Raw genomic sequence first — 56,366 nt, forward strand, 5'->3', positions numbered from 1 at the left:
TGATCGTGCTCGATCCGCCGAAGTTCGCGCCGACCCGCGACAGCGTCGATCGCGCGGCGCGCGCATACAAGGACATCAACCTGAGCGGCTTCAAGCTGCTGCGCCCGGGCGGCCTGCTGTTCACGTACTCGTGCTCGGGCGCGATCGACATGGACCTGTTCCAGAAGATCGTCGCGGGCGCGGCAGCCGACGCGAAGGTCGATGCGCGCATCCTGAAGCGGCTCGGCGCGGGCGTCGATCACCCGCTGCTCGCCGCGTTCCCGGAAGGCGAATATCTGAAGGGCCTGCTGTTGCAAATCGTCTGATCGCCCCGATCTTGGCGGACACCCTGGTCCGCCGGCCCCGCCTGGCGGGCCAGCGCTTTCGCCTGTCGTCCGGACGACGGGCGGGGGCTTGACAGGTATGTTTCAATGGATGGTTGTGCGCCCCGGCTCGCAGCGCGAGGGCGCGACGCACATCCTGGTTTTGACCCCGATTCACGAACCACAGGCGACCGACATGGCCACTCCCGTCACCATCCTTACCGGCTTTCTCGGCAGCGGCAAGACGACGCTGCTCAAGCGCATCCTGAACGAACAGCACGGCATGAAGATCGCCGTGATCGAGAACGAGTTCGGCGAAGAGAACATCGACAACGAAATCCTCGTGCAGGATTCGAACGAGCAGATCATCCAGATGAGCAACGGCTGCATCTGCTGCACGATCCGCGGCGACCTCGCACGCGCGCTCGGCGATCTGGCCGCGAAGAAGCGCGAAGGCAAGCTCGACTTCGACCGCATCGTGATCGAGACGACCGGCCTCGCGAACCCGGGCCCCGTCGCGCAAACCTTCTTCATCGACAGCGAAATCGCCGACGATTTCCTGCTCGACGCGGTCATCACGCTCGTCGACGCGAAACACGCGGACGCGCAGCTCGACGAACACGAAGTCGTGCAGCGCCAGGTCGGTTTCGCCGACCGCCTGTTCATCACGAAGTCGGACCTCGTCGACGACCAGACCGTCGCCGATCTCAAGCACCGCCTGATGCACATGAACCCGAGGGCCGCGATCAAGGTCGTGAATTTCGGCGAAGCCGACATCAAGGAAATCTTCGACCTGCGCGGCTTCAACCTGAACGCGAAGCTCGAGATCGACCCCGACTTCCTCGCCGAGGACGATCACGCGCACCACCACCACGATCACGACCATGATCACGATCACGCCGATTGCGACCACGATCACGGTCAATGCGCGCACGATCACGACCACGGCCACCACCATCACCACCACGCGCACCATGACGACAAGATCAAGTCGTTCGTGTACCGCAACGACCGCCCGTTCGACCCGAACAAGCTGGAAGACTTCCTCGGCGGCATCCTGCAGATCTACGGCGAGCGGATGCTGCGCTACAAGGGCGTGCTGTTCATGAAGGGCGTCGACCGCAAGGTCGTGTTCCAGGGCGTGCACCAGATGATGGGCAGCGACCTCGCCGCCAAGTGGCTGCCGGCCGAAAAGAAGACCAACAAGATGGTGTTCATCGGCGTCGACCTGCCGCAGGACCTGATCACCGACGGCCTCGACGCCTGCCTCGCCTGACGCGCGCGGGCGCCGCGTTTGCGGCCCTTTTTGCCCCTTTGCGCCCCGCCCGCGCCGCCGCTTTCGCGGCGGCCCCGGCGGCGCTGGGCGGGCAGGGTTTCGCCGTCATCGCTTTTTCGCGATTTGCGCGTTATATTTTCTAGATATTGGCGCAGCCGACGGGGATCGACCCGATACGGCGCCCGCTTGCGATTCAGTTACAATACGTGCCCGCTGGAGTACGGCAACAAACAGGCCCGGTTCTTGCTGAACCAGTTTTCCGGGCATCGCAACCGCGCCGGATCGCCAATCCGCCACCCGGCCGCGGCCGATGCGATCTGCCGCGCAGCACACCGGTTCGCCGCGCGCGCAAATCCGCGCCAGGCCTATCCTGGTATTTGAGAACCGGTTTTTCCAGAGGCTTTCGGCCCCGCGGCGGCAAATCGCAAATGAATGCAAACGCGGTTGCGGGTAATCCCAAAGTGCAGGCAATATCTGTCGATTTGCCGCACATTGAAGAAGCAAGCAGATGACGAAGAAACTCTTGACCGAAGCCGAAATCCTGAAGATGAGCGACAAGGATTACATGAATGAGGATCAGCTCGCCTTCTTCAAAAATCGGCTCGAACAGTTGCAGGCGGACATCCTCAAGAATGCAGGCCAGACGACCGAGAACCTGCGCGAGACGGTGATCGTCCCCGATCCCGCCGATCGCGCGACGATCGAGGAAGAGCACGCGCTCGAGCTGCGCACGCGCGATCGCGAACGCAAGCTCCTCAAGAAGGTTCAGCAGTCGCTCGCCCGCATCGATTCCGGCGATTACGGCTGGTGCGAGGAAACCGGCGAGCCGATCGGCATTCCGCGCCTGCTCGCGCGTCCGACGGCCACGCTGTCGCTCGAGGCGCAGGAGCGCCGCGAGTTGCGCCAGAAGCTGTTCGGCGACTGATCGAGCGGCGTTCCGCTCCGACACGCTGCTTCCCGAAAGCGCGCGGCCTGCCGCGCGCTTTTTGTTTTTCCGGCACCGGTTCCCCACCGGCCGATTTGCCTCCCGCCTCTTGATATCGCCGCGCCCGCCCTAAAATGAAACGGACGCGCGCCGGGCCGCTCCCCGGCGCACTGCGATTCACGCGGCGGCGCCTCGCGCCGCCCGACTCTTCCCCGTTTTTCTCAAGGAACGCAGATGGAGCAATTTCACGGCACGACCATCGTTTCGGTCCGGCGCGGCGACAAGGTCGCGCTCGGCGGCGACGGCCAGGTAACCCTCGGCAACATCGTCATGAAGGGTGGCGCGCGGAAAGTGCGGCGGATCTACAACAACCAGGTTCTGGTCGGATTCGCGGGCGGCACCGCCGATGCGTTCTCGCTGCTCGACCGCTTCGAGGCGAAGCTCGAGAAGCACCAGGGCAACCTGACCCGTGCGGCCGTCGAGCTCGCGAAGGACTGGCGCACCGACCGGATGCTGCGCCGCCTCGAGGCGATGCTGATCACGGCCGATGCGACCACCACGCTCGTGATCACCGGCAACGGCGACGTGCTCGACCCCGAAGGCGGCATCTGCGCGATCGGCTCGGGCGGCGCGTACGCGCAGGCCGCGGCCCGCGCGCTCGCCGAGAACACCGAGCTGTCGCCGCGCGAGATCGTCGAGAAGTCGCTCGGGATCGCCGGCGACATGTGCATCTACACGAACCACAACCGCATCATCGAAACGATCGAGTAAGGACCGCCCCATGAGCACCATGACCCCTGCCGAGATCGTCTCGGAACTCGACAAGCACATCATCGGCCAGAACAAGGCGAAGAAGGCCGTCGCGGTCGCGCTGCGCAACCGCTGGCGCCGCCAGCAGGTCGCCGATCCGCTGCGCACGGAAATCACGCCGAAGAACATCCTGATGATCGGGCCGACGGGCGTCGGCAAGACCGAAATCGCGCGCCGCCTCGCGAAGCTCGCCGATGCGCCGTTCATCAAGATCGAAGCGACCAAGTTCACCGAAGTCGGCTACGTCGGCCGCGACGTCGACAGCATCGTGCGCGACCTGATCGAGATCTCGGTCAAGCAGACGCGCGAATCCGAGATGCGCAAGGTGCGCAGCAAGGCGACCGACCAGGCGGAAGACCGCATCCTCGACATCCTGCTGCCGCAACCGCGCGCGGTGGGCTTCGGCGGCAATGCCGAGCACGCGAACGACGACAACAACGCGACGCGCCAGACGTTCCGCAAGCGCCTGCGCGAAGGCCAGCTCGACGACAAGGAAGTCGAGCTCGACCTCGAGCAGCCGTCGGTCGGCATGGACATCATGGCGCCGCCCGGGATGGAAGAGATGACCGAGCAGATCCGCTCGATGTTCTCGAACCTCGGCAGCGGCAAGAAGCAGCGCCGCAAGGTGAAGATCAAGGAAGCGCTGAAGCTGCTGACCGACGAGGAAGCGGCGAAGATGCTCAACGACGAGGAAGTGAAGACGAAGGCCGTGCAGAACGTCGAGCAGAACGGCATCGTGTTCCTCGACGAGATCGACAAGATCACGTCGCGCAACAATGAAGGCAGCGGCGGCGAAGTGTCGCGCCAGGGCGTGCAGCGCGACCTGCTGCCGCTCGTCGAAGGCACGACGATCAACACGAAGTACGGGATGGTGAAGACCGATCACATCCTGTTCATCGCGAGCGGCGCGTTCCACCTCGCGAAGCCGAGCGACCTGATTCCGGAACTGCAGGGCCGCTTCCCGATCCGCGTCGAGCTCGAATCGCTGTCGGTGGAAGACTTCGAGGCGATCCTCGATGCAACCGACGCGAGCCTCGTCAAGCAGTACCAGGCGCTGCTCGCGACCGAAGACGTGCAGCTCGAATTCGCCCAGGACGGCATCCGCCGTCTCGCGGAGATCGCGTATGCGGTCAACGAGAAGACCGAGAACATCGGCGCGCGCCGGCTGTACACGGTGATCGAGAAACTGCTCGAGGAAGTGTCGTTCTCGGCCGGCAATCACGCCGGCGAGCGCGTGACGATCGACGCGACGTATGTCGACCGCGCGCTCGGCGAAGTGGCGCAGGACGAGGATCTGTCGCGCTACGTGCTGTAACGCGCGCGGCGGCGAATGCGAAACGGGCGACCCGGCGGGCCGCCCGTTTTCGTTGGCGCGTCCGGCGGACAGCCGCGCCCAGCCTGCCCGCATGCGCGATCGCCCATCGCAACCCGCGCCGCCCGTCGTACGGAATCGACACCCGCCGCGACGACTGCGGCGCGCGTCACGCCGGACTTACTGCCGCACCGGCTTCTTCGCGAGCTTGCGCTGCAGCGTGCGGCGGTGCATGTTCAGCGCGCGCGCGGTCGCCGAGATGTTGTTGCTGTTCTCCGCGAGCACGCGCTGGATGTGCTCCCATTCGAGCCGGTCGACCGACAGCACGACCGGATTCTCGAGCGCCTCGTCGGCCTGCACTTCGGTCGCGTTGGTCTGCAGCGCGGCCAGGATCGACTCGACGTTCGCAGGCTTCGCGAGATAGTTGTCGGCGCCTTCCTTCACGGCCTGCACGGCAGTCGCGATGCTCGCGTAGCCGGTCAGCACCAGAATCCGCGCATCGGGCTGCAGGTCGCACAGCGGCGCGATCAGGCTCAGGCCCGAATCCTCGCCGAGATGCAGGTCGACGGTGATGAACTGGAACTTGCCGCCCGCGGCGAGCCTGAGCGCCGTCTCCTTGTCGTGCGCCTGCTGGACCGCGTAACCGCGCCGCTCGAGGCCGCGCGCGAGCGTGCCCGCGAACACCTCGTTGTCGTCGATCACCAGGAAATTGTTCTCGCTCATGTGGTTTCTCCGTCTACGTGTTGGTTGAGGCGGCCGGCGCCGCGACGCGCACGACCGGCAGGCGCAGCACGGCCCGCGTACCGCGCCCGGCGGTTGCGCCGGCCGCGCGGCTGTCCGGCGTGCCTGCCGTTCGTTCGGCCATGCGTTCGCCCGCGCGTTGGCCCGATGCAGCCGCAGCCTGGCCGTTCGCCGCACCGCCGGCCCGCCCGTTGCCGCCCGCCGCGCGCGGCGTGACATCGGACAGTTCGATCGCGCCGCCGAGCCGCACGGCCGCACTGAACGCGAGATACAGGCCGACCCCGTGCCCGCCCTGCGTGCTGTCGACCGGCATCGCGCCGAGCGATTCGCGCAGCGCGGCCGGAATGCCGGGCCCGTCGTCGCATACCTCGAATTCGATCTCGTCGGCCGCGCGGTCGTGCGCGACCTTCGCGGCCAGCGTCACGCGCTGCGGGCTCGCGCGCGCGGCGTTGTCGAGCAGGATCGTCAGGATCTGGCCGGCCGCGACCGTATCGTCGAGCGCGACGCCCGCCGGACGCGCGCCGAGCAGCTCGAACTGCACGTGCGGATGCCGCAGGCGCCAGTGTTCGACGAACGTGTCGAGCCAGTCGTCCACCGGCTGGCGGCTCGCGGGCGCGCTCGCGCGGCTGCGCAGGCGCGCGAGCGCCGACGTGCAGAGCGTCATCTGTTCCTCGAGCACCTTCAGGTCGGCCTCGTAGCGGGCCAGCCCCGGATCGGCGCGCGCCGCGTCGCGCAATTCCTCGGCGAGCATCGCGATCGTCGACAGCGGCGTGCCCATCTCGTGCGCGACGGTGGCGGCCTGCACGCCGAGCGCGACAGCACGCTCGTCGCGCAGCAGGTGCTGCTGCGCTTCGCCGAGCGCCGCATCGCGCTGGCGCAGCGCATTCGACATGCGCGCGACGAACCACGCGATCAGCCCGACGCTGACCATGAAGTTCGCCCACATCCCGGTGCGGTAGTAGTCGAACAGGTTCGCGGGATTGTCCATGTTGAGCGGCACCGAATCGAAGCCGAGCGCCGCATAGCACGCGACCGCGAACGCCGCGAGCCAGATCATCAGGTGCCACGGCAGCACGGCCGCCGCGATCGCGAGCGACGGCAGGTACAGCGACACGAACGGGTTGGTCGTGCCGCCCGACAGGAACAGCAGCGCGGACAGCGCGCCGAGGTCGACCCACAGCTGGCCGAGTAGCTCGAAATTGGTCTCGGGCCGTGCTCGCAGCACGCGCACCCAGGTCAGCGCGTTGAAAACGATTTCGAGCGCGATGACCATCAGCATCGCAGGCAGCGGCAGATGCACACCGAAATAGGTCTGCACGACGCCGATCGTCACGAGCTGGCCGACGATCGCGAGATTGCGGAGCCAGAACAGATGACTGAGGTTGACGCGTCCGGTGGTGGTGATTCGTTGCATCCGGGCAGTTTACCCGTTTAGCGGGCGGTGCCTCCAGCGGGGCCGGATCGAAGCGCGGGCACGGAGCGCACCGCGTGCCCGGCCGGCGCCGTCAGCCGGTCGCGCCGGCCATGCGCCGCGCGATCTCGTCGGCCAGGCACTCGGGGCACCGGCAGCGCACGCCGGCCGCGGGCTGCGTGCCGCCGGGCAGCGCCGGCATCGATGCGCACCAGCAGTCGAACGGCTGCGTGAGCGCGCCGCAATCGAAGCCGCGCCCGCAGTGCGGGCAGCGCGCGCGGCGCGGGGCGGAACGGGCGTCGGCGGCGGAATCGGTCATGGCGCAATCGCGGAAACGGGCGTGAAGTCGCCCCACGCGACAAGCATAGCGCGGCGCACGGATTTTGCGCACCGGCCGCCCGGCCGAGGTTCGTCGCGAGCGCACGCGAACCTGCCCGCCGCCGCCGCCCGCGCACCGTCGCCCGCATCCCACAGCGCCATAGCCGGCGGGCCGCTGCGTGCGGTGTCCGAGCCGCGCCGCCAGCGCTCCGGCCACCCAAAAACACGATGCTGCGCTGCGCCACTCCTGTACAATTCGCCGTGTTTCAATCGTTCCCAGCCTGAGCCGCCGCCATGTCCGAGCCCATCGACCTCTCGCAGATCGCCCCCACGCTGAAAGCAGAAATCCTCGCCGAGGCGCTGCCGTACATCCGCCGCTACCACGGCAAGACCGTGGTCATCAAATACGGCGGCAACGCGATGACGGAAGAGCGGCTCAAGCAAGGCTTCGCGCGCGACGTGATCCTGCTGAAACTGGTCGGCATCAATCCGGTGATCGTCCACGGCGGCGGTCCGCAGATCGATCAGGCGCTGAAAAAGATCGGCAAGGCCGGCACCTTCATCCAGGGCATGCGCGTCACCGACGAAGAGACGATGGAAGTCGTCGAATGGGTGCTGGGCGGCGAAGTGCAGCAGGACATCGTGACGCTGATCAACCATTTCGGCGGCCACGCGGTGGGCCTGACGGGCAAGGACGGCGGCCTGATCCACGCGCGCAAGCTGCTGATGCCGGACCGCGACAACCCGGGCCAGTACATCGACATCGGCCAGGTCGGCGAAGTCGAGGCGATCAACCCGGCAGTCGTGAAGGCGCTGCAGGACGACGCGTTCATCCCGGTGATCTCGCCGATCGGCTTCGGCGAAGACGGCCTGTCGTACAACATCAACGCAGACCTCGTCGCGGGCAAGCTCGCCACGGTGCTGAACGCCGAGAAGCTGCTGATGATGACCAACATCCCGGGCGTGATGGACAAGGACGGCAACCTGCTGACCGATTTGTCCGCGCGCGAGATCGACGCGCTGTTCGAGGACGGCACGATCTCCGGCGGCATGCTGCCGAAGATCTCGTCGGCGCTCGACGCCGCGAAGAGCGGCGTGAAGTCGGTGCACATCGTCGACGGCCGGATCGAGCACTCGGTGCTGCTGGAAATCCTGACCGAGCAGCCGTTCGGCACGATGATCCGCTCGCATTGAGCACGCGCCGCAAGACCGCCAGCCCCGACCTGCCGGCCCCGCTGCGGCGCCGGCGCATCTCGCGCAGCCGGCCGCGCGCCGGCGCGCCCGTCTGGCTGTTCGATCTCGACAACACGCTGCACCACGCATCGCACGCGATCTTTCCCGAGATCAACCGTGCGATGACGCAATACATCATCGATGCGCTCAAGGTCGAGCGCGCCGAAGCCGACCGCTTGCGCACCGGCTATACGCAGCGCTACGGCGCCGCGCTCCTCGGCCTCACGCGCCATCACCCGATCGATCCGCACGACTTCCTGCGCGCGGTTCACACGTTTTCCGATCTCCCCGCGATGGTGCGCGCCGAGCGCGGCCTCGCACACATCATCGCCGCGCTGCCGGGCCGCAAGTTCGTGCTGACCAACGCGCCGGAGAACTACGCGCGCGCGGTGCTGCGCGAACTGCGCATCGAACGGCTGTTCGAGCGCGTGATCGCGATCGAGCACATGCGCGACCGCCGCACGTGGCGCGCGAAGCCCGACCACACGATGCTGCGCCGGACGCTGCGCGCCTCGCGTGCGCGCTTTTCGGATGCGATCCTCGTCGAGGATACGCGCGACCACCTGAAGCGCTACAAGCGCCTCGGCATCGGCACGGTCTGGATTACCGGCCATCTTCCCGGCCACCTGCCGGGTACCGGCCGCCCGCATTACGTCGACCAGCGGATTCGTTCGTTAAAATCGCTGCGACTGGGCACACGATCGGGGCGACAGAAATGCAGCCGACTTACCCGCAGGACCAAGCCGTAACGGAAGGCCAGGCCACACCCTCCCGCCCGCGCCCGAAGCCGGGCGAGCGCCGCGTGATGATCCTGCAGACGCTCGCGGCGATGCTCGAGGCGCCGAAGCGCGAGAAGATCACGACGGCCGCGCTCGCGGCCCGGCTCGACGTGTCGGAAGCCGCGCTGTACCGCCATTTCCCGAGCAAGGCGAAGATGTACGAAGGGCTGATCGAGTTCATCGAGCAGTCGCTGTTCGGCCTCGTCAACCAGATCGTCGCGAAGGAGCCGAACGGCGTGCTGCAGGCGCGCACGATCGCGCTGACGATGCTCAATTTCGCCGCGAAGAACCCGGGGATGACGCGCGTGCTGACGGGCGAGGCGCTGGTCGGCGAGGACGAGCGGCTCACCGAGCGCGTGAACCAGTTGCTCGACCGCATCGAAGCGACCGTCAAGCAATGCCTGCGGGTTGCGCGCACGGAGGCGAATGCGCCGCAGGACGGTGCAACGCCGTTCGTGCTGCCGGCCGATTACGATCCGGCTGCGCGAGCGAGCCTGCTCGTCAGCTACGTGATCGGCAGGTGGCACCGCTTCGCGAAAGGCGGGTTCCAGAAATCGCCCGGCGAGCAGGCCGACGCGCATTTGCGGCTGATCCTGCAGTAGCGCCGCGCCGGCCCCTGTCCGGCAACGCACACCGGTTTCGCGCATTCGACGACGGACGGTGCGGCCGCTCCGCCGCGTCGGCTCGCACCTTCCCGCCTGCTTCTGCCGGCGGCGAATGCCCCCGCGAATTCGAACTCGTCCAATTTCACCCCATCACCTTTCGGGTTACGTTTATCTAATTGCAGATAAATTCAGGTGAAATGGTGAATCGCAGATTCCGACATTCCCGGATGAGGGCAGCCCGACGCCTCGCCCATTCGGCATTGCTTGCGGGGGCGGCAGTGCCATGGCCGTCGGCCGCGCAGGTGACCAACGGCGGTCCGCAACAGGCGGACGGTGTCGTGCTTGAAATCGCGCCGGGAGATTATTCGACGACGCAACCGGGCAAGGCCGTGCTTTCCGCCGTCAATGGCGGCACGCTGGTGACGACCGGCAAGACGCGCGTGTTCTCCACCGCCTATTTCGCGGCGGGCGCGGCCGCGCAAGGCGCCGGCTCGAGCGCCAGGCTGAGCGATACGGAAATCCGCACCCGCGGCGGCTCCAGTGCCGGAATCGACATCCGATACGGCGGCAGCGCGAGCGCGGAACGCATCTCGATCGATACCGACGGCGATTATTCGCACGGCGCGTCCGTCTACAGCGCCGGCAGCCGGCTCCGCATCGCCGACAGCGTCATCGTCACGCGGGGCAAGGAGGCGTATGGCATCCTGGCGAACTACGTGCCGGGCGGCGTCATCGACGTCGCCAACACGCTGATTCGCACCAGCGGCCTGTTTGCCCATGGCGTGGCCATCAGCTACGACGGCGTCCGTGCGACGCTGAATCGCACGGGTATCCGGACCGATGGCGACTACGCGTCGGCGCTGTACCTGCCCGGCGCGTCGGCTGTCGCCTTCAGCGACAGCCATCTGGAAACCGGTGGCGATTACGCGCTCGGCGTGGACACCCGCGAAGGGCGCGTCGAGCTCGCGCGTACGCAAATCGTCACGCACGGCCGCAGCGCACACGGGCTGTACGCATCGATGGAATATACCCACACGCCGACCATCGACGCGATCGATACGCAGGTGACAACCACCGGCGCCCGTTCGGTCGGCGCACTGGCCCGGCTCGGCGGCCGGGTCACGATGACACGCGGCGGCATCGTGACGACCGGCGAGCGCGCGCGCGGTGCGATGTCCGCCGGCACGGGGTCGGTTGCGTCGCTCGTCGACGCAACCGTCGAGACGCGCGGCAACGAGGCCGCAGCCCTCCATGCAAGCGCCGGCGGCAGCATCGACCTGCTGCGCACCGATGCCCGCGCAACCGGCAACGCCGCGCCTGCCGCGAGCGTCCACGGCGGCAGGCTGACGGCCGACGGCGGCTCGCTCTTCAGCGAGCGGCATGCGGCCATCGACGCGTCTGACGCCGACGTCACGCTGCAGAACAGCGCCCGCGCCGCCAGCGGCACCGGCACGCTGCTGTCGGTCCGGGCCCAGTCGGGCGCGCCCGTGCGCCTGACGCTCGACACCGGCGCGCAAGCGGCGGGCGACATCGTGAATCAGCCGGCCGACGACGGCAGCCCGACTTCCGCCGTGACCGACGTCGCACTGTCCGGCGCGTCGACATGGCGCGGCGCAACGGACGCTGTCCGCACGCTGTCGCTCGATACCGACAGCCGCTGGATCGTCACCTCCGATTCGTCGGTCGGATCCGTCGCGCTGAACGACTCGACGATCGCATTCGCAGCGCCGGACGCCGGCACGCCGCCCGCGCCGCGCACGCTCGTCGTCAACGGCGACTATGCGGCCCGCAACGGCAAGCTGGTCCTCCATACCGCGCTGCGCGACGACGCGTCGCCCACCGACCGGCTCGTGATCGACGGCGGCCACGCGTCGGGCGACACCGGCATCGTCGTTAAGCGCACGAGCGGCGAAGGCGCGCAGACGACGGTCGGCATCCCGATCGTCGAAACCCGCAACGGCGGCACCACCGATGCCGCAGCCTTCTCGCTCGATGCGGCATCGGACGGCTACCGGCAGGGCTTCGGCACACTGTCCGCGGGCGGCTACGACTACATGCTCAAGCGCGGCGGGAACGGCGGTCGGCCGGACGACTGGCATCTGGTCTCCGCCGCGAAACCCGAACCGCCTGCGCCCCCCGGCCTCGTCGACCCCGATCCGCCGGTCCAGCCGGAAATCGAGCCGCCGCCGCAGCGCGCCTCCGCACCGGAGCCCGACGCGTATCTGGCGAACGCCGACGCGGCAGCCATGATGGCGATCCATACATTGCACCAGCGCGAAGACCGCTCGCTGCGAGCGACGGAGACGGAGGCGGCACCGCACGCGCTCGACGGCGCCGCCTGGCTGCGCGCCGAGGGGCAGTTCATGTCGATGTCGGGCGGTGCGCGCAGCGTATCGGGCAACGGTCGCCTGATTCATGCGGGCGCCGACCTGTTCCGCTTCGACGACGGCCGCGGCGGCAGCGTTCGCATCGGCGCGATGGGCCTGTACGGCAGCCAGACGAACTGGTCGACGCGGCCGCTGTGGAACCCGATCGAACAGCGCATGACGAACGCCACCGCGCGCGGCAGCGTATCAGGCTACAACGCGGGGCTGTACGGCACCTGGTACGGCAACCGCGACATTCTGTCGGGCCCGTACGTCGATGCGTGGGTCATGTATGGCGCGTATGCGAACCATGTCGGCGGCAGCCTCGCCGGCGATTCCTATCGCTCGCGCACCGTCACGGGTTCGCTCGAGGCCGGCCATTCGTTCCTGTTCCACCGCAGCGGCGACACGCGTTTCTTCGTCGAACCCGAAGCGCAGCTCGTCGTGACGGACTACCGCGCGGCCGCGCACGCCGCGCCGGGCGGCCATCTCGACACGCAGCGCTCGACCGACGTGCTGACCCGCGTCGGCGTGCGCGTGCACGGCGTGACGGCAATGTCGTCCGGCCGCGAGCTTCGACCGTTCATCGAAGCGAACTGGTGGCACGGCCCGGGGTCGCGCTCGCTGACGCTCGACGGCAACGCGTTCTCGTTCAGCGTCCCGCGCGATCGCGTGGCACTCCGGATCGGCGCCACCGGCCAGATCGCCAGGCGATTCGCCATCTCGGCCAGCATCGGCGTGGAAGGCAACCTGTCCGACTACTCGGTGGTCAAGGGGCAACTCGCGGCGAAATACCGCTGGTGACGCAGCCGCCGGCAGCGGGCCGCGGAAATTCGCGTGATCCGGATTTCCGCTATACTTTGCCGACTTGCCGCCTCCTCGGCGGCAAGTCGGAAGCGCGCCGATTTGCTGACTCGATTGCGGGCGCGCGAACCGGCCGGGGCCATGATGTGTCTTGTCCCGGCGGTTCACTACAAATGCGGCTAAAGAGGTCGTCAGCCGCGCATCTCCGACTCCGCGCCTCGCCGACACCATTTAGCTGCCCAGTCATAAGGCGGAACGAATGGAATCGATCGGCATCGTCGCTCCACAGACCATGCACTTCGCCGAACCGCTGCGCTTGCAAAGCGGCAGCGCGCTCGGCAACTATCAGCTCGTCGTCGAGACGTACGGCGAGCTCAACGCCGCGCGCTCGAACGCGGTGCTCGTCTGCCACGCGCTCAACGCGTCGCATCACGTCGCCGGCGTCTATGCGGACGATCCGCGCAGCACCGGCTGGTGGGACAACATGGTCGGCCCGGGCAAGCCGCTCGACACCAACCGCTTCTTCGTGATCGGCGTGAACAACCTCGGCTCGTGCTTCGGCTCGACCGGCCCGATGAGCATCGATCCGTCGACCGGCAAGCCGTACGGCGCGCGCTATCCGGTGGTCACCGTCGAGGACTGGGTGCACGCACAGGCGCGCGTCGCCGATGCGTTCGGCATCGAGCGCTTCGCCGCCGTGATGGGCGGCAGCCTCGGCGGGATGCAGGCACTCGCGTGGAGCCTGATGTATCCGGAGCGCGTCGCGCACTGCATCGACATCGCGTCGACGCCGAAGCTGTCCGCGCAGAACATCGCGTTCAACGAGGTCGCGCGCTCGGCGATCCTGTCCGATCCCGACTTCCACGGCGGCGACTACTACGCGCACGGCGTGAAGCCGAAGCGCGGCCTGCGCGTCGCGCGGATGATCGGCCACATCACGTATCTTTCGGACGACGACATGGCCGAGAAATTCGGCCGCGCGCTGCGCCGCGCCGACGGGGCGCTCGACGCGTACAACTTCAGCTTCGACGTCGAGTTCGAGGTCGAGTCGTACCTGCGCTACCAGGGCGACAAGTTCGCCGACTACTTCGACGCGAACACCTACCTGCTGATCACGCGCGCGCTCGACTACTTCGATCCGGCGAAGGCGTTCGACGGCAACCTGACCGCCGCGCTTGCGCAAACGCAGGCGAAATACCTGATCGCGAGCTTCTCGACCGACTGGCGCTTCGCGCCCGCGCGTTCGCGCGAGATCGTGAAGGCGCTGCTCGACAACAAGCGCACGGTCAGCTACGCGGAGATCGACGCGCCGCACGGCCACGACGCGTTCCTGCTCGACGACGCGCGCTATCACAACCTGATCCGCGCGTATTACGAACGAATCGCCAACGAGGTGGGAGCATGAACCAGCAAGCGCTGAATTCCCTGTCCGCGCGCGCGGACTTCCGCACGATCGCACGCTGGGTCGAGCCGCGCTCGACCGTGCTCGACCTCGGCTGCGGCGACGGCTCGCTGCTCGCGCTGCTGATGGAGGAGCTGGACGTCACCGGCTACGGCATCGAGCTGAACGACGCGGGCGTGCTCGCGAGCGCGAAGAACGGCATCAACGTGATCCAGCAGAACCTCGAGGACGGCCTGCGCCTGTTCGAGGACCACAGCTTCGACATCGCGATCCTGTCGCAGACGCTGCAGACGATCCACCAGACGGCCGCGATCCTGCGCGAAACGGCGCGCGTCGGCCGCGAGTGCATCGTGTCGTTCCCGAACTTCGGCTACTGGCCGCACCGGCTGTCGGTGCTGCACGGCCGGATGCCCGTGTCGAAATCGCTGCCGTACCAGTGGCACAACACGCCGAACGTGCGCGTGCTGACGATCAAGGATTTCGAGGCGCTCGCACCCGAAGTCGGCGTCACGATCCTCGACCGCGTCGTGCTGCACGAAGGCCAGCCGATTCGATGGGGAGCGAACTGGCGTGGTAGTCTTGCTGTCTACCGCGTCAAGCGCAGCTGAGCCGGGGGGCCGTTGACGGACGCCGGGCCCGGCCCGCGCCGCTCCCGCCGCGCGCGCTGCCGCCGCAATCAGTCAACGCTACCCAGTTCCAGTCCATGTCGAAAACGCCACACGAGGCGCCCGCACTCACCGCTCACGAGGATCACCCCGGCTGGCGAGCCTATCTGAACACGCACATGCTGATCTGCGTGTTCCTGGGCTTCACGTCGGGCCTGCCGCTGTTCACGCTCGTCTACCTCGTGCAGGCATGGCTGCGCTCCGAGGGCGTGAACCTGAAGGAGATCGGCCTGTTCGCGCTGATCCAGTTCCCGTATACGTGGAAGTTCCTGTGGGCGCCGCTGATGGACCGCTACCTGCCGCGCCTGCCCGGCTGGCAGCCGGGCCGCCGGCGCGGCTGGATGCTGCTCACGCAGGTGCTGGTCGCGGGCGCGATCGCCGCGCTCGGCTTCGTGTCGCCGCGCGATTCGATCTGGACAGTTGCCGCGCTCACGACGCTCGTCGCGTTCTTCGGCGCGAGCTCCGACATCGTGATCGACGCTTACCGCCGCGAGCTGCTGCGCGACACCGAGCAGGGCCTCGGCAACGCGGTGCACGTGAACGCGTACAAGCTCGCCGCGCTGATCCCCGGCTCGCTGGCGCTGATCCTGTCCGATCACATGCCGTGGGACGTCGTGTTCGCGATTACCGGCGCGTTCATGCTGCCGGGCATCCTGATGACGCTCGTCGTGCGCGAGCCCGAAGTGGTCGGCGCACCGCCGCGCAACCTGCGCGACGCGATCGTGCTGCCGTTCCGCGAATTCATCCAGCGCGACGGCTGGACCGGCGCGCTGCTCGTCATCGCGTTCATCTTCCTGTTCAAGATCGGCGACACGATGGCCACCACGCTGTCGACGTCGTTCTTCCTCGACATCGGCTTCACGCGCACCGAGATCGGCATCGTCGCGAAAACCACCGCGCTCGTCGCGAGCGTCGCCGGCGGCATCATCGGCGGCATCTGGCTCGTGAAGATCGGCATCGGCCGCGGGCTGTGGATCTTCGGCGCGCTGCAGATGGTGTCGACGCTCGGCTTCGCGTGGCTCGCGCAGCTCGGCCCCGGTTCGCCCGTGCTCGCGGTACTCTACGACTTCACCGTTTCGGCAAGCCATGCGATCGCCTCGGCGCTGTCGGTGTTCGGCATTGCCGTCGCACCGCAATTCAGCCCGATGACGGTCGCGCTCGCGATCGTCTACGGCGTCGAAACCTTCACGACGGGCCTGACGATGGCCGCGTTCGTCGCGTATATCGCCAGCACGACCGACCCGCGCTACACGGCCACGCAGTTCGCGCTGTTCACGAGCCTCGCATCGGTGCCGCGCACGCTCGCATCGGCTGCGAGCGGCTTCATCGTCGCGAAGATCGGCTGGTTCGACTACTTCATCGTGTGCACCGCGCTCGCGATTCCCGGCATGCTGCTGCTGTTCAGGATCGCGCCGTGGAACGGTGCCGCACGCAACGGCGAGGCCAGCCGTGCTCAGTAGCCGCCTGCACCGCGTCGCGCGCGTTACGGCTTCGCTGAGCGTCGGTGCCGCGGCACTCGCCGCGGGGTTCGCGCACGCGGCCGACGCCGGCTCGACCGCGGCGGGCTCCGCGCCGGCCGCTGCGCAGGCAACGTCATCCACGCCGGCGACTTCCGCCGCGCCCGTCCCGCCGTCCGCCGCCGAAGCCGCGCAGCCGACCGGCGCCGCCGTGTCGGCGAAGGCGTATACGCCGACGCCGCAGCAGGTCCGCTACGGCAACGAGATCGCGTTCCGCACGCTGCTTCCGTCGCCACTGCTCGAGCAGCTCACCGGGAACGAATACGCGCAGATCGTGCAGGCGGCCGCCGACAGCAACCGTCTGCTCGGCGCGAACCAGCCGCGCGTGAAGCGTCTGCGCGCGATCGTCGCGAAGCTCGCGCCGTACTCGGTGAAGTGGAACGATCGCGTGAAGAACTGGGCGTGGGACGTCAACGCGATCCGCTCGCGCGACATCCGCCTGACTTGCCTGCCTGGCGGCAAGGTGCTCGTGTACGGCGGCCTGCTCGAGCGCATCCGCCTGAACGACGACGAGCTCGGCGTGCTGCTCGCGCACGGCATCGCGCACGCGCTGCGCGAACACGCGCGCAGCAACTTCAGCGCAACCTCGCAGACGTCGCTGCGCGCGGCTACGCTGCCGCCGCTGTTCGGCGTCGGCGATCCGCTGCCCCAGGCACTGAACCTCGGCGAGCGCCTGCAGGCGCTCCGTTACGACCCGACCGACGAGACCGAAGCCGACGTGATCGGCGGCGACATCGCCGCACGCGCGGGCTTCGATCCGCGCGCGGCGATCACGCTGTGGGACAAGCTCGCGGTCGCGACACGCGCGAACAAGGCGTCGGGCTTCATCTACACGCACCCATACAGCACGGCCAGGCGCCAGGATCTGCTGAACCGCCTGCCGGACCTGATGCCGCTGTACGCGAAGGCTACGGCCAAGCGCATCGACACGCTGCCCGACTACGCGGGCATCAGCGCGCAGCGACGCAAAATCGTGCGGCGCTGAGCGGCGCGCGACGCCGATCGTCATGCGCCGACATCCGCCGCGGCCGGCCTGGCCGACGCTGCGCCCGCCGGACGGCTGCCGCTCTCGCGCATCCAGCGCACTTCGTCACCCGGGCTGCGGCCGAACAGCCGCTTGAACTCGCGGCTGAACTGCGACGCGCTCGCATAACCGACGCGGGCAGCGGCCGTGCCGGCGCCGACTCCGTCCTGCACCATCATCAGCCGTGCCTGGTGCAGCCGCGCCGCTTTCACGTACTGCATCGGCGACGTCGCCGTCACGTGCTTGAACTGCGCGTGGAACACCGCGAGGCTCATCCCGGCCTCGCGCGCGAGCGTCTCGACGTCGAGGTCGGCCTTCAAGTCGACGTGAATGCGCCGCAGCGCCTTCGCGATGCGGCCGAAGTGATGCTGCTGCACGAGCGCCGCGCGGATCGCGTCGCCCTGCGCGCCCGTCAGCACGCGATACGCGATCTCGCGCATGATTGCCGGCCCCAGCACACGCGTGTCGTGCGGCGACGCGAGCGCTTCGAGCAGCCGCACCACCGCGTCGGCCAGCGGCGCGTCGAGCGGCGTCGAATAGACGCCGAGCGGCTCGCTGACGGCCGCGCCGAGCGTCTCGTCGAGCAGGATCGCGAGCTCGGCGATCACCGCGAGATCGACGCGGATCGAGATCGCGAGAAACGGCTCGTCCATGCTCGCGAAGGTCTCGCATTCGAACGGTAGCGGCACCGACAGCACCAGATACTGCTGCGCGTCGTAGACGAACGAGCGGTCGCCGAGATAGCCGAGCTTGCGCCCCTGGCACACGACGATGATGCTCGGTTCGTACAGCACGGGCATGCGCGGCACGGGACGGCTCACGCGGATGAAGCGCACGCCGTCGAGCGCCGCGAGCGTGTCGCCCTCGTTCGGCGCGAGGCGCGTGTGCAGCTCGATCATGCGGCGCTGCACGCGCTCGCCCGTGTCGGCGAAAAGGGGCTGGAAGCTCATCGGCGTGGTCCTGTCCGGCAAGAGAATCTGGCTCGAAATGTAGCACCTTGAATACGTTTTGACGGCCGTTCGCGTGCAATTCGAGAGGAATAGGCAAATCTTCCAGACCTTCGTGTATTTCGCCGCGGCGCCGCGCTCCTTACGATGACGTCCTGCCTCGCCGCATCGCCACATGATGCGACGGCAGTCTGTTTCGCCGGATATCCATCCCGGACAAGGAGCCCCCTGCATGAGCACAACCTATGCCTACGCGGCGACCGATTCGCAATCGCCGCTCGCCCCGTTCGAATTCCAGCGTCGCGCGCTGCGCGATCTCGACGTCCAGATCGACGTCCTCTATTGCGGCGTCTGCCACTCGGACCTGCACCAGGCCCGCAACGAATGGCGCAACACGATCTATCCGGTCGTGCCGGGCCATGAAATCGTCGGCCGCGTGACCGCGACCGGCCCGCAGGTATCGCGCTTCAAGGTCGGCGAGCTGGTCGGCGTCGGCTGTCTCGTCGATTCGTGCCGCACCTGCGCGAGCTGCGCCGACGGCCTCGAGCAGTATTGCGAGAACGGCTTCGTCGGCACCTACAACGGCCAGGATCGCGTGACGGGCGACGTCACGTACGGCGGCTATTCGACGCAGCTCGTCGTCGACGAGGCGTTCGTGCTGCGCGTGCCGGAGACGCTCGACCCGGCCGGCGCCGCGCCGCTGCTGTGCGCGGGGATCACGACCTACTCGCCGCTGCGGCAGTGGAACGTCGGCCCCGGCAAGAAGGTCGGCATCGTCGGCCTCGGCGGGCTCGGCCACATGGGCGTGAAGCTGGCGCGTGCGATGGGCGCGCATGTCGTGCTGTTCACGACGTCGCCGTCGAAGATCGACGACGGCAAGCGCGTCGGCGCGCACGAAGTCGTGATCTCGAAGGACGCAGCGCAGATGAACGCGCACCTGAACAGCTTCGACTTCATCCTGAACACGGTCGCCGCGCAGCACGACCTGAACCCGTTCCTGAACCTGCTGAAGCGCGACGGCACGATGACGCTCGTCGGCGCGCCGGAGCACGACCATCCGTCGCCGCAGGTGTTCAACCTGATCTTCAAGCGCCGCCGCCTCGCGGGCTCGCTGATCGGCGGGATCGCGGAAACGCAGGAAATGCTCGACTTCTGCGCTCAGCACGGGATCACGTCGGATATCGAAACGATTCCGATGCAGCAGATCAACGCCGCCTACGAGCGGATGCTGAAGAGCGACGTGAAGTACCGGTTCGTGATCGACATGGCATCGATCAAGCACTGAGCGTTGCCGGGCGGCATGCACGATCGCCGCGCCGAAGCAAAAACGAAACGGGCCGCATGTTCGACATGCGGCCCGTTCTGCATCCGGCGACCGGATGGTTCGACCGCTACGCGCATTGCGTAGCGCCGGCGGTCACTTCTTGTAGTCGTAGTCCACCGTCAGCGGCGCATGATCGCTGAACTTGATGTCCTTGAAGATCGACGTGCTCTTCGCGGTGCCGGCCACGCCCGGCGTCGCGATCTGGTAGTCGATCCGCCACCCGACGTTCTTCGCGTACGCCTGGCCGCGGTTGCTCCACCACGTGTACTGCTCGGGACGCTGGTCGAGCGTGCGGAACACGTCGACATAACCGACGTCGTCGAACAGCTTCGTGAGCCACTCGCGTTCCTCCGGCAGGCAGCCCGAGTTCTTCTGGTTGCTCTTCCAGTTCTTGATGTCGATTTCCTTGTGGACGATGTTCACGTCGCCGCACAGGATCACTTCGCGCTTCTTCTTGAGCTGCGCGAGGTGCGGCATGAACTCGTCCATGAAGCGGTACTTCGCCTGCTGGCGCTCTTCGCCGCTCGAGCCGGACGGCACGTACACCGACACGACCGACAGCTTGCCGTAGCGCGCCTCGACGTAGCGCCCCTCGGAATCGAATTCGCTGCTGCCGAAGCCGATGATCACGTCGTCGGGCTCGTGGCGGCTGTACACGCCCGCACCGCTGTAGCCCTTCTTCTCGGCGTGGTGGAAATAGCTCCTGAAGCCGTGCGGCTCGACGAATTCGGTCGGCAGGTCGTCGGCCGATACCTTGATTTCCTGCACGCACACGCAATCGGCGTTCTGCTCGCCGAGCCAGTCGAAGAAGCCCTTCTTCGCGGCGGAGCGGATGCCGTTCAGGTTGGCGGTAATCACTCGCATCATGTCGGGTTCCGTTCAGTTCGATGTTTTACAGGGTGGCAGCTTAACGGATCTTCACGCCTTCGAGTTCGGGCTTCGGCGGCGGGAATTCCAGCTTCATGTCGGTCATCGTGCGCAGCAGCAGCTCGGCGATCATCACGTTGCGATGCGTCTTCGAGTCCGCCGGGATCACGTACCACGGCGCATGCTCGGCCGACGTCGCGGCGAGCGCGTCGCGGTACGCGGACTGGTACGCGTCCCAGTGCTTGCGCGCGTCGAGATCGGCGATGTCGAACTTCCAGTGCTTGGTCGGATCGTCGATGCGCGCCTGCAGCCGCGCGCGCTGCTCGTCCTTCGAGATGTGCAGGAAGCATTTGACGATCGTCGTGCCGTTCTCGGAGAGCATCGTCTCGAAATCGCGGATCTGCCGGTAGCGGCGCTCGCATTCCTTGCTGTCGATCGTATCGAGCACGCGCGGCACGAGCACGTCTTCATAGTGGCTGCGATTGAAGATCGCGAGCTCGCCCGCGGCCGGCACCTGCGCGTGCACGCGCCACAGGAAATCGTGCACGGCTTCGATCGGCGTCGGCGCCTTGAACGACACGACGCGCAGGCCGAGCGGATCGACCTCGCGGAACACCGCGCGCACGGTGCCGTCCTTGCCGCTGGTATCCATCCCCTGCAGCACGAGCAGCACGCGCTTCTGCTGCTGCGTGTGCAGGCGCTCCTGCTGCACGTCGAGTTCGGTCGACACGGCCGACAGCCGTTCGCGGTCGGCCTCCTTCGAACCGGACGAGAACGGCTTCGCGGCCGGGTCGAACGCATCGAGCTTGAATGCGGCGGCTTCCTTCTCGCGCGTGCTGTACGGCACGCGGAAATCGTCGAGCGACGGTTGTTTCGCCATTCGTTCCTCCGTTGGGCGGTGTGATGCATACGATAACGCATCCACCAAACGCGACGGGCCGCCCCGAACAGGTTCGGGGCGGCCCGTCGTCAAGCGCGGCTCACGCGCGCGATCATGTTCAGCCGAGCTTCTTCTTCAGCAGTTCGTTGACCTGCTGCGGATTGGCCTTGCCCTTCGTCGCCTTCATCGCCTGGCCGATCAGCGCGTTGAACGCCTTTTCCTTGCCCGCGCGGAATTCCTCGACCGACTTCGCGTTCGCCGCGAGCACCTCGTCGATGATCGCTTCCAGCGCGCCGGTGTCGGAGATCTGCTTCAGCCCCTTCGCGTCGATGATGCGGTCGGCCGCGCCTTCGTCGTCCGCCTTCTCGTCCCAGATCGTCGAGAAGATTTCCTTCGCGATCTTGTTCGAGATCGTGCCGTCTGCGATGCGCTGCAGCACAAGTGCAAGCTGGGCCGCCGACACCGGAATCGCGTCGATCTCGATGCCGTCGCGGTTCAGTTGCGACGACACGTCGCCCATCAGCCAGTTCGCGGCGATCTTCGCGTTCGCCGCGCCGGCCTTCGCGACCACGGCCTCGAAATACGCGGCCATCGCCTTGCTCGACGTCAGCACGCCCGCGTCGTACGCGGACACGCCGTACTGCTCGACGAAGCGCTGCTGCATCGCGGCCGGCAGCTCGGGCATCCCGGACTGCACGCGCTCGATCCAGTCCTGGCCGATCACGAGCGGCATCAGGTCGGGGTCGGGGAAGTAGCGGTAGTCGTGCGCGTCTTCCTTGCTGCGCATCGAACGCGTCTCGCGCTTGTCCGGGTCGTAGAGGCGCGTTTCCTGCACGACTTCGCCGCCGTCCTCGATCAGCTCGATCTGGCGGCGCACTTCGTAGTTGATCGCTTCCTCGAGGAACCGGAACGAGTTCAGGTTCTTGATTTCCGCGCGCGTGCCGAACTTCTCCTGGCCGACCGGGCGCACCGACACGTTCGCGTCGCACCGGAACGAGCCTTCCTGCATGTTGCCGTCGCAGATGCCGAGCCATACGACAAGCGCGTGCAGCGCCTTCGCATAGGCCACGGCTTCGGCCGCGCTGCGCATTTCCGGTTCGGTGACGATCTCGAGCAGCGGCGTGCCGGCGCGGTTCAGGTCGATCCCCGTCATCCCGGCGAAGTCTTCATGCAGCGACTTGCCCGCATCTTCCTCGAGGTGCGCGCGGGTCAGGTTGACCGTCTTCTCGTACGCTTCCTTGCCGGCCTTTTCGTTGGCGGGCACCTGGATCGTGATCTGGCCGCCCTGCACGACCGGAATCTCGTACTGGCTGATCTGATAGCCCTTCGGCAGATCCGGGTAGAAATAATTCTTGCGCGCGAAGATGCTGCGCGGCGCGATGGTCGAGCCGATCGCGAGACCGAAGCGGATCGCGCGTTCGACCGCGCCGCGGTTCAGCACCGGCAGCACGCCCGGCAGCGCCAGGTCCACCGGGCACGCCTGCGTGTTTGGCTCGGCGCCGAACTGCGTCGACGCGCCCGAGAAAATCTTCGAGACGGTCGACAGTTGCGCGTGCGTCTCGAGACCGATGACGACTTCCCATTGAGTAGCCATATGCTTACACCCCCGCCGGAACTTGCTTGTGCCAGTCGGTCGCGCGCTGGAACGCGTCGGCGACCTGCAGCATCCGGGCTTCGTTGAAATAGTTGCCGATGATCTGCAGGCCGACCGGGCGCTTTGCGTTCGCGCCCGCGCCGAAGCCGCACGGCACGCTCATGCCGGGCAGGCCGGCGAGGCTCACCGACAGCGTGTAGATATCCGCGAGATACATCTGCACCGGATCGTCGCCCTTCGCGCCGAGATCCCATGCGACCGTCGGCGATGCCGGGCCCATGATCACGTCGCAGGACTCGAACGCTTCCTGGAAATCCTGCGCGATGATGCGGCGGATCTTCTGCGCCTGCAGGTAGTACGCGTCGTAGTAGCCGTGCGACAGCACGTACGCGCCGACGAGAATCCGGCGCTTCACCTCGGGGCCGAAGCCTTCGGCGCGCGACTTCTTGTACATGTCGAGCAGGTCGCCATACTGCGCGGCGCGATGGCCGAAGCGCACGCCGTCGAAACGCGACAGGTTCGACGACGCCTCGGCCGGCGCGATCACGTAGTACACGGGGATCGACAGTTCCGTCTTCGGCAGCGACACGGGCACGAGCGTCGCGCCGAGCGCTTCATATTGCTTCAGTGCCGCGTCGATCGCCGCGCGCACGTCGTCGGCGAGACCGTCGCCGAAATACTCGTTCGGCAAGCCGATGCGCAGGCCCGCGAGCGGCTTGCCCGCATCGTTGCCGGCCGCCCACGGCTGGCCGAGGTGGCGCGTGAAATCCTCGTCGTCGCGCTCGAGGCTCGTCGAGTCGCGCTCGTCGAAACCGGCCATCGCGTTGAGCAGCAGCGCGCAGTCGGACGCGCTCTGCGCCATCGGGCCGCCCTGGTCGAGCGACGACGCGAACGCGATCATCCCGTAGCGCGACACACGGCCGTAAGTCGGCTTGATGCCCGTCACGCCCGCGAACGACGCGGGCTGGCGGATCGAGCCGCCGGTGTCGGTGCCGGTCGCGGCCGGCGCGAGGCGCGCGGCGACGGCAGCCGAGCTGCCGCCCGAGCTGCCGCCCGGCACCGCGTTCGTGTCCCACGGGTTCTTCACCGCACCGAACGCCGAATTCTCGTTCGACGAGCCCATCGCGAACTCGTCCATGTTGGTCTTGCCGAGCGTGACCATGCCGGCCGCCTGCAGGCGGGCGACGACGGTCGCGTCGAACGGGCTTTCATAATTCGCGAGCATCTTCGAGCCGGCGGTCGAGCGCCAGCCGCGCGTGACGAAGACATCCTTGTGCGCGATCGGCAGGCCGGTCAGCGCGCCGCCCGCGCCGCGCGCGAGTTCGGCATCGGCGGCTTTCGCCTGCGCGAGGGTCAGATCGGCGTCGACGTGGACGAACGCGTTCAGGCCGCGCGCGGCGTCGATCCGTTTCAGGTAGAGCTGCGCGAGCTCGACGGCCGAGCATTCCTTGGCGGCGAGCGCGGCGCGCAGTTCGGTCAGGCTTTTTGCGTGCATTGAGTGGTTTTCCTGGGAATTCTGGGTGGCGCGCGGCGCTGGCCGGCGCGCTTGTCGTCGAATGCTTACTCGATCACCTTCGGCACGAGATAGAGACCGTCCTGGACGGCCGGCGCCGGGCGCTGGTTGTCGTCGCGATGGACGATTTCCGTCACGGCGTCGTCGCGCAGGCGCTGCGCGACTTCCTGGATCTGTTCGATCGGGTGGGCGAGCGGCGCGATGCCGGCGGTGTCGACCGCCTGCATCTGCTCGACGAGGCCGAAGAATTCATTGAGCTGGCCGAGCATGTGCTCGGCGTCGGCGTCGGCCATTTCGAGTCGCGCCAGGTGCGCGATGCGTTTCACATCGGTCAGGGTCAGGGCCATGCGATCACCGGAAAAAACAAGGCTGCGCAGCGCATTGAAAGCAGCGCTGCTGCGGGGGGTTGGAGGGTGCGATCCCACCCTCAAAAATCGGGACTGAAGCGGCAAAAATACCGCCCGTTTCGATTCAAATACCGTGAAATTATAAGGTATCATTACGCGTTCGACCCAAACCCGGCAGCCTTTTCCCGCACCGTTTCGCCCCACTTCGGCAAGCCGTGCGTGCTTCGTGCGATCCCCGGTAGACATCACTCGCAGCTTCGTGCGCCGCGGCGGCCGCTTCCGCCACGCTTCCCGAGGCTGTTATTTTTTCCGCTGCCCGCCCTCAGCGTTCGCTATGCAGGGCCGGCCCAGAGCGAAACAGGATTCTGAATGTTCGGTTTTTTGCGCAGCTACTTCTCCAACGATCTCGCGATCGATCTCGGCACCGCAAACACCCTGATCTACATGCGCGGCAAGGGCATCGTGCTCGATGAACCGTCCGTCGTGTCGATTCGTCAGGAAGGCGGCCCCAACGGCAAGAAGACGATCCAGGCGGTCGGCAAGGAAGCCAAGCAGATGCTCGGCAAGGTGCCGGGCAACATCGAGGCGATCCGCCCGATGAAGGACGGCGTGATCGCCGACTTCACCGTCACCGAGCAGATGATCAAGCAGTTCATCAAGACGGCGCACGAGTCGCGCATGTTCTCGCCGTCGCCGCGCATCATCATCTGCGTGCCGTGCGGCTCGACCCAGGTCGAGCGCCGCGCGATCAAGGAAGCCGCGCACGGCGCCGGCGCATCGCAGGTCTACCTGATCGAGGAGCCGATGGCGGCCGCGATCGGCGCGGGCCTGCCGGTGTCGGAAGCCACCGGCTCGATGGTCGTCGACATCGGCGGCGGCACGACGGAAGTCGGCGTGATCTCGCTCGGCGGCATCGTGTACAAGGGCTCGGTGCGCGTCGGCGGCGACAAGTTCGACGAGGCGATCGTCAACTACATCCGCCGCAACTACGGGATGCTGATCGGCGAACAAACGGCCGAGGCGATCAAGAAGGAAATCGGCTCCGCGTTCCCGGGCTCCGAAGTCAAGGAAATGGAAGTGAAGGGCCGCAACCTGTCGGAAGGCATTCCGCGCAGCTTCACGATCTCCAGCAACGAAATCCTCGAAGCGCTGACCGATCCGCTGAACCAGATCGTGTCGTCGGTGAAGATCGCGCTCGAACAAACGCCGCCGGAACTCGGCGCCGACATCGCCGAACGCGGGATGATGCTGACGGGCGGCGGCGCGCTGCTGCGCGATCTCGACCGCCTGCTCGCCGAAGAAACCGGCCTGCCGGTGCTCGTCGCGGAAGATCCGCTCACCTGCGTCGTGCGCGGTTCGGGCATGGCGCTCGAGCGCATGGACAAGCTGGGCAGCATCTTCTCGTACGAGTGATCGTCTAGGCAGTTTCTTGACATGACGCACCTGCGGCGTGGCCGGATCGCTCGTTCAGAACGAACCGCCGCGCCGTTTGCGCGTCTGAGCATCATTTAACCGATCACACGCGCCCGGCGCCGACCATGGAATACAGTCCGCCGCCCCTCTTCAAGCAAGGTCCGCCCGCGCTCGCGCGGCTCATCTTCTTCGTTGCCCTCGCCATCGCGCTCCTCGTGTCGGACGCGCGCTTCAGCACGCTCGAAATCGTTCGCGGCGTGCTCGGCACCGTGCTCTATCCGCTGCAGCGCGCGGCGCTCGTGCCGCGCGACCTGTTCATGGGCGCGGCCGACATCGCCGTCACCGGCTCGTCGCTGCGCCACGAGAACGACGACCTCCGCAAACGCAACCTGCAACTGTCGACGCAAGCCAACCAGGCCGCCGTGCTCGCGCAGGAAAACATGCACCTGCGCGCGGTGCTCGAGTTGCGCCAGCACATCGCGACGCAATCGACGCCGGTCGAGATCCAGTACGACACGAGCGATCCGTTCACGCAGAAGATCGTGGTCGGGCAAGGTTCGCAGCAGGGCATCCAGAACGGCGCGCCCGTGGTCAGTGAGGACGGCGTGGTCGGCCAGGTCACGCGCGTGTTCCCGCTGCAGTCCGAAGTCACGCTGGTCACCGACCGCGATCTCGCGATTCCGGTGCAGGTGCTGCGCACCGGACTGCGCAGCGTGATCTACGGCACGCCGAAGGGCGATTCGCTCGACCTGCGCTTCGTGCCGACGAGCGCGGATCTCGTCGTCGGCGACGAGCTCGTCACGAGCGGCCTCGACGGCGTCTATCCACCCGGCCTGCCGGTCGCGAAGGTCGCGCGCGTCGACAAGCTCGCCGATACCGCATTCGCGCGCGTGACGTGCGCGCCGGTCGCGGCCGTGCGCGGCGCGCGCCAGATGCTCGTGCTGCATTACCAGAACGACATCCCGCCGCGCCCGGTCGAGCTCGAACCGGCCGCCGACAAGAACGCGAAGGGCGGCAAGAAGGGCGCGAAAGCCGCCGCGAAGGGCGAGAAAGCCGACAAGGCCGACGCGAACGCAAAGCCGGCCGCCGCCGCCCAGCCCGGCGCGAAGCCCGCGCCGGCTGCGCCCGCCGCTCCCGGCAAGCCCGACGCCGCGCCCGCGAAGCCCTCGGCCGGGCAACCAGGAGCCCAGCGATGAACCGCCCGCAATACATCCTGCAGCCGGTCAATCCGTACTTCATCGTCTTCAGCCTCGCCGCCGCATTCCTGCTGAACCTGATGCCGTGGGGCCGCCTGCCCGGCGTGCCCGACTTCGTCGCGCTCGTGCTGCTGTTCTGGAACATCCACCAGCCGCGCAAGGTCGGGATGGGCGTCGCGTTCGCGCTCGGCATCCTGATGGACGTGCATGACGCTGGGCTGCTCGGCGAGCACGCGCTCGCATATACGCTGCTGTCGTACGGTGCGATCACGATCCACCGCCGCGTGCTGTGGATGCCGATCGGCGTGCAGGTGCTGTATGTCACGCCGCTGCTCGTCGTCGCGCAGCTCGTGCCGTTCGTGATCCGTCTCTTGATGGGCGCCGCGTTCCCGGGCTGGCGCTACCTGGTCGACGGCTTCGTCGAGGCCGCGCTGTGGCCGATCGCGAGCCACCTGCTGCTGATGCCGCAACGTCGCCCGGTCGATCCGGACGACACGCGCCCCATCTGAGCCGGACGACCTTGAATACCCGCCGCCCCCAAACCCGCCGCGCGCTGCGCTCCGGGGCGGCACCTCGCCCGCCCGCGCGCGGGTCGGATAGACGCTCAACCGCATGACCGAATTCAACGACACCCAACAGCAGCTCTCGAAGTTCCGCCTGCGCGTCGCGGCGGCGGGCGTGTTCGTGTTCGTCTGCTTCGGGCTGCTCGCGAGCCGCTTCTTCTACCTGCAGCTGATGCAGCACGGCAAATACGCGCTGCAGGCAGAGGAAAACCGCATCTCGGTTGCGCCGATCGTGCCGAACCGCGGGATCATCACCGACCGCAACGGCGTGATCCTCGCGAAGAACTATTCGGCGTACACGCTCGAGATCACGCCGTCGAAGCTCGACGACACGCTCGACAACACGATCGACAAGCTGTCCGAGATCATCCCGATCGACGCACGCGACCGCCGCCGCTTCAAGAAGCTGCAGGAAGACTCGAAGAACTTCGAGAGCCTGCCGATCCGCACGCGGCTCACCGACGCGGAAGTCGCGCGCTTCACCGCGCAGCGCTTCCGCTTTCCCGGCGTCGACGTGCGCGCGCGGCTGTTCCGCCAATATCCGCTCGGCACGACGGCCGCGCACGTGATCGGCTACATCGGCCGGATCTCGAAGCGCGACCAGGATCGCATCGACGCGATGAGCGACGACAACGACAGCGACCAGGAAAACTACGATCCGCGCCGCGACGCGAACAACTACAAGGGCACCGACTACATCGGCAAGATCGGCGTCGAGCAGAGCTACGAGACCGAGCTGCACGGGCTGACCGGCTTCGAGGAAGTCGAGGTGACGGCCGGCGGCCGGCCCGTGCGCACGCTGTCGCGCACGCAGGCGACGCCCGGCAACAACCTCGTGCTGTCGCTCGACATCGGGTTGCAGCAGGTTGCCGAGCAGGCGTTCGCCGGCAAGCGCGGCGCGCTCGTCGCGATCGAGCCGAAGACGGGCGACGTGCTCGCGTTCGTGTCGTCGCCGAGCTTCGACCCGAATTCGTTCGTCGACGGCATCGACCAGCAGACCTGGGACGAGCTGAACAACTCGACCGACAAGCCGCTCCTGAACCGCCCGCTGCACGGCACCTACCCGCCCGGCTCGACGTACAAGCCGTTCATGGCGCTCGCGGGCCTGACGCTCGGCAAGCGCTCGCCGGGCTGGGGATTCCAGGATCCCGGCTACTTCACGTTCGGCGGCCACACGTTCCGCAACGACGTGCGCTCGGGCCAGGGCTGGGTCGACATGAACAAGGCGATCATGGTGTCGAACGACACCTACTTCTACATGCTCGCGCGCGACCTCGGCGTGAACGCGATCGCGAACTTCATGAAGCCGTTCGGCTTCGGCCAGATCACCGGGATCGACATCCAGGGCGAGGCGCGCGGGATCCTGCCGTCGACCGACTGGAAGAAGAAGGCGTTCAAGAAGCCCGCGCAGCAGAAGTGGTTCGACGGCGAGACGATCAGCCTCGGGATCGGCCAGGGCTACAACTCGTTCACGATCCTGCAGCTCGCGCACGCAACCGCGACGCTCGCGAACAACGGCGTCGTGATGAAGCCCCACCTCGTGAAGGAAGTCGAGGATCCGATCACGCGCGGGCGCCGCCTGACCGTGCCGAAGGAAAGTGAAACCATCCCGCTCAAGCAGGCCGACATCGACGTCGTGAAGCGCGGGATGGAGAACGTGATCGAGAACCCGTCCGGCACCGCGTACAAGGTGTTCCGCGGCGCACCGTATCTCGCCGCCGGCAAGACCGGTACCGCTCAGGTGTTCTCGCTGCAGGGCTCCAACTACAAGGGCCACCTGCTCGCCGAGCATCTGCGCGACCACGCGCTGTTCATCGCGTACGCGCCGGTCGACCATCCGCAGATCGCCTTGGCGCTGGTCGTCGAGAACGGCGGCTGGGGCGCGCAGGCCGCGGGCCCGATCGCGCGCCGCGTGCTCGACTTCTTCCTCGTCGAGCGCCAGAACCCGCAGAACGAAGCCGCGGCCGTGGCTGCCGCGGCGTCGGCGACCGAACCCGTGAATGCACCGGTGATCGGCGATGCGAACAAGCCCGCCGCCGTCGCGGCCGGCTTCAAGGCGCTGCCGCAGCCCGTCGTGCCGACCGCGGCCAGCGCGGCAGATGCGGCATCGGCCGCGTCGGCACCCGATGCGTCGGGTGCGGCCGGTACAAACGCAGCGCAGCCGGCCAACGCGAGCGCCGCGGCGCCGATGGCCGCGAGCCTGCCGCCGATCCGGCGCCCGCACCGGCCGCGCCGGCCCGCCAGCGATGCGCAGCCGCTCGTCGCCACGCCGCGGGACGACAACCACCGTGCGACGGCCCCCGCGAAAGCGGCGGACGCCGGCACCGCTCATTAACGGAGAAAGGCATGCAATTCGACAAGCGCGCCTGGCTCGACAAGATCAAGCAGATGTTCGCGGGCTTCGACCGCCCGCTCGCCCTCATCGTGTTCCTGCTGCTGTGCGTCGGCATCGTCACGCTGTACAGCGCGGCGATCGACATGCCGGGCCGCGTCGAGGACCAGTTGCGCAACATCCTGCTGACGTTCGTGCTGATGTGGGTGATCGCCAACATCCCGCCGACCACGCTGATGCGCTTCGCGGTCCCGCTCTATACGTTCGGGGTCGCGCTGCTGATCGCGGTCGCGCTATTCGGGATGACGAAGAAGGGCGCGAAGCGCTGGCTGAACGTCGGCGTCGTGATCCAGCCGTCCGAGATCCTCAAGATCGCGACGCCGCTGATGCTCGCGTGGTACTACCAGCGCCGCGAAGGCGGGCTGCGCTGGTACGACTTCCTCGCCGCGTTCGGGATCCTGATGGTGCCGGTCGGACTGATCGCGAAGCAGCCCGACCTCGGCACGGGCCTGCTCGTGTTCGCGGCCGGCTTCTTCGTGATCTACCTCGCCGGCCTGTCGTTCAAGCTGATCGTGCCGGTGCTCGTCGCGGGCGTGATCGCGGTCGGGTCGATCGCCGTGTTCGAGGACCGCATCTGTCAGCCCGAAGTGCAGTGGCCGCTGATGCACGACTACCAGAAGCACCGCGTGTGCACGCTGCTCGACCCGACCTCCGACCCGCTCGGCAAGGGCTTCCACACGATCCAGGCCGTGATCGCGATCGGCTCGGGCGGCGTGCTCGGCAAGGGCTACCTGAAAGGCACGCAGGCGCACCTCGAATTCATTCCGGAGAAGCACACCGACTTCATCTTCGCGGTGTTCTCGGAGGAATGGGGGCTGGTCGGCGGGATCGTGCTGCTGACGCTGTACATGGCGCTGATCGCGCGCGGGCTCTATATCGCCGCGCAGGGCGCGACGCTGTTCGGCCGCCTGCTCGCGGGCTCGCTCACGCTCGCGTTCTTCGTCTATGCGTTCGTCAACATCGGGATGGTGAGCGGCGTGCTGCCGGTCGTCGGCGTACCGTTGCCGTTCATGAGCTACGGCGGCACCGCGCTCGCGACGCTCGGCATCGCGATCGGGATGATCATGAGCGTCGGGCGACAGCGGCGGCTGATGAAGAGCTGACCGCGCGGCAAAGAAGAACGGCGCCCCGGCGCCGTTTTTTCATCGTGCGTTTCGAACGCGGCAACGCGGCGCGGCGCCCGCTCACTGCGGTGCCGCGCGCGGGCTCCCCGGCTCAGCACCGACGCCCGACGCCGGCCCCTGCGCCTTCAGCCGCGCGCTCAGCTCCTTGAATTTCAATCCGGCCGTCTCGTCGCCCTGCGCGGCCGCCGCCGCGTAATAGGCCCGCGCGATGTTCAGGTTCTGCGCCACGCCGTCGCCGCCGCGCTCGTAGAACGACGCGGTCACGTACTGCGCGGTCGGCTCGCCCGCATCGGCGGCCTGCTTGTACCATGCGAACGCCTGCCGGTTGTCGCGCGGCGTGCCGCGCCCGTCGAGGAACTGGTTCGCGAGCGACAGCTCGGCCTGCACGTGCCCCTGCTTCGCCGCCCGCAGGAACCAGCGATGCGCTTCGGCCGGATTGCGCGCGACGAACTCGCCGTCGTCGAACATCCGGCCGTACACGTACTGCGCATGCGACATGTTCGCGTCGGCCGCGCGCTTCAGCCAGCGCAACCCTTCGTCGACGTTCGCCGTCACGCCTTCGCCCGTCAGCAGCATCATCGCGTAGTTGAACTGCGCGAGACGGTCGCCGCGCTCGGCCGCGTCGTGGAACTGCACCAGCGCCGCGCGATAGTCGCCGGCGTTGTAGTCGGCGACCGCCGATTGCGTCTCGCGCGACGGATCGGGCTTCGCTTGCGGCGCGCCCTGCGCGGCCGCCGCGACACACACGGCCCACAGGCCGAGCATCGCGCCGAACCGCCAACGCACACCGGTCGCACCCCGCGCGCGCCGGCAAGACGCGCCATCGCCACCGTTCATGACCGTACCTCCTGCAGCGCTTGCCGCGTCGCACGCAGCAGCCAGCTCACGTCGGCCGACAGCGTGATCATCCGGTAGCCGGCCTCGCGGTACTGCCGCGCGCCCGCCGTGTCGCCCGCGAAAATGCCGACCGCGACGCCGGCCTGCTTGCCGGCCGCGAGCACGCGCGCCATCGCGGTTTCGACGTCCGGGTGGCGGATGTCGCCGAGATGCCCGAGGCTCGCCGCGAGATCGGCCGGGCCGATGAACAGGCAATCGACGCCGGGCGTCGCCGCGATCCGCTCGACTTCGTCGACGCCGCGCGCCGATTCGATCTGCACGATCACCGCGACCTGCGCGTTCGCCGTCTGCAGGTAATCGCGGCGCATGCCGAACGCCGCCGCGCGCACCATGCCCGCAACGCCGCGCAGCCCGTCCGGCGATTCCGGCGACGGGAAGCGCGTGAGCCGCACCGCGTGCGCGGCGTCGTCGGGCGTCTCGATGCACGGAAACATCAGCGTGCGCGCGCCGGCGTCGAGCGCGCGCTTCACGAGCCACGGCTCGCGTGCCGGCACGCGCACGACGGGTTCGCTCGGCAGGTGCGCGGCGGCGATCGCGCGCAACTGCGCCACGACGTCGCGACTGTCGTTCGGCGCGTGCTCCATGTCGATGCAGAGCCAGTCGTAGCCGGCGTGCGCGAGCGCTTCCGCGACCGAGTCGCTGCCGAGCGACAGCCACAGGCCATACAGCGGCTCGTCGCCGTCTCGCAGGCGTTGTTTGAGGGAATTGGTGAGCGTGCTCATCGATACGGCCTCCTGGACGGAACGGCAATCGAACGGGACAAGCATCAGGCGAAGCGGGGCGCAACACGCCGGGCAGCACAGCGCGGCGGCGCCAGACCGCGCCCTTCAACGTCAGTCGGCCGTAGGTGGCCGATCTGACAGCGCGGGCCGCGCGACCGCGCAAGGGTGCGTTTTACGGTGCCACGCAACGATCATAGCGCGGCGTTGCGCGGAATGTGGGAACGGACGGGGAGCAGCGCCGGCGCGGGACAGGGCCGAAGGGCACGGTGACGGGCAGCCCGCGCCGGCCGGCGGGGCTGCCGGGAAGGCAGGATCAGCGGCCGGGCTGGCGCTCGACGTCGGCCCAGCAGTTCGGGGTTTCGTACAGGCGCACGCGCTCGAGGCGCAGGTTCACGCCGTAGTGCGCGTCGTACACGTTCGCGAGGAGGTCGAACGCGATCGCGGCGAGGTTCTCGACGGTCGGGATCCGGTCGATCACGACGGTCTTGTGGTCGGCCATCTGTTCGAGGAACGAGCGCACGACGTCGTCGCGCGCATAGACCAGGAATGCATGGTCCCACTTGCTGACGAGGTGCTCCATCGCGAGCGCCTTCACGTCGGCGAAATCCATCACCATGCCGCGGTCGGGAGCGCCCTCGGTATCGACGAGATCGCCGCGCAACGTGATTTCGAGCACGTAGCGATGGCCGTGCAGGTTCCTGCACTGGCTGCGGTGATCGGGAATGCGGTGGCCCGCGTCGAATTCGAGTTTTCGGGTAATCAGCACGATGTCAAAGGCCGTGGCTCAGGGAATGTTCAGATATTTGTGGGTCTGCATCGACAGGCGCCACTGCGGATGACGCTTGCACCAGTCGATCGCGAGCTTCGTATTGAGGTCGCGCGACGGGCCGTCCATCGGCTGGACGAGGAAATACTCGAAGTCGAGCTTCGCATAATCGGCCAGCCGCTGGTTGTCCTGCGGGATCACGACCTTCAGTTCGTTGCCCTTCGTGACGACGAGCGGCGCGTCGGCCTTCGGGCTCACGCAGATCCAGTCGATCGATTCGAGCACCGGCAGCGAGCCGTTGGTCTCGATCGCGATCTCGAAGCCGGCCGCGTGCAGCGCGTCGACGAGCGGCTGGTCGAGCTGCAGCATCGGCTCGCCGCCCGTGCAGACGACGAAGCGGTGCGCTTCGCCGTCCGGCCACAGGCCGGCGATCGTCGCGACGAGCGCTTCGGCGTCCTTGAACTTGCCGCCGTTCTCGCCGTCGGTGCCGACGAAGTCCGTATCGCAGAAGCGGCACACGGCCTCTTCGCGATCCTCTTCGCGGCCCGACCACAGGTTGCAGCCGGCGAACCGGCAGAACACGGCCGGCCGGCCCGCGTTCGCGCCCTCGCCCTGCAACGTGTAGAAAATTTCCTTGACCGCGTAAGTCATCGTCCGTCGTCCGGCTCGCGCCGCTCGTTGTCGATCAGAATCCGTTATTCATCAAGCGCTGCCGGCGCAGCCGCGTCACAGCGGCGCTTCGGTCACCCGCTCGCCCTTCAGGTAGGCCTCGTAGCCGCGCTTGCGCAGCTTGCAGGCCGGGCACTCGCCGCAGCCGAAGCCCCAGTCGTGCAGTTCCGCGCGCTCGCCCACGTAGCACGTGTGCGTCTCGACGCGGATCAGTTCGACGAGCGCCTCGCCGCCGAGCTGTTCGGCGAGTTGCCACGTCTGCGCCTTGTCGAGCCACATCAGCGGCGTCTCGAGCACGATGCGCGTATCCATCCCGAGATTCAGCGCGACCTGCAGCGCCTTCATCGTATCGTCGCGGCAGTCGGGGTAGCCCGAAAAATCGGTCTCGCACATCCCGCCGACCAGCACGCGCAGCCCGCGGCGATACGCGATCGCCGCGGCGATCGTCATGAACAGCAGGTTGCGGCCCGGCACGAACGTGTTCGGCAAGCCGCTCGCCGTCGTCTCGATCTCGATCGTGCGCGTCATCGCGGTATCGCTGATCGCGCCGAGCACCGACAGGTCGATCATGTGATCGTCGCCGAGCCGGTCCGTCCACGCGGAAAAGTCGCGCTTCAGCGCTTCGCGCACGCCTTCGCGGCATTCGAGCTCGACACGATGTCGCTGGCCGTAATCGAAGCCGAGGGTCTCGACCGTCTGGTAGCGTTCGAGGGCCCACGCCACGCACGTGGCCGAGTCCTGCCCGCCGGAAAACAACACGAGCGCGCCGTCTTTAGCGTCTGTCCGAATCACCGTGATACTCCGTGAATGTGTAGGCTCGCGTCGCGCTGCGCCCCGGGGCCGGCTGCCGCCGGGCGGCCCGACGCGTACCGGCCTGCGCCGGCTCGACCAGTATAGGCAGCGCGGTCGGCCGCGAACGCGGCGGAGCGCTTATACCGCCCATCGCGCGGCATCGTTGCCGCGCGTCACGGCGGCGCATCACTGGCAGCCTGCCGTGCGCATGCAACGATGCGCTAAGTCATTGAGCGGGAACGGATTTTATCATGCCTGCGCGAATGCTGCCGCGCACGCGATGCCCACCACAAACGAAAAACCCCAAGAACCTTCCGATTCTTGGGGTTGGAACTGCTGGTGGCCTGGGACGGAATCGAACCATCGACACGCGGATTTTCAATCCGCTGCTCTACCAACTGAGCTACCGGGCCAACGAAGAATGAAAGTATATCGAGCTTTCCCCACCTGCTCAAGCGTTTTCGCAAAAAAATTTATACCGCGCCTTCGGACGGCTTCTTGCCCAACTCGACGCCGAGCTGCTTGAGCTTGCGATACAGGTGCGTGCGCTCGAGGCCCGTCTTCTCCGCGACGCGCGTCATGCTGCCGTTCTCGCGCGCGAGGTGATATTCGAAGTACGCGCGCTCGAACGCATCGCGCGCTTCGCGCAACGGGATGTCGAACGGGATCGCGGCCGTCTGCCCCGCGAGGCCGAGCGCCGCCGCCATGTCGTCGCCGAGCGTCGGCAGCGCAGCCGCGGATGCAACCGCCGCGGGCCCCGCTGCCTGTCCGGCGCCCCCCTTCGCCGCCGCGTTGGCGGACACCGGCGCCGCGCCGCGTGCGAGACCGTGCTCGACGGACTTCAGCAGCTTCTGCAGCGCGATCGGCTTCTCGAGGAAATCGAGCGCGCCGATCTTCGTCGCCTCGACGGCCGTGTCGATCGTCGCGTGCCCGGACATCATGATCACGGGCATCGTCAGCAGCCCCTGCGCCGCCCATTCCTTGAGCAACGTGACGCCGTCGGTATCGGGCATCCAGATATCGAGCAGCACGAGATCGGGCGCCTGATTCAGCCGGTATTCCCGCGCGGCCTGCGCGTTCTCCGCTGCCTCGACGACATGTCCTTCATCGCTGAGGATCTCCGAGAGCAATTCCCGGATGCCCATTTCATCATCTACCACCAGGATGGTTGCCATTTACGCTGCCCTTGTCTGCTCACTTGCTTTTGTCTTAGCGGGGGTCGTCCCGCCCTGCGCGCCCGGTTCGGCGCCTGGCGCATCGCTCGCCATCTGCAGGAACAGGATCGACACCTGCGCACCCTCGACGGTCTCGCCGTGCATGCGATTGCGCAGATCGATCCGCGCACCGTGCTCGTCGACGATCTTCTTGACCGTGGCCAGCCCGAGCCCCGTGCCCTTCGCCTTCGTCGTCACGTAAGGCTCGAACGCGCGGGTCAGGATGCGTGCCGGAAAACCGGGCCCGTTGTCGGACACGGTAAGACGTACCGCGACGCGCGTTTTGCCCTCGGCGTCGGGATCGCCATATTCTACTGTCTTGGTTTCGATCAACACACGCGGATGCTCGGCTTCCGCGACCGAATCCTGCGCATTCTGCAGCAGGTTGTGTATCACCTGGCGCAATTGCGTCGCGTCGCCGCGAATCACCGGCAGCGATGGCGCGAGCTCGGCGACGATCGGGCTCTTGCCTTCGCCGACGCCGTACAGCCCGAGCACCTCGCTCGCCAGTTCGTTCAACTGCAGGTTCGCGAGCACCGCCGGCGGCGTGCGCGCGTATTCGCGGAAATCGTCGACCATCCGCTTCATCGCGGCCACCTGGTTGACGATCATCGTCGCGCCGCGCTTGAGCACATCCGCGTCGGACGGTGCGAGCTTGTCGGACAGCTTCATCTGCAGCCGCTCGGCCGACAACTGGATCGGCGTCAGCGGATTCTTGATCTCATGCGCGAGCCGCCGCGCGACCTCGCCCCACGCAACCGAGCGCTGCGCGGAAATCACGTCGGAAATGTCGTCGAATACCACGACGTAACCGGACGTCTGCGGATCGTCGGCCTGCCCCTCGACCGTCGACACGAGGCGCGCGCCGCGCACGAGCAGTGTCAGCGGTTCCGTTTCGCCCGGCATCTCGATCGCGAACTGCTGCTGCCAGTGGCCTCGATCGCCGCTGCCGCCGTCGGATGCCGCCTCGCGATCGGCGAACGCCTTGCGCACCATCGCGCCGAATCCCGCCGCAACGCCGATCTGGTCGAGCGTCGTGCCGATCAGCGCGTTGAACGGCTGCCGGAAGATTCGCTCGGCGCCGCGGTTGGCCGTCGTCAGCCGGAACTGGCGGTCGAGCACGAACACGCCGGCCGTCAGGTTCGCGAGGATGCTCTCGAGATACGTCTTCGAATGCTCGAGCGCGATGCGGTTCTTCTCGACCGCGAGACGCGCCTCGGACAACTGGCGCGTCATCGCGTTGAACGACTGCGTGAGGAAGCCGAGCTCGTCGCGCGTCTTGATCTCGCGCTTCGGCGTGTAGTCGCCTTCCGTGATCTCCTTGGTGCCCTGCGCGAGCAGGAACAGCGGCCGCGCGAGCTGCTGGCCGAGCGCGAGCGCGAGCATCATCGCGATGAAGGTCGCGAGGAACAGCGCGAGCGTCAGCGTGCCGATGTACATCTTGCGCAGGCCCGTGCGGCCGAGCGCTTTTTCCTGATACTCGCGGTACGCGCGCTGCACGGCGTCCGCGTTGTGCGCGAGCGTCGGCGGCACCGGCTGCGTGAGCTGCAGGAAGCGTTCGGCCGGCTGCAGCAGCGACGTCGTCGCATCGGGAATCGGCCGCACGACGCGCAGCCGAAGCGCGCCCTTCGCGCCGTGCGCGCGCGGGTCGCCGTCGACTTCGCCTTCGATCGCCGCGTATGTGCCGTGTTCGCGCGCCTGGCTCAGCATCAGCGGCGTCGGCAGGTCGTCCGGAATCAGCGCCGCGAAATTGCCCGACGCCTGCGCGACGATGTGCAGGTCGGGCGCCGCGCCCGAACCGCCGCGGCTCGGCTCGACGATCGTCGCGTCCTGCACGCCGAACTGGTCGCGCAGCCGTAGCAGCGTGAGCGTCGTGCCGTTCGTGTTCGCGTCGACGCTCGCGAGCTGGTCGGACATCAGTCGCGCCTTCGTCTGCAGATCGGACAGCGACGCATCGAGCATCCCGCGGCCGAGATTCAGGCCGGCCGTCAGCGCCGTCTCGACGTTCACGTCGAACCACGACTCGATGCTGCGCGACACGAACTGGTACGACACGATGTAGATGATCCCGCCCGGCACCACGCCGACGAGCGCGAAGAACACCGCGAGCTTCGCGAGCAGCCGCGTGCCGAACTTGCCCTTCCTAAGGCGCACGACGATCATCCCGATCAGCCCGAGCACCACGAGCAGGAACACCAGCGCGACGACGATGTTGGTCGCGTACAGCCACGAGTAGTAGCGATCGAAGAATTCGGTATTCGCGCTCGCGGCCGCGAGCAGCACGAGCAGCAGCAACGCGGTGAACGCGACGGTCGAGACGATCACGCGAACGAGGAGGCTCTTCCCGCTGGCCGCGCGGCGCACTTTATTTAGCACGTTCGGTCACCGTGAAGTTGAAGCGCTTCCAGTCCGACCCGAGCGTCCAGTCGCGATTGTTCACGGCGTCGACCTGGAACGGCTTCGGCATCAGCGCCGTATCGAGCTGCATCCGCACCGACGCCATGTAGGTTTCCCCCAGGCGCACCTGGTTGCGGTCGATCACGTGCCACGACGTGATGTGCCTGACGACCGCGAGCGCATCCTTCAGCGACGGGAAGCCGAGCTGCAGGCCGCCCGTCGACACGCGGTATTCGCGCGTGAGCGGCTGGAACGACAGGCGGATCGTCTGCGTCACCGACACCGGCTGCTCGTCGAACCAGTACCAGCGCGCGCGGCTCAGCTCGAAGTCGGTCGTGAAGTAAAGCGGGATGCCCTTGTTGACGGCATCTTCGAGGTTCGGATTCAGCTCGAAATCGAAGCGGGCATCGAGGCTCCAGCCGCTTCCGTCGGCCTGGAGCGACGCGCGCTGCACGGCGATCGACTGGGCATGCGCCGGCCGGGCGACGGCCAGGCACAGCGTCAACGCGACCATCAGGACGGCCGCGAGCCGAAGTGAAAAAAGGTGTTTGATCGTCACCGTTTCTGAAACCGCGCGTAGAAAAATCCGTCGTGATCGGTGTTCTGGTCGAGTGCGCCGGCGGCAGCCCCTCCCTGCACTGCGCCCGGCAGCAGCTGGCCGGGGGCGTCCAATCGTACCGCATCTTCACAGACCGCTTCAAACCAGCGGGCCTGCAACTCGCCCTCTTCGGGGAAGATCGAGCAGGTCACGTAAAGCAATTCGCCGCCCGGCTTCACGAGCGGCCACAGCGCCGACAGGATGCGGCGCTGTTCCGCGACGAGCGCCGGGATGTCGGCCTCGCGGCGCAGCCAGCGAATGTCGGGATGCCGCCGCACGATGCCCGATGCCGAGCACGGCACGTCGGCCAGGATGCGGTCGAACGGGCGCCCGTCGTACCACGCGCCGGGCGCACCCGCATCGCCGACACGCACGTCCGCTGCGAGCGACAGGCGCACGAGGTTCTCGCCGATGCGCGCCGCGCGCGTCGCGTCGCTTTCGAGCGCAACGACTTCCGCATCGGCCAGCTCGAGAATGTGGCCGGTCTTGCCGCCGGGCGCCGCGCATGCGTCGAGCACGCGCATGCCGTCGCGCGCGCCGAGCCATTCGGCCGCGAGCTGCGCGCCGGCGTCCTGCACCGACACCACGCCGTCGGCGAATCCCGGAATGCGCTCGACCGGCAGCGCCGATGCGAGCCGCACCGCATGCCGGCCAATCGCAGTCGCGTCGATCCCGCTCGCGCGCAGCGTGTCGAGATACGCGTCGACGCTCGCGCGACGCGCATTCACGCGCAGCGTCAGCGGCCCCTGGCGCTCGCCGGCCGCGAGGATCGCCTGCCATGCGTCGGGCCATGCGCGCTTCACCGCATCGACCCACCATGCGCGGTAATTCCAGCGCGCAACGGCGTCGTCCTGCATCGCAGCGACGAGCACGTCGCGCTCGCGCAGGAAGCGGCGCAGCACCGCGTTGACCAACCCCTTCGCGAATGCGTATTCGCGGCGCGCGCCGATCACGGTCACGGCCTGGTCAACCACCGTGAACGCCGAGTATGCGGCATCGTCCGCCGGATCGAGCAGCAGCGCGAGCGCGCCGGCGAGCACCGCGTTCACGTGCGCGGGCGGCGCCTTGCTGACGAGCCGGCCGATCAGCCAGTCCACGCTGCCGAGGCGACGCATCGTCCGGTACGCGACGTCCTGCGTCGCGCCGCGCGCGAGCGCCTGCGCACCGGACGCCATCTGCGCGAATACCGCCGAGAGCGCTGCCGGCAGCGCAGTGCCGCGCCGTACCGCGTCGACCGCCTGCGCGGCCGCGTCGAGTGCGAAGCCGAGCGAATCGGGCGCAAGATGCGGCGCGGACAGGCGCGCCGGGCGGCCGGAAGAAGACGGAGCGGAAGAACGGGTTCGTGTCATCGGAGCGGAATCGGCAAACAAGCGCAGCTAACAAATGCGGCAAACGGCGGGATTGCGGCGGCCGCGCGGCCCTGCGATCCCAAACCGCGCATTGTAGCGTGCGACCATGCGGCCCCTTTGGCCCCTTTGGCCGCTTTAGGGCGCGCACAAATGAAACACCCCGCAGCGCGAAGCGTGCGGGGTGGCGGCGCGGACGCCGCGCGGCAACGGCCGCGGGCGCGCCGAGGTTTAATCGAAGCGGCCGGTACGCGCCATCTCCATCAGGCGCGCGATGCGTTCCTCGGTGGCCGGGTGCGTCGAGAACAGGTTCTGCAGGCCGCCGCCGTGCAGCGGGTTCATGATCATCATCTGCGCGGTGGCCGGATGCGCTTCGGCCGCCTGGAACGGGATGCCGGCCGCATAACGATGGATCTTGTCGAGCGCGGTCGCAAGCGACTGCGGATCGCCGGAAATCTGCGCGCCGCCGCGGTCGGCCTCGAACTCGCGTGCCCGCGAAATCGCCATCTGGATCAGCGCACCGGCGATCGGCGCGAGCAGCGCGACCGCAATACCCGCGATCGGATTGGCCGGCCGGCCGTTCTCGTCGCGCCCGCCGAAGAACATCGCGAAGTTCGCAAGCGCCGAGATCGCGCCCGCCATCGTCGCGGTGATCGTCGAGATCAGGATGTCGCGGTGCTTCACGTGCGCGAGCTCGTGCGCCATCACCCCGCGCATTTCGCGCTCCGACAGCACGCGCAGGATGCCAGTCGTCGCGGCGACCGCCGCGTGCTCGGGGTTGCGGCCCGTCGCGAACGCGTTCGGCGCATCCTCGTTGATCAGGTAGACGCGCGGCATCGGCAGGTTCGCGCGCGTGGCCAGCTCGCGCACCATCCGGTAGAACTGCGGCGCCGTGTTCTCGTCGACTTCCTGCGCGTTGTACATGCGCAGCACCATCTTGTCGGAGAACCAGTACGAGAAGAAATTCATGCCGAGCGCGAACAGCAGCGCGATCGTCATGCCGCGCGAGCCGCCGATCATTCCGCCGATCACGATGAACAGGGCCGTGATCGCGGCCATCAGCATCGCCGTTTTGACCCAATTGAACATACCCACTCCTTATCCGTCAGGGGACCCGCCGCGCATCACAGGTGGCGGCGGAAAATTGTAAGCGATTTGTTAGATAAGGTCTTGCCGGAAAAATTCAATCTCAGCGTTGCGATGTTGCAAGACGCAGGCCGAGGCCGACGAAAGCGCTGCCGACCGTGCGGTCGAGCCACTTCCTGACGCCCGGCTTGTCGGAAAAGCGCTGCGTGACGCTGCCCGCGACCCATGCGACCAGGCTGGTCCAGACCGTGCTCATCGCGACGAACACCGCGCCGAGGGTCAGGAACGCCAATGCCTTGTGCGGGCTGTCGGCCGACACGAACTGCGGGAAGAACGACACGAAGAACAGCACGACCTTCGGGTTCAACACGTTGGTCCAGAAGCCCTGCATGAACAGCTGGCGCAGCGGCTTTGCTGCCGTGGCGGCCTCGGCGCCCGACGGCGCGGCGGCCTGCTTCGCGACGATCATCCGCACGCCGAGATAGATCAGGTACGCGGCGCCGACCAGCTTGATCACCGTGAACGCGGCAGCCGACGCCGCAAGCAGCGCCGTGAGGCCGAATGCGCACGCGAGTGCATGAACGCAGCAGCCGGCCGAAATGCCGAGCGCCGACATCAGCCCCGCGCCGCGGCCCTGCGCGACGCTGCGGCCGACGATGTAGGCCGTGTCGGGGCCGGGCGTGACGTTCAGCAGGAAAACTGCCAGCACGAAGAAGCCGAAATGGGTGATGCCGAACATGAAAACCTCGAAACCGGAGAGCGCAGGGAAATTCTACGCGCGCCTGCCGCGCTGCGCGACTCGACCGTTCGGCCGATTGCGCAGGGCCGGCAGGCCGTGTCGAATGGCGGTCAGGTCACGTTAGGCAACGTCAGGCAGCGCGAAACGCTGGCCCGCGGCGAGCGGCGAGCCGGCGAGGAATTCGCGCGCGGGCAGCCGCTTGCCGCCCGGCTTCTGCAACTGCGTGACGCGTAGCGCGCCACTGCCGCACGCGACGACCACGCCTTCCGGCGCGGCTTCGACGATCGTGCCGGGCGCCGCGTCGCCGCGCGCCGCCACCGGCTCGGCAGCCCACAGCTTGATTGCCGCGCCGTCGAGCGTCGCGACGCCGCCAGGGAACGGATCGAACGCACGCACCTGGCGCGCGAGCACGTCGGCAGGCTTGCGCCAGTCGAGCGCCGCTTCGTGCTTGCCGATCTTTTCCGCATAGGTCACGCCGTCGGCCGGCTGCGGCGTCGCCGGCAGCGTACCGTCGCGCTCGAGCCGCACGAGCGCGTCGACGATCAGCCGCGCGCCGTCGGCGGCCAGCCGGTCGTGCAGCGTCGCGGTCGTGTCGTCGGGCGCGATCGCGATGCGCGCCTCTTCGATCATCGCGCCGGTGTCGAGGCCGACGTCCATCTGCATCAGCGTGACGCCCGTCTCGGCGTCGCCGGCCTCGATCGCGCGGTGGATCGGCGCGGCGCCGCGCCAGCGCGGCAGCAGCGACGCATGGATGTTGATGCAGCCGCTGCGCGGAATGTCGAGCACCTCCTGCGGCAGCAGCAGGCCGTACGCGGCGACCACCATCACGTCGTGCGGCGTCGTGCGCAGCAGCTCGATCGCGTCGGCCGCCTCCGCGGGGTACTTGCCCGCGCGGCGCAGCGACGGCGGCTGTGCGACGGGCATGCCGTGCTCGACGGCGTAGCGCTTCACGGCGCTCGCCTGCAGTTTCATCCCGCGGCCGGCCGGGCGATCGGGCTGGGTGAGCACGAGCGGCACCGGAAAACCGGCCTCGTGGATCGCGGCGAGGGCAGCCGCGGCAAATTCCGGCGTGCCGGCAAAAATCACGCGCAACGTATGGGTCATGACAGCGTTCGGGGTCGGGCAGGATGAACGCGCGTCACATCGCGCGTTCGAGTTTCTTCATCTTCGTCTTGATGCGCGTCTGCTTGAGCGGCGACAGGTATTCGACGAACACGCGCCCCATCAGATGATCCATCTCGTGCTGGACGCACACGGCGAGCAGGCCCTCGCAGTCGAGCTCGAAAGCCTCGCCCTGCTCGTTGAGCGCGCGCACGCGCACGTGGTCGGGACGCTCGACTTCGTCGTAGATGCCGGGCACCGACAGGCAGCCCTCTTCATAGATCTGCTTCACGTCGCTCGACCAGACGATCTCGGGGTTGATGAACGCGCGCAGCTCGTTCTTTTCCTCGGAAACGTCAATCACGATCACGCGCTCGTGCACGTCGACCTGCGTGGCCGCAAGGCCGATGCCGGGCGCCGCGTACATGGTCTCGGCCATGTCGGCGACGAGCTTGCGGATCCGGTCGTCGACCCTGTCGACGGGCTTGGCGACCTTGTGCAGCCGCTTGTCGGGGTAATGAAGAATGTTGAGCAAAGCCATGGCGTTCGGTATTCGGTAGAGCAGGGTGCGGCATCGGCCATCCGGCCGGCTGGCGCCGCCGCCGCGATGCAATGAAGATGAGGCGGATGCGCGGCGTATCAATGCCGCGGATCGCGCCTCCTGCAATTGGCCGGGCGCCTGCGCGCGCGGCCCTGTCGAGTATTTCGGATGATGAAAATTTTATCATGGCGCCACGCGGTCCGCTGGCCGTCGCGTTCGAGGGCAGCCTCATGTCGCCTCAAGCGCTGACCACCTCCGCGTTGCGCGCGTGGCTGCAGCTCGGGCATGCGCCCGGCCTCGCACCCGCCGTACTGCAGGCGCTGCTCGACGCGTTCGGCTCGCCGGCGGCGCTGCTGCGCGCGTCCGACCAGGCCATTGCCGCCGTGAGCAGCCCCGCCGCCGCGCAGGCCGTGCGCGCAAGCGAACGCGACGATCTCGATGCGCGCACCGATGCCGCGCTCGCGTGGCTCGATGCGCCGGGCAACGCGCTCGTCACGCTCAGCGATCCGGCCTACCCGCCGCGGCTGCGCGACCTGCACGACCCGCCGCCGCTGCTATATGTAAAGGGCCGGCTCGACCTGCTGCACGCACGCAGCCTCGCCGTGGTCGGCAGCCGCCACGCGACGCCGCAGGGGCTCGCCGACGCGACGCGCTTCGCACGCGCGCTGTCCGACGCGGGGCTCCCGATCGTGTCGGGCCTCGCGCTCGGGATCGACGGCGCCGCGCATCGCGGCGGGCTCGACGGCCGGTCGGGCACGGTCGCGGTGATCGCGACGGGCGCCGATCTCGTCTATCCGGCGCGGCACCGCGCACTCGCCCATGAGATCGCCGCGCACGGTGCGATCCTGTCGGAATGGCCGCTCGGCACCCCGGCCCGCGCAGCGCATTTCCCGCAGCGCAACCGGCTGATCGCGGCGCTGGCGATCGGCGCGCTCGTCGTCGAAGCCGCCCCGCGCTCCGGCTCGCTGATCACCGCGCGGCTCGCGAACGAACTGGGGCGCGATGTGTTCGCGATGCCGGGTTCGATCCACGCACCGCTCGCGCAGGGCTGCCACGCGCTGATCCGCGACGGCGCGAAGCTCACGGCAGCGCCGCTCGATATTCTCGAGGAATACGGGCTGGGCGAACCGACGACCGGTGCGGCGTGCCCCGGAATTCGGCGCGCGAATCCCGACGAGGCTCGCGAAACCGAAGCCTCCGGCCAGCGCGCCTGCGCCGCCATCATGGAAGCGCCCCCCGCCGGTCCGGCCGCCGCGCCAGCCCGAATCGAAGCATCACCGCCTCCGTCGCCCTGCACCCCGTCCGAACAGGCCGTGCTCGCCGCACTGGGATACGGCCCCGTCACATTCGAATGGCTCGCCGAGCACAGCAGCCTGTCCGACGACGTGCTGCACCGCGCGCTGCTCGCGCTCGAACTGGCCGGTCGCGTCGCGAGCCTCCCCGGCGGACGCTTCACGCGGCTTGACGCCGCACCCACCCCGCCCGCGTGCGGCGTGCTACATTTCCCCGAATAGGGGCGGCCGCGCCGCCGACGATACTCAAGGAAATCCATGCCCGCGCTGAATCTCGACACCGATGCGGATCGGATCGCCGAGCGCCTCGCCGATCCCGGCACGTTGCTCGTCGCCTGCCTGTGCGCCGAGTGGTGCGGCACGTGCCGCGACTACCGGGCGGCCTTCGACCAGCTCGCCGACGCGCATCCCGACGCCTGCTTCGCCTGGATCGACATCGAAACGCATGCCGACCGCCTCGACGATCTCGACGTCGAGAACTTCCCGACGATCCTGATCGAGGATGCCAACACCGCACGCTTCTTCGGCACGGTGCTGCCGCACGCGGCGATCGTCGAACGAATGCTGTCCGACCTGAGCGCGGTACCCGGTGCGCCGCACGCACCGAAATTGCGCAACGTCCTGAACGTCGAAGCCTGAATTCGCGCCCCGCCCGGCGGTTTTTCGCGCATTTGCGCGCCCCGCCGCGCCGGGCGCTTGCCGCCGTTGCAGCCCCCCTCTATGATGAGCCGCTTTTTACACGCCGAGCCGCCGTCGCTTCGGCGTGTGCTATAAAGCGGTCGTAAAAGGGACCCACAACCGGCGAACCCGGTCTACCATCACACACCTGTCATGTCCAAAGCACTGATCATTGCGGAAAAGCCTTCTGTCGCGAACGACATCGCGCGCGCTTTGGGCGGCTTTACAAAGCATGACGAATACTACGAGAGCGACGAATTCGTCCTTTCGTCCGCTGTCGGCCACTTGCTCGAAATCGCCGCCCCGGAAGAGTACGAGGTCAAGCGCGGGAAATGGAGCTTCGCGCATCTGCCCGTCATCCCCCCGCATTTCGACCTGAACCCGATCGCAAAAAGCGAGTCGCGCCTCAAGGTGCTCACCAAGCTGATGAAGCGCAAGGACGTCGACCGCCTGATCAACGCATGTGACGCGGGGCGCGAGGGCGAACTGATTTTCCGCCTGATCGCGCAGCACGCGAAGGCGAAGCAGCCGGTCCAGCGCCTGTGGCTGCAGTCGATGACGCCGCAGGCGATCCGCGACGGTTTCGCGAACCTGCGCAGCGACACGGACATGCAGCCGCTCGCCGACGCCGCACGCTGCCGCTCGGAAGCCGACTGGCTCGTCGGGATCAACGGCACCCGCGCGATGACCGCGTTCAACAGCAAGGGCGGCGGCTTCTTCCTGACGACAGTCGGTCGCGTTCAGACGCCAACGCTGTCGATCGTCGTCGAACGCGAAGAGAAAATCCGCCGCTTCATCCCGCGCGACTACTGGGAAGTGAAGGCCGCATTCGCGTGCGCGGGCGGTTTCTATGAAGGCAAGTGGTACGACCCGAAATTCAAGCGCGACGAATTCGATCCGGAGAAACGCGACTCCCGCCTGTGGAGCCTGCCGGCTGCCGAAACGATCGTCGCCGCATGTCGCGACCAGGTCGGCACGGTCTCCGAGGAATCGAAGCCGTCGACACAGCTGTCGCCGCTGCTGTTCGACCTGACGAGCCTGCAGCGCGAGGCGAACGGCCGCTTCGGCTTCTCCGCGAAGAACACGCTCGGCCTCGCGCAGGCGCTGTATGAAAAGCACAAGGTGCTGACCTACCCGCGTACCGACGCACGCGCGCTGCCGGAAGACTACCTTTCGACGGTCCAGTCCACGCTCGAGATGCTCAAGGAGAGCAACAACTACCTGCCGCATGCGAAGCAGGTGCTCGACAAGGGCTGGGTGAAGCCGAACAAGCGGATCTTCGACAACTCGAAGATCAGCGACCACTTTGCAATCATCCCGACGCTGCAGGCGCCGAAGTCGCTGTCCGAGCCGGAGCAGAAGCTGTACGACCTGGTCGTGAAGCGCTTCCTCGCCGTGTTCTTCCCGGCGGCCGAATTCCGCGTCACGACGCGGATCACCGAAGTCGCCGGCCATCACTTCAAGACCGAAGGCAAGGTGCTCGTCGAGCCGGGCTGGCTGCAGGTGTATGGCCGCGACGCCGAAGGCGCGGACGCGAACCTCGTGCCGGTGCAGAAGAACGAGAAAGTGAAGACGGACGAAATCGCCGCCGTCGCGCTCGTGACGAAGCCGCCCGCACGCTACTCGGAAGCGACGCTGCTGTCCGCGATGGAAGGCGCGGGCAAGCTCGTCGAGGACGACGAGCTGCGCGAGGCGATGGCCGCGAAGGGCCTCGGCACGCCGGCCACTCGAGCGGCGATCATCGAAGGCCTGCTCGGCGAGAAATACCTGTTGCGCGAAGGCCGCGAGCTGATCCCGACCGCGAAGGCATTCCAGCTGATGACGCTGTTGCGCGGGCTCGGCGTGAAGGAGCTGACCGCGCCGGAGCTCACCGGCGAATGGGAATACAAGCTGTCGCAGATGGAGCGCGGCAACCTCGGGCGCGACGCGTTCATGCAGGAAATCGCCCGCATGACGCAGCAGATCGTCAAGCGCGCGAAGGAATACGATTCCGACACGATTCCCGGCGACTACGCGACGCTCGAGACGCCGTGCCCGAACTGCGGCGGCCAGGTGAAGGAAAATTACCGCCGCTTCGCGTGCACGAAGTGCGAGTTCTCGATCTCGAAGATCCCGGGCAGCCGGCAGTTCGAGATCCCCGAAGTCGAGGAGCTGCTGCAGAAGAAGGAAATCGGTCCGCTGTCCGGGTTCCGCAGCAAGATGGGCCGCCCGTTCTCGGCGATCCTCAAGCTGTCCTTCGACGACGAGACGAAGAACTACAAGCTCGAGTTCGATTTCGGCCAGGACCAGGGCGGCGAGGAAGGCGAAGCGCCCGACTTCTCCGCGCAGGAGCCGGTCGGCGCGTGCCCGAAGTGCAAGGGCCGCGTGTTCGAGCACGGGATGAGCTACGTGTGCGAGCACTCGGTCGCCAACCCGAAGACCTGCGACTTCCGCTCGGGCAAGGTGATCCTGCAGCAGGAAATCACGCGCGAGCAGATGGGCAAGCTGCTTGCCGACGGCCGCACGGACCTGCTGCCGAACTTCAAGTCGTCGCGCACCGGCCGCAACTTCAAGGCGTTCCTCGTGAAGCAGCCGGACGGCAAGATCGGCTTCGAGTTCGAGAAGAAGGAACCGAAGGCCGCTGCCGCGAAGAAGACGGCAAAATCGGCGACGAAGGATGCCGAAACCGTGACGGAAGGCGCCGAAGAGAAACCGGCACCGGCGCGCAAGACCGCCGCCAAGACCGCAGCGACGAAGACCGCCGCCCGCAAGACGACGGCGCGCAAGACGGGCTCGTAACGGCCAGGTCGCCGGGGCTCCCCCGGCGCATCGGGCTCCGGCATACAGCCATAAAAAAAACGCGGATCGATCGCTCGATCCGCGTTTTTTCTTTGTGCCGGCGGCAACGGCCGCCCGGCCGTCGCGCCGTTACAGCGGCGACGGCACCGCGACGCGCGTGCGTGTCGAACGCGGCAGGCGCGGCGACAGGTTCGGGTCGGCCGATTCGGGCTGCTCCGCACGCGTCTCTACGCCGATCGGCGCTAGCGTCGCACCCTGCGCAGCCCACTGCTCGCCGATCGTCGCATCGGTCGAGTGGCTGAAATATTCGACGAGGTGGTCGATGAACGTGCGCACCTTCGCGGGCAAATGGCGCCGGCTCGGGTAAGCGATATTGATTTCGACCTGCGGCAGCCGGAAATCCGGCAGCAGCCGCACCAGCGCGCCGCGCGCGATGTCGCTGCCGATCAGGTAGCTCGGCAGGATCGCGACGCCCATCCCAAGCAGCGCGAACTGGCGCAGCATCGCGGTGTTGTTCGCGACGATCACGTTGGTCGGGCGCACGCGCACTTCGCCGTCCGGCCCCGTGAACACGCGCTCGTCGCCCCAGTATTCGGCCGGCAGGCTCAGGCTCGGGTGCGCGACGAGCTGCTCCGGATGGGTCGGCACGCCGTGCTTCTCCAGATAGCTCGGCGTCGCGCACACGGTCATGCAGCCTGTGGTCAGCCGCCGCGTGACGATGCTCGCGCTGCGCATCTGTCGCGTGACGACGATGCCGACATCGAAGCCTTCCTCGACGAGATCGACCTGCCGGTCGACCAGCGTGAGATCCGGCACCACTTTCGGGAAATTCTCCGTGTACGTCTGCAACACGGGCGCGAGGTTATGCAGGCCAAACACGACCGGCGCGACGATGCGCAGCGTGCCGACCGGCTCGTGATTGCGCGCAACGACCATCTGCTCGACATCCTCGAGCTCATCGAGGATCTGGCGAGCACGCTCCAGATAGACCTGGCCCGACTCCGTCAGGGAAAGGCTGCGCGTGGTGCGGTTCAGCAAACGCGTGCCGAGGCGGCCTTCCAGATCGGCGACGTGACGCGTCGCGACCGCGTTGGAAATATCCATTGCACTCGCGGCCCGCGCAAAACTGCCGAGATCTGCAACCTTGACGAACACGCGCATCGACTGCAAATGATCCATAAACGACTCCTGCCGCTGTTACAACTTCAAAAAGATGAAGCAAATGCGTAATTCTCCTACGACAGCGGAAATGATGCAGAGTTGCTCAACAAGGCACCGGTTGACGATAAAAATAGTCAAAAATCCTCGCCATTTGCGGATAGTTGATCCAACTATTCTGATTGAAGCAACAATTGGGTGAACCTCGTCGAGTAAGCGGCCGAATCAGGAAGGACGTATTTGATGCGACACAACAGCGCACCCTTGCGCACCGCACGCAAGCGGCGCCGGGTGTGGCTGCCGCCAATTGCGGCGGAGCGTAACAACCTGTTAAAAAGACACCACGAACGCGGCCGACGTAGCATCATGTCGGCCCCGGCCGGGCGGGACGGGTGCGCGACGTGCGCCGCCGCCACTGCCGCTTTCAACGCGCGACACCCGTTCACCATGAAAATTGCCATCCTCGACGACTACCAGGACGCCGTCCGCAAGCTGAACTGCTTCGAGATGCTTGCCGACCACGACGTGAAGGTCTTCAACAATACGGTGCGCGGCCTGGGGCAGCTCGCAAGCCGTCTGGCCGAAGTCGAGGCGCTCGTGCTGATTCGTGAACGGACCCCGATTTCGTCGCAACTGCTCGCCAAGCTGCCGAACCTGCGCATGATCAGCCAGACCGGCCGCATCTCGAGCCACATCGACCTCGAAGCGTGTACCGACCGCGGCATCGCGGTGCTCGAAGGCACGGGTTCGCCGGTCGCACCCGCCGAGCTGACCTGGGCGCTGGTGATGGCCGCCCAGCGCCGCATTCCGCAGTACGTCGCGAACCTGAAGCAGGGCGCATGGCAGCAGTCGGGCCTGAAGACGTCGGCGATGCCGCCGAACTTCGGCCTCGGCCAGGTGCTGCGCGGCCAGACGCTCGGCATCTGGGGCTACGGCAAGATCGGCCGGCTGGTCGCCGGCTACGGCAAGGCGTTCGGGATGAACGTGCTGATCTGGGGCCGCGAGCATTCGCTCGAAGCCGCGCGCGCCGACGGCTACACGGCCGCCGAGAGCCGCGAGGCGCTGTTCGAGCAGAGCGACGTGCTGTCGCTGCACCTGCGCATGCACGACGACACGCGCGGGATCGTCAAGCAGGAAGACCTGATGCGGATGAAGCCGACGTCGCTGCTCGTCAACACGAGCCGTGCGGAGCTGCTCGAGGAAAACGCGCTCGTCAACGCGCTGTCGCACAACCGTCCGGGGATGGTCGCGATCGACGTGTTCGAGAGCGAGCCGATCCTGCAGGGCTACAGCCTGCTGCGGATGGAGAACGTGATCTGCACGCCGCACATCGGCTATGTCGAACGCGAAAGCTACGAGCTCTATTTCAGTGCGGCGTTCAGGAACATCCTCGCGTTCGACGACGGCGACATGTCGAGCGTCGCCAATCCGGAAGCGCTGACGCCGATCCGCAAGCGCTGATCGCGCGGGCTGCGCACCCGCGCGGCCCCTGCTCCATTCCCCGCCATCAGGCGGCCACGCGGCCGCCTGTCATCGCACCGACGCGCGTGAGGAAATGCTCGCCGTCGCGCCGCCCGAGGTCGTACGCATGCCGCATCTGCGACGGGCTCGTGTAATCCCAGCTCGAAATCGGCACCTTGCTCGACGGCTGTACGTACAGCCGCCGCTGGTCGCCGTGCGCGACCGTGAACATCTGCGGACGCGGATACAGCCGCGTGACGAGCACCAGCACGTCGCCCGGCGACGGGTCGAGCGCGTCGACCGGCACGTTGTCGACCATTCCGCCGTCGAGCACGGGCCGGCCGCCGCGGCGCAGCACCGGCGTGAACGGCGGCGTGCAGGACGACTGCAGGATCAGGTCGGCGAGTTCGTCGACTTGCGTGCAGGCCTGCGCCCGCACGAATTCAGGCCGAAAGCCGAGCGCGCGCCCGAGCGTCGGATGCAGCGTCTTGCGCACGTATTTCTCGATGTTGTACGCGACGAGGCCGGCGGCGACCGCACTGCGCGCACCGAGCCAGCGCGGCACGTGCGACACGCCGATGCGGATCTCCGGCGCCTCGGCCAGCTTCGCGAACGGTTCGCCGTAGATGTCGAGCAATGCCTGGCGATAAATCCGGTAATGCGGAAACACGGGCTCGCGCCCGAACAGGTTGCCCCAGTAAGCGTTCTTCCGGTTGTGGCGCAGCGCCTCTTCGTAATAGCGCATCACCCACGCGGCGTCGCGCGTATACAGCATGCACGCGGTCGCCGCGCCGGCCGAGATGCCGGTGATCACGCGCGGGCGCAGCCCGAGCGCCGGTTGCGCGACGTCCCAGAAGCCGGCCTGCCACCAGCAGCGATTGCCGCCGCCCGCAAAAACGATCTGGTCGAACATCGCGCCGCTCAGCTGACGAGCGCGTAGGTCGACGTCGCGTGGACGGCCATCTTGCCGTCCTCGTCGAACAGCTCGACTTCGCCGAACACGAGGTTGCGGCCCATCCGCAGCACGCGCGCGGTGACGAGCACGTCGCCCTTGCGCACGGGGCGCATGAAGTTCGTGTTCAGCGACACGGTCGTCATCGGCCGGAACTCGCCGAGCGCGACCGAGATCGCGACCACCATCGCGGTGTCGGCGGCCGCCGTGAACACCTGGCCGCAGATCACGCCGCCCGAATGGCGGAATTCGCCGGAAAACGGCAGGCGCATCGTGACGCTGTCGTCGCCGATCGACACGGGGACCAGACCGAGCGAGCGGACCCACGGGGCCAGCAGGCGATCCAGCAATTCGCGGACTGCGTTTTCGTCCATCTTCGAATGTCCAGAAAACGTTGCGCGACCGCCGCGCAACGCGTGTGGCGTCATCATACCGGGAGCGCGCAAACTGCGACCGCTCGTTACCGCGGCGACGGCCGCCGTTGGCGTGACGAAATATTTTCAGGAAATTTGCACAAATGGCTTGCCATGTCCTGAAAACCCATGCATAATCTTTCTTCTGTTGGGGGCGTTAGCTCAGTTGGTAGAGCAGCGGACTCTTAATCCGTAGGTCGAGTGTTCGAGTCACTCACGCCCCACCAGGAATTCAAAAGGCCGGTCAGCGAAAGCTGACCGGCCTTTTTCATTTCCGCGCGCCACGTTCGTGGCGCGCCTCCTCGCGCGCGCACATCCGCACGCCCCTTCCGCACCGTTTCCGCTAGAATCGTCCGACAAATATCACACGACCGGCGCAGGTACTGTCGTTTGCCCGCCGGCACAGAGAGAACATGGGACGTCATACATGGAAGCATGTGAACGAGACGCGACCATTCAGAGGGCCTGGTTGCGCCGATATCGGCCTGTCCGTCGGGACACGCCATTCACCCGATCGCACCCGAATCCGCCGCGCGACGCACCAGCCGGATCCGGTCATGCCGGGTAAGGACGCGCTCGCCGCGCTGGCGCTCGGCGTCGTGCTGCTCGTGCTCGCAGCCGTACTCGCGGTCACGACCGGCCGCGCGACCGGCCATCTGGTCCGCGCGCCGGGCACGGTCGTGCGCATCGTGCAGGACAGCGACGCGATGCGCGCGTACCGGCCGATCGTCGCCTACCTCGCGAACGACGGCCAGCGCCGCGAAATCGCCGGCAATACCGCGTCGACCGTCCCCGCGTACGACATCGGCGAGAGCGTCGACATCCTGCTCGACCCCGCCCATCCCGACCGCCTCGCACTGATCGACGATTTCGCGCAACGCTGGTTTCCGGTTGCGGTGCCCACGCTGCTCGCCATCGCGTCGTTCGCGATCGGCGGCCTGCTGATCGCCGGCGAGCGCCGCCGCCGGCCGTCCGACCCGCCGCCGGCCCGCGCCGCACGCAAGCAGGCGCGGCGCCGCTGGGATATCGCGATCGTGCTGATTCCGATCGCGATCGGCACGGGCTTCCTCGCCGGTGCCGGTGCGGCCGGCCTGCGTCAGTGGCAGATCGTCCGCTACTATGCGCACTCGACCGGCCACGTCGTCGATATCGCGAAGAACGCGCGGTCGTCCCGGGCGCGCACATCGCTGTATTCGGCAATCGTCGCGTTCACGACCGACAGCGGGCGCCAGATCACGTTCGCCCAGGGCGCGGCGTCGTCGCATCCGGGCCTGCGCGAAGGCGAAGCGGTCAACGTGCTGTACGACCCCGTCACTCCCGAACGCGCGGTCGTCGACCGCTTCTGGGATCGCTGGGGCCTCACGGCCATCCTGTTCGCGATCGGCGCGCCGTTCCTCGCGGCCGGGCTGTTCGTCGCCGCAACGCTATGGCCGGACCATCGGCCGCACGAAGCCGCTCAATGACGCTCGCGCGCCGGCCGCGCGCGGCGCGGCAACCGTAACGGCGCGCGCTTCACCGTTCCCTGAACGCCTCCACCTTCGCGCGATTCCCGCACGTGCGCATGTCGCACCAGCGCCGCCCGACGCCGCGGCCCCGATCGACGAAGAACCACGTGCAACGGCCGCACTGCCGCACGCGCGCGAAATCGTCGCTGCGCAGCAGATGCTCGAAACCGAGCGCGGCCGCATCGATCCAGCGCGACGCGGCGCGCGCATCGGGCCGCCACGCGAACCGGCCGTCGACCGCGTCGAACGCGCTGCGCCCGATCGCATCGCGGATCGCGACGGCGAGCCGGCCCGCCGCACGCGCACCGGCGCTGCCGCCGCCCCCGGCCGTCAGGTGCGCAATCGCGGCGTACGCATCCTCGCGAAAACGATGCAGCGCCGCCAGCTCGTCCGGGCCGTCCTGCCGCGCATGACGCAGAAGCCGCGCCAGATCGGCCGGCGCCAGCAATCCCGCTTTCCCGGCCCACGCGCGCACGGCCGACCAGTCGACGAGCTTGTCCTCGTCGCGCGTCTTGCCCGTATCGGCCACCGTGTTCAGGAAGTCGAGCGCCGGATGGCCGCCGACGAAATCGGCCGCGCCCCATTCGTGCGCGTGTCGCGCAGGCTCGTATCGAGTAACCATTTATTTTCACCTATCGGTTTCATGTCCAGGCAATCCGGAGTAACCTGTTTACAGCAAAAACAGGTTATCACGGAGATGCCGATGCTCGAACTCGCCAACCGCTTCATGTTCGAAGGCCACCGGATTGCGTGGGGCATGCTCGGCGAAGGCCCGCCGCTCGTGCTCGTGCACGGCACGCCGTTTTCATCGCAGGTGTGGCGCCGGATCGCGCCGTGGCTCGCGCGGCGTCATCGCGTGTACTTCTACGATCTGCTCGGCTATGGCCAGTCCGACATGCCGGACGCGGATGTGTCGCTCGGCCGCCAGAACGTGCTGTTCGGCGCGATGCTGGATGAATGGAGAATTGCGCGCCCGCGTGTGCTCGCGCATGACTACGGCGGTGCGACCGTGCTGCGCGCACACTTCCTCGACGGCATCCCGTATGCGGACCTCACGCTCGTGAACCCGCTCGCGATCGCGCCGCAGGGTTCGCCGTTCGTGCGCCACGTCGCGCAGCATGAGGCCGCGTTCAGCGGATTGCCGGCGTATGCGCATCACGCGCTCGTATCGGCCTACATCGGCAATGCCGTGGCACAGCCACTGAGCGACGATGCGCTGTCGATCTACCGTTCGCCGTGGCTCACGCCGGCCGGACAATCCGCGTTCTATCGCCAGATCGCGCAGATGCGCCAGCGCTACATCGAGGAAGCGGAGGCTCGATACGCGCCGCCGGACTTTCCGGTGCGCATCGTGTGGGGCGAGGACGATGCGTGGATTCCGCTCGAACAGGGGCAGGCGCTCGCCGATCACATCGCGAACGGCGAATTGATCCGGGTGCCGCGCGCAGGCCATCTCGTACAGGAAGATGCGCCGGAGGCGATCGTCGCAGCGGTGCTCGACGGGCAAGCGCAGGGCTGAGCATCGCAGGAATCGTATATCGCGTCAGAAAGCCGGCACGCGTTGCGCGAGCGTCGCGATGAACTTCGCGGTGCGCGGGTCGCGCGGCCGGC

General features: G+C 67.4%; 51 protein-coding genes and 2 tRNA genes (1 of these 53 only partly in view). 26 read left to right on the top strand and 27 right to left on the bottom strand.

All coding sequences use genetic code 11. The features are described from left to right. From FPJ27_RS35045 to hslU, 5 genes are all read left to right on the top strand, one after another. Positions 1-305: the final stretch of a class I SAM-dependent rRNA methyltransferase gene (locus tag FPJ27_RS35045; protein WP_072437589.1), read on the top strand. It extends 910 nt beyond the left edge of the window; the window shows 305 of its 1,215 coding nt (coding positions 911-1,215); the start codon falls outside the window, past its left edge; it ends in the stop codon at positions 303-305. Positions 306-402: 97 nt separating this feature from the next. Then, positions 403-1,578: a GTP-binding protein gene (locus tag FPJ27_RS35050; protein ID WP_175749039.1), complete on the top strand. Its 1,176-nt coding sequence runs from the start codon at positions 403-405 to the stop codon at positions 1,576-1,578. Between the two features lie 508 nt (positions 1,579-2,086). Further along, complete coding sequence (dksA, locus tag FPJ27_RS35055) at positions 2,087-2,503, top strand: RNA polymerase-binding protein DksA (RefSeq protein ID WP_006477498.1); 417 nt, start codon at positions 2,087-2,089, stop codon at positions 2,501-2,503. Positions 2,504-2,737: 234 nt separating this feature from the next. Beyond that, positions 2,738-3,274: an ATP-dependent protease subunit HslV gene (gene hslV, locus FPJ27_RS35060; protein ID WP_006755256.1), complete on the top strand. Its 537-nt coding sequence runs from the start codon at positions 2,738-2,740 to the stop codon at positions 3,272-3,274. Positions 3,275-3,284: 10 nt separating this feature from the next. Continuing rightward, a complete protein-coding gene (gene hslU, locus FPJ27_RS35065; protein ID WP_072437590.1) occupies positions 3,285-4,628 on the top strand; it encodes an ATP-dependent protease ATPase subunit HslU in 1,344 nt (447 codons plus the stop codon). A gap of 177 nt (positions 4,629-4,805) precedes the next feature. Here hslU and FPJ27_RS35070 read toward each other — a convergent pair whose 3' ends face one another. The 3 genes from FPJ27_RS35070 to FPJ27_RS35080 all read right to left on the bottom strand — a co-directional run bounded on the left by FPJ27_RS35070 (position 4,806) and on the right by FPJ27_RS35080 (position 7,096). Continuing rightward, complete coding sequence (locus FPJ27_RS35070) at positions 4,806-5,348, bottom strand: response regulator transcription factor (protein ID WP_204425013.1); 543 nt, start codon at positions 5,346-5,348, stop codon at positions 4,806-4,808. Positions 5,349-5,361: 13 nt separating this feature from the next. Beyond that, on the bottom strand, positions 5,362-6,780 hold the full coding sequence (locus FPJ27_RS35075) for an ATP-binding protein (protein ID WP_175963304.1): 1,419 nt from the start codon (positions 6,778-6,780) through the stop codon (positions 5,362-5,364). A 91-nt stretch (positions 6,781-6,871) separates the two neighbouring features. Then, positions 6,872-7,096, bottom strand: coding sequence for a cysteine-rich CWC family protein (locus FPJ27_RS35080; protein ID WP_072437592.1), 225 nt, complete (start codon positions 7,094-7,096; stop codon positions 6,872-6,874). Between the two features lie 293 nt (positions 7,097-7,389). On the opposite strand from FPJ27_RS35080, the gene argB reads away from it, so the two are divergent. From argB to FPJ27_RS35120, 8 genes are all read left to right on the top strand, one after another. Beyond that, a complete protein-coding gene (argB, locus tag FPJ27_RS35085; RefSeq protein ID WP_006754950.1) occupies positions 7,390-8,289 on the top strand; it encodes an acetylglutamate kinase in 900 nt (299 codons plus the stop codon). Beyond that, complete coding sequence (locus tag FPJ27_RS35090; RefSeq protein ID WP_072437593.1) at positions 8,286-9,077, top strand: pyrimidine 5'-nucleotidase; 792 nt, start codon at positions 8,286-8,288, stop codon at positions 9,075-9,077. The genes argB and FPJ27_RS35090 overlap by 4 nt, the downstream gene beginning before the upstream one ends. After that, positions 9,044-9,709, top strand: a complete 666-nt coding sequence (gene slmA / locus FPJ27_RS35095; RefSeq protein ID WP_072437594.1) for a nucleoid occlusion factor SlmA — start codon at positions 9,044-9,046, stop codon at positions 9,707-9,709. Before FPJ27_RS35090 ends, slmA begins: the two co-directional genes overlap by 34 nt. Positions 9,710-9,939: 230 nt before the next feature. Continuing rightward, the gene (locus tag FPJ27_RS35100) at positions 9,940-12,882 is read left to right on the top strand and encodes an autotransporter outer membrane beta-barrel domain-containing protein (RefSeq protein WP_239483350.1); all 2,943 of its coding nucleotides are present in this window, start codon (positions 9,940-9,942) and stop codon (positions 12,880-12,882) included. Positions 12,883-13,141: 259 nt separating this feature from the next. Continuing rightward, entirely contained in the window at positions 13,142-14,287 is a 1,146-nt protein-coding gene (locus tag FPJ27_RS35105) for a homoserine O-acetyltransferase (protein ID WP_204425017.1), read from the top strand. Beyond that, positions 14,284-14,892, top strand: a complete 609-nt coding sequence (gene metW / locus FPJ27_RS35110) for a methionine biosynthesis protein MetW (protein ID WP_034179337.1) — start codon at positions 14,284-14,286, stop codon at positions 14,890-14,892. The genes FPJ27_RS35105 and metW overlap by 4 nt, the downstream gene beginning before the upstream one ends. A gap of 95 nt (positions 14,893-14,987) precedes the next feature. Next, positions 14,988-16,409 (top strand): AmpG family muropeptide MFS transporter, encoded by a 1,422-nt coding sequence (locus FPJ27_RS35115; RefSeq protein WP_072437597.1) that lies wholly within the window; start codon positions 14,988-14,990, stop codon positions 16,407-16,409. Next, the gene (locus FPJ27_RS35120) at positions 16,399-17,451 is read left to right on the top strand and encodes a M48 family metallopeptidase (protein WP_204425019.1); all 1,053 of its coding nucleotides are present in this window, start codon (positions 16,399-16,401) and stop codon (positions 17,449-17,451) included. The genes FPJ27_RS35115 and FPJ27_RS35120 overlap by 11 nt, the downstream gene beginning before the upstream one ends. A gap of 20 nt (positions 17,452-17,471) precedes the next feature. Here FPJ27_RS35120 and FPJ27_RS35125 read toward each other — a convergent pair whose 3' ends face one another. Further along, positions 17,472-18,440 carry an AraC family transcriptional regulator gene (locus tag FPJ27_RS35125; RefSeq protein ID WP_204425021.1) on the bottom strand — a complete coding sequence of 323 codons (969 nt, stop codon included), beginning with the start codon at positions 18,438-18,440 and terminating at the stop codon, positions 17,472-17,474. Positions 18,441-18,669: 229 nt separating this feature from the next. On the opposite strand from FPJ27_RS35125, the gene FPJ27_RS35130 reads away from it, so the two are divergent. Continuing rightward, positions 18,670-19,722, top strand: a complete 1,053-nt coding sequence (locus tag FPJ27_RS35130; protein ID WP_204425027.1) for an NAD(P)-dependent alcohol dehydrogenase — start codon at positions 18,670-18,672, stop codon at positions 19,720-19,722. A 132-nt stretch (positions 19,723-19,854) separates the two neighbouring features. On the opposite strand, the gene FPJ27_RS35135 is transcribed toward FPJ27_RS35130, so the two are convergent. From FPJ27_RS35135 to gatC, 5 genes are all read right to left on the bottom strand, one after another. Then, positions 19,855-20,628, bottom strand: coding sequence for an exodeoxyribonuclease III (locus FPJ27_RS35135; protein WP_072437600.1), 774 nt, complete (start codon positions 20,626-20,628; stop codon positions 19,855-19,857). Positions 20,629-20,668: 40 nt separating this feature from the next. Beyond that, a complete protein-coding gene (locus FPJ27_RS35140; RefSeq protein WP_072437601.1) occupies positions 20,669-21,508 on the bottom strand; it encodes a polyphosphate kinase 2 family protein in 840 nt (279 codons plus the stop codon). 118 nt (positions 21,509-21,626) lie between these two features. After that, positions 21,627-23,102 (bottom strand): Asp-tRNA(Asn)/Glu-tRNA(Gln) amidotransferase subunit GatB, encoded by a 1,476-nt coding sequence (gene gatB / locus FPJ27_RS35145; protein ID WP_204425030.1) that lies wholly within the window; start codon positions 23,100-23,102, stop codon positions 21,627-21,629. Positions 23,103-23,106: 4 nt separating this feature from the next. After that, positions 23,107-24,597 (bottom strand): Asp-tRNA(Asn)/Glu-tRNA(Gln) amidotransferase subunit GatA, encoded by a 1,491-nt coding sequence (gene gatA / locus FPJ27_RS35150; RefSeq protein WP_072437603.1) that lies wholly within the window; start codon positions 24,595-24,597, stop codon positions 23,107-23,109. Positions 24,598-24,662: 65 nt separating this feature from the next. Continuing rightward, entirely contained in the window at positions 24,663-24,962 is a 300-nt protein-coding gene (gatC, locus tag FPJ27_RS35155; protein WP_072437604.1) for an Asp-tRNA(Asn)/Glu-tRNA(Gln) amidotransferase subunit GatC, read from the bottom strand. Positions 24,963-25,331: 369 nt separating this feature from the next. Between gatC and FPJ27_RS35160 the strand changes: the two genes are divergently transcribed. The 5 genes from FPJ27_RS35160 (at position 25,332) to rodA (ending at position 31,629) form a co-directional block, all read left to right on the top strand. Further along, positions 25,332-26,375, top strand: a complete 1,044-nt coding sequence (locus FPJ27_RS35160) for a rod shape-determining protein (protein ID WP_004189550.1) — start codon at positions 25,332-25,334, stop codon at positions 26,373-26,375. Between the two features lie 125 nt (positions 26,376-26,500). Continuing rightward, the gene (gene mreC / locus FPJ27_RS35165) at positions 26,501-27,571 is read left to right on the top strand and encodes a rod shape-determining protein MreC (RefSeq protein WP_072437605.1); all 1,071 of its coding nucleotides are present in this window, start codon (positions 26,501-26,503) and stop codon (positions 27,569-27,571) included. Continuing rightward, complete coding sequence (gene mreD / locus FPJ27_RS35170) at positions 27,568-28,080, top strand: rod shape-determining protein MreD (RefSeq protein ID WP_006482567.1); 513 nt, start codon at positions 27,568-27,570, stop codon at positions 28,078-28,080. Before mreC ends, mreD begins: the two co-directional genes overlap by 4 nt. A gap of 103 nt (positions 28,081-28,183) precedes the next feature. Next, the gene (gene mrdA / locus FPJ27_RS35175; protein WP_204425038.1) at positions 28,184-30,469 is read left to right on the top strand and encodes a penicillin-binding protein 2; all 2,286 of its coding nucleotides are present in this window, start codon (positions 28,184-28,186) and stop codon (positions 30,467-30,469) included. Positions 30,470-30,480: 11 nt separating this feature from the next. Next, complete coding sequence (gene rodA, locus FPJ27_RS35180) at positions 30,481-31,629, top strand: rod shape-determining protein RodA (protein WP_034179347.1); 1,149 nt, start codon at positions 30,481-30,483, stop codon at positions 31,627-31,629. A gap of 81 nt (positions 31,630-31,710) precedes the next feature. On the opposite strand, the gene FPJ27_RS35185 is transcribed toward rodA, so the two are convergent. The 14 genes from FPJ27_RS35185 to def form a co-directional block, all read right to left on the bottom strand. Then, the gene (locus FPJ27_RS35185; protein ID WP_204425040.1) at positions 31,711-32,487 is read right to left on the bottom strand and encodes a tetratricopeptide repeat protein; all 777 of its coding nucleotides are present in this window, start codon (positions 32,485-32,487) and stop codon (positions 31,711-31,713) included. Beyond that, entirely contained in the window at positions 32,484-33,269 is a 786-nt protein-coding gene (locus tag FPJ27_RS35190; protein WP_204425042.1) for an aldolase/citrate lyase family protein, read from the bottom strand. The genes FPJ27_RS35185 and FPJ27_RS35190 overlap by 4 nt, the downstream gene beginning before the upstream one ends. Before the next feature lie 313 nt (positions 33,270-33,582). Next, positions 33,583-34,035 (bottom strand): 6-carboxytetrahydropterin synthase QueD, encoded by a 453-nt coding sequence (queD, locus tag FPJ27_RS35195; RefSeq protein ID WP_006477472.1) that lies wholly within the window; start codon positions 34,033-34,035, stop codon positions 33,583-33,585. Positions 34,036-34,053: 18 nt separating this feature from the next. Then, positions 34,054-34,686, bottom strand: a complete 633-nt coding sequence (gene queE / locus FPJ27_RS35200) for a 7-carboxy-7-deazaguanine synthase (RefSeq protein WP_072437609.1) — start codon at positions 34,684-34,686, stop codon at positions 34,054-34,056. 75 nt (positions 34,687-34,761) lie between these two features. Further along, the gene (gene queC, locus FPJ27_RS35205) at positions 34,762-35,496 is read right to left on the bottom strand and encodes a 7-cyano-7-deazaguanine synthase QueC (RefSeq protein ID WP_034179351.1); all 735 of its coding nucleotides are present in this window, start codon (positions 35,494-35,496) and stop codon (positions 34,762-34,764) included. A 337-nt stretch (positions 35,497-35,833) separates the two neighbouring features. Continuing rightward, a tRNA-Phe gene (locus FPJ27_RS35210) sits at positions 35,834-35,909 on the bottom strand. Between the two features lie 60 nt (positions 35,910-35,969). Then, positions 35,970-36,671 (bottom strand): response regulator transcription factor EsaR, encoded by a 702-nt coding sequence (gene esaR, locus FPJ27_RS35215; protein WP_034179352.1) that lies wholly within the window; start codon positions 36,669-36,671, stop codon positions 35,970-35,972. Further along, positions 36,672-39,086, bottom strand: a complete 2,415-nt coding sequence (gene esaS / locus FPJ27_RS35220) for a sensor histidine kinase EsaS (RefSeq protein WP_072437610.1) — start codon at positions 39,084-39,086, stop codon at positions 36,672-36,674. Continuing rightward, positions 39,076-39,666, bottom strand: coding sequence for a DUF4390 domain-containing protein (locus FPJ27_RS35225; protein WP_072437611.1), 591 nt, complete (start codon positions 39,664-39,666; stop codon positions 39,076-39,078). The genes esaS and FPJ27_RS35225 overlap by 11 nt, the downstream gene beginning before the upstream one ends. Next, a complete protein-coding gene (rsmB, locus tag FPJ27_RS35230) occupies positions 39,663-41,054 on the bottom strand; it encodes a 16S rRNA (cytosine(967)-C(5))-methyltransferase RsmB (RefSeq protein ID WP_204425044.1) in 1,392 nt (463 codons plus the stop codon). Before rsmB ends, FPJ27_RS35225 begins: the two co-directional genes overlap by 4 nt. A 228-nt stretch (positions 41,055-41,282) precedes the next feature. Beyond that, positions 41,283-42,140 (bottom strand): zinc metalloprotease HtpX, encoded by an 858-nt coding sequence (gene htpX / locus FPJ27_RS35235; RefSeq protein WP_006485774.1) that lies wholly within the window; start codon positions 42,138-42,140, stop codon positions 41,283-41,285. Positions 42,141-42,240: 100 nt separating this feature from the next. Next, the gene (locus tag FPJ27_RS35240) at positions 42,241-42,876 is read right to left on the bottom strand and encodes a LysE family translocator (RefSeq protein ID WP_072437613.1); all 636 of its coding nucleotides are present in this window, start codon (positions 42,874-42,876) and stop codon (positions 42,241-42,243) included. Positions 42,877-42,996: 120 nt separating this feature from the next. After that, entirely contained in the window at positions 42,997-43,980 is a 984-nt protein-coding gene (gene fmt, locus FPJ27_RS35245) for a methionyl-tRNA formyltransferase (protein WP_204425046.1), read from the bottom strand. Between the two features lie 34 nt (positions 43,981-44,014). Beyond that, positions 44,015-44,518, bottom strand: coding sequence for a peptide deformylase (gene def / locus FPJ27_RS35250; protein ID WP_204425054.1), 504 nt, complete (start codon positions 44,516-44,518; stop codon positions 44,015-44,017). A gap of 185 nt (positions 44,519-44,703) precedes the next feature. Here def and dprA point away from each other — a divergent pair, with 185 nt between their 5' ends. From dprA to FPJ27_RS35265, 3 genes are all read left to right on the top strand, one after another. Then, complete coding sequence (dprA, locus tag FPJ27_RS35255; RefSeq protein ID WP_239483351.1) at positions 44,704-46,032, top strand: DNA-processing protein DprA; 1,329 nt, start codon at positions 44,704-44,706, stop codon at positions 46,030-46,032. Positions 46,033-46,068: 36 nt separating this feature from the next. After that, complete coding sequence (locus FPJ27_RS35260) at positions 46,069-46,449, top strand: thioredoxin family protein (RefSeq protein ID WP_204425065.1); 381 nt, start codon at positions 46,069-46,071, stop codon at positions 46,447-46,449. A gap of 192 nt (positions 46,450-46,641) precedes the next feature. Next, a complete protein-coding gene (locus FPJ27_RS35265) occupies positions 46,642-49,266 on the top strand; it encodes a DNA topoisomerase III (RefSeq protein ID WP_204425067.1) in 2,625 nt (874 codons plus the stop codon). A gap of 129 nt (positions 49,267-49,395) precedes the next feature. On the opposite strand, the gene FPJ27_RS35270 is transcribed toward FPJ27_RS35265, so the two are convergent. Continuing rightward, complete coding sequence (locus FPJ27_RS35270) at positions 49,396-50,445, bottom strand: LysR family transcriptional regulator (RefSeq protein WP_034179362.1); 1,050 nt, start codon at positions 50,443-50,445, stop codon at positions 49,396-49,398. A gap of 426 nt (positions 50,446-50,871) precedes the next feature. Here FPJ27_RS35270 and FPJ27_RS35275 point away from each other — a divergent pair, with 426 nt between their 5' ends. Beyond that, entirely contained in the window at positions 50,872-51,885 is a 1,014-nt protein-coding gene (locus tag FPJ27_RS35275; protein WP_072437618.1) for a D-2-hydroxyacid dehydrogenase family protein, read from the top strand. A gap of 46 nt (positions 51,886-51,931) precedes the next feature. Here FPJ27_RS35275 and FPJ27_RS35280 read toward each other — a convergent pair whose 3' ends face one another. Next, positions 51,932-52,798, bottom strand: coding sequence for a patatin-like phospholipase family protein (locus FPJ27_RS35280; protein ID WP_204425075.1), 867 nt, complete (start codon positions 52,796-52,798; stop codon positions 51,932-51,934). An 8-nt stretch (positions 52,799-52,806) separates the two neighbouring features. Next, positions 52,807-53,211, bottom strand: coding sequence for a PaaI family thioesterase (locus FPJ27_RS35285; RefSeq protein ID WP_072437620.1), 405 nt, complete (start codon positions 53,209-53,211; stop codon positions 52,807-52,809). Between the two features lie 190 nt (positions 53,212-53,401). On the opposite strand from FPJ27_RS35285, the gene FPJ27_RS35290 reads away from it, so the two are divergent. Both FPJ27_RS35290 and FPJ27_RS35295 read left to right on the top strand, forming a co-directional pair. After that, positions 53,402-53,477, top strand: a tRNA-Lys gene (locus FPJ27_RS35290). Between the two features lie 186 nt (positions 53,478-53,663). After that, positions 53,664-54,713: a DUF3592 domain-containing protein gene (locus tag FPJ27_RS35295; protein WP_204425077.1), complete on the top strand. Its 1,050-nt coding sequence runs from the start codon at positions 53,664-53,666 to the stop codon at positions 54,711-54,713. Between the two features lie 49 nt (positions 54,714-54,762). Here FPJ27_RS35295 and FPJ27_RS35300 read toward each other — a convergent pair whose 3' ends face one another. Then, positions 54,763-55,377 carry a CGNR zinc finger domain-containing protein gene (locus FPJ27_RS35300; protein ID WP_204425079.1) on the bottom strand — a complete coding sequence of 205 codons (615 nt, stop codon included), beginning with the start codon at positions 55,375-55,377 and terminating at the stop codon, positions 54,763-54,765. 81 nt (positions 55,378-55,458) lie between these two features. Between FPJ27_RS35300 and FPJ27_RS35305 the strand changes: the two genes are divergently transcribed. Further along, a complete protein-coding gene (locus tag FPJ27_RS35305) occupies positions 55,459-56,274 on the top strand; it encodes an alpha/beta hydrolase (RefSeq protein WP_204425081.1) in 816 nt (271 codons plus the stop codon). Positions 56,275-56,366 lie beyond the last annotated feature (92 nt).

The sequence above is a fragment of the Burkholderia sp. MS455 genome (assembly GCF_016899445.1).
GTDB classification, from domain to species: Bacteria; Pseudomonadota; Gammaproteobacteria; order Burkholderiales; family Burkholderiaceae; genus Burkholderia; species Burkholderia pyrrocinia_C.

What these genes read in the sequence shown, in the direction of transcription:
- FPJ27_RS35050 (WP_175749039.1), top strand. Translation starts at nt 403, where the DNA reads ATGTTTCAATGGATGGTTGTGCGCCCCGGCTCGCAGCGCGAGGGCGCG.
- dksA (WP_006477498.1), top strand. Translation starts at nt 2,087, where the DNA reads ATGACGAAGAAACTCTTGACCGAAGCCGAAATCCTGAAGATGAGCGAC.
- hslV (WP_006755256.1), top strand. Translation starts at nt 2,738, where the DNA reads ATGGAGCAATTTCACGGCACGACCATCGTTTCGGTCCGGCGCGGCGAC.
- hslU (WP_072437590.1), top strand. Translation starts at nt 3,285, where the DNA reads ATGAGCACCATGACCCCTGCCGAGATCGTCTCGGAACTCGACAAGCAC.
- FPJ27_RS35070 (WP_204425013.1), bottom strand. Translation starts at nt 5,348, where the DNA reads ATGAGCGAGAACAATTTCCTGGTGATCGACGACAACGAGGTGTTCGCG.
- FPJ27_RS35075 (WP_175963304.1), bottom strand. Translation starts at nt 6,780, where the DNA reads ATGCAACGAATCACCACCACCGGACGCGTCAACCTCAGTCATCTGTTC.
- FPJ27_RS35080 (WP_072437592.1), bottom strand. Translation starts at nt 7,096, where the DNA reads ATGACCGATTCCGCCGCCGACGCCCGTTCCGCCCCGCGCCGCGCGCGC.
- argB (WP_006754950.1), top strand. Translation starts at nt 7,390, where the DNA reads ATGTCCGAGCCCATCGACCTCTCGCAGATCGCCCCCACGCTGAAAGCA.
- slmA (WP_072437594.1), top strand. Translation starts at nt 9,044, where the DNA reads ATGCAGCCGACTTACCCGCAGGACCAAGCCGTAACGGAAGGCCAGGCC.
- FPJ27_RS35100 (WP_239483350.1), top strand. Translation starts at nt 9,940, where the DNA reads ATGAGGGCAGCCCGACGCCTCGCCCATTCGGCATTGCTTGCGGGGGCG.
- FPJ27_RS35105 (WP_204425017.1), top strand. Translation starts at nt 13,142, where the DNA reads ATGGAATCGATCGGCATCGTCGCTCCACAGACCATGCACTTCGCCGAA.
- metW (WP_034179337.1), top strand. Translation starts at nt 14,284, where the DNA reads ATGAACCAGCAAGCGCTGAATTCCCTGTCCGCGCGCGCGGACTTCCGC.
- FPJ27_RS35115 (WP_072437597.1), top strand. Translation starts at nt 14,988, where the DNA reads ATGTCGAAAACGCCACACGAGGCGCCCGCACTCACCGCTCACGAGGAT.
- FPJ27_RS35125 (WP_204425021.1), bottom strand. Translation starts at nt 18,440, where the DNA reads ATGAGCTTCCAGCCCCTTTTCGCCGACACGGGCGAGCGCGTGCAGCGC.
- FPJ27_RS35130 (WP_204425027.1), top strand. Translation starts at nt 18,670, where the DNA reads ATGAGCACAACCTATGCCTACGCGGCGACCGATTCGCAATCGCCGCTC.
- FPJ27_RS35135 (WP_072437600.1), bottom strand. Translation starts at nt 20,628, where the DNA reads ATGATGCGAGTGATTACCGCCAACCTGAACGGCATCCGCTCCGCCGCG.
- FPJ27_RS35140 (WP_072437601.1), bottom strand. Translation starts at nt 21,508, where the DNA reads ATGGCGAAACAACCGTCGCTCGACGATTTCCGCGTGCCGTACAGCACG.
- gatB (WP_204425030.1), bottom strand. Translation starts at nt 23,102, where the DNA reads ATGGCTACTCAATGGGAAGTCGTCATCGGTCTCGAGACGCACGCGCAA.
- gatA (WP_072437603.1), bottom strand. Translation starts at nt 24,597, where the DNA reads ATGCACGCAAAAAGCCTGACCGAACTGCGCGCCGCGCTCGCCGCCAAG.
- gatC (WP_072437604.1), bottom strand. Translation starts at nt 24,962, where the DNA reads ATGGCCCTGACCCTGACCGATGTGAAACGCATCGCGCACCTGGCGCGA.
- FPJ27_RS35160 (WP_004189550.1), top strand. Translation starts at nt 25,332, where the DNA reads ATGTTCGGTTTTTTGCGCAGCTACTTCTCCAACGATCTCGCGATCGAT.
- mreC (WP_072437605.1), top strand. Translation starts at nt 26,501, where the DNA reads ATGGAATACAGTCCGCCGCCCCTCTTCAAGCAAGGTCCGCCCGCGCTC.
- mreD (WP_006482567.1), top strand. Translation starts at nt 27,568, where the DNA reads ATGAACCGCCCGCAATACATCCTGCAGCCGGTCAATCCGTACTTCATC.
- mrdA (WP_204425038.1), top strand. Translation starts at nt 28,184, where the DNA reads ATGACCGAATTCAACGACACCCAACAGCAGCTCTCGAAGTTCCGCCTG.
- rodA (WP_034179347.1), top strand. Translation starts at nt 30,481, where the DNA reads ATGCAATTCGACAAGCGCGCCTGGCTCGACAAGATCAAGCAGATGTTC.
- FPJ27_RS35185 (WP_204425040.1), bottom strand. Translation starts at nt 32,487, where the DNA reads ATGAACGGTGGCGATGGCGCGTCTTGCCGGCGCGCGCGGGGTGCGACC.
- FPJ27_RS35190 (WP_204425042.1), bottom strand. Translation starts at nt 33,269, where the DNA reads ATGAGCACGCTCACCAATTCCCTCAAACAACGCCTGCGAGACGGCGAC.
- queE (WP_072437609.1), bottom strand. Translation starts at nt 34,686, where the DNA reads ATGACTTACGCGGTCAAGGAAATTTTCTACACGTTGCAGGGCGAGGGC.
- esaR (WP_034179352.1), bottom strand. Translation starts at nt 36,671, where the DNA reads ATGGCAACCATCCTGGTGGTAGATGATGAAATGGGCATCCGGGAATTG.
- rsmB (WP_204425044.1), bottom strand. Translation starts at nt 41,054, where the DNA reads ATGACACGAACCCGTTCTTCCGCTCCGTCTTCTTCCGGCCGCCCGGCG.
- htpX (WP_006485774.1), bottom strand. Translation starts at nt 42,140, where the DNA reads ATGTTCAATTGGGTCAAAACGGCGATGCTGATGGCCGCGATCACGGCC.
- FPJ27_RS35240 (WP_072437613.1), bottom strand. Translation starts at nt 42,876, where the DNA reads ATGTTCGGCATCACCCATTTCGGCTTCTTCGTGCTGGCAGTTTTCCTG.
- fmt (WP_204425046.1), bottom strand. Translation starts at nt 43,980, where the DNA reads ATGACCCATACGTTGCGCGTGATTTTTGCCGGCACGCCGGAATTTGCC.
- def (WP_204425054.1), bottom strand. Translation starts at nt 44,518, where the DNA reads ATGGCTTTGCTCAACATTCTTCATTACCCCGACAAGCGGCTGCACAAG.
- dprA (WP_239483351.1), top strand. Translation starts at nt 44,704, where the DNA reads ATGGCGCCACGCGGTCCGCTGGCCGTCGCGTTCGAGGGCAGCCTCATG.
- FPJ27_RS35260 (WP_204425065.1), top strand. Translation starts at nt 46,069, where the DNA reads ATGCCCGCGCTGAATCTCGACACCGATGCGGATCGGATCGCCGAGCGC.
- FPJ27_RS35265 (WP_204425067.1), top strand. Translation starts at nt 46,642, where the DNA reads ATGTCCAAAGCACTGATCATTGCGGAAAAGCCTTCTGTCGCGAACGAC.
- FPJ27_RS35270 (WP_034179362.1), bottom strand. Translation starts at nt 50,445, where the DNA reads ATGGATCATTTGCAGTCGATGCGCGTGTTCGTCAAGGTTGCAGATCTC.
- FPJ27_RS35275 (WP_072437618.1), top strand. Translation starts at nt 50,872, where the DNA reads ATGAAAATTGCCATCCTCGACGACTACCAGGACGCCGTCCGCAAGCTG.
- FPJ27_RS35280 (WP_204425075.1), bottom strand. Translation starts at nt 52,798, where the DNA reads ATGTTCGACCAGATCGTTTTTGCGGGCGGCGGCAATCGCTGCTGGTGG.
- FPJ27_RS35285 (WP_072437620.1), bottom strand. Translation starts at nt 53,211, where the DNA reads ATGGACGAAAACGCAGTCCGCGAATTGCTGGATCGCCTGCTGGCCCCG.
- FPJ27_RS35295 (WP_204425077.1), top strand. Translation starts at nt 53,664, where the DNA reads ATGGGACGTCATACATGGAAGCATGTGAACGAGACGCGACCATTCAGA.
- FPJ27_RS35300 (WP_204425079.1), bottom strand. Translation starts at nt 55,377, where the DNA reads ATGGTTACTCGATACGAGCCTGCGCGACACGCGCACGAATGGGGCGCG.
- FPJ27_RS35305 (WP_204425081.1), top strand. Translation starts at nt 55,459, where the DNA reads ATGCTCGAACTCGCCAACCGCTTCATGTTCGAAGGCCACCGGATTGCG.